The organism is Ensifer sp. 22460 (assembly GCF_052044935.1).
Lineage (GTDB): Bacteria > Pseudomonadota > Alphaproteobacteria > Rhizobiales > Rhizobiaceae > Ensifer.
This window is the reverse complement of record NZ_JBQENZ010000028.1, coordinates 58,523-113,632: the sequence shown is the minus strand read 5'-3', so window position 1 is coordinate 113,632 and position 55,110 is coordinate 58,523. Positions and strand designations below refer to the sequence as shown.

Genomic DNA, 55,110 nt, shown 5'->3' with positions numbered 1-55,110 from the left:
CGGAGGCGGAAGCTGAGCCTGAAGAATGGCAGTCGTTTGAGAAGCGAGCTGATACATTATTCGGCGCGTAGCCTCGCCTAGACGATGAGCCGGGCCGCTCGTCCATTCTTTCGCTCCGCGTTGTTATAATAGCGCGCCGCCTGGGTCACCGATTTGTGCAGCGACTGCTGCATTGCCTCTGGCAAGGAAACACCGCGGTTGGCAGCCTCGGTGAGATAACCTGACCGCAGTCCATGCGCCGAAAACAAGGTCGGGTCGAGTCCCGACTGTTTGCAACGGCCTTTCAGGATCAGGTTGACGGATTGCGGTGTCAGGGCTCGCCGGTCGATGTTTCCCCACTGGTCGATGCGCCGAAACACGGGGCCATCCTTGATATCGGCTTCCTCAAGCCAGCGTCGCAACGCGACCACTGGCCGGCCGATGAGGACTACCTGTTCGTCGTCGTCACGCGTCGTCGTTTTCGTCCGGCCCACGCGGAGTGACAAGCATGGGAGGAGGGCGGAGTTTTCATCGGTAGGGTTGGCCCGCACCGGCTCTTCGTCGGTTAGATCCTCGACCCGCAATGCCGCCACTTCCGAGCGGCGGCGACCGCCGGACGCGAAGGCGACCAACAGCAGTGCGCGATCGCGCAAGTTCACCAGGCTTTCGCCGGCGCAGGCCAGCAGCAATTGCGCCAGAACATCGGCTGTGACCGCCTTTTTGCTCTTGCGCTGTCGTGGTCGGGCGCTGGCGCGAACGGCGAGCCGCAGAGCGGATCTGAGCGAAGGACCGTCAAAGCAGCCGGTAAGGCCGCGCCACCTGGTGAGGATCGACCAGCTCGTCAGCCGACGCCGCACCGTGTCGGGCGCGTGCGGTCCCTCTGACCGAAGCTGCCGGCGCTCACGGAGGCCATCTTCCACTTCCGCCGGCATGCCATGGCTGGGCTCCTCGGCGCGTTTGATCGGGTCCCAAAGGTGATGAGCGACAAACTTGAGCAGCAGGCTCTCGGGTGCGGGCCAGGGGAGGGGGACGCCGGTGGCGAGTTGGCACCAGGCCTCAAGGTAACCGAGATCGGAGGCGAGTGCGCGAAGTGTATTGTCGCCAATGCCTTCGCCGGCGAGGTGCTTGAGGGTATCGACGTCGTCGTCGGTCAGAAGTGCGGCGAGTCGGTCGCGGCGATCGAAGGGCAGGATGGCCTCGAGGGCGTCGAGCTGCTCTGCACGCCGCAGCACAGCGTCGGAAATGGACGTCGCCTTCACGCTCTTGCCGGATTTAGCCATCGGTTTGCGGCCGCCAGCGTTTGATGATGCTTTCGAGCTCGCCGCGGTAGTCGGTCGGGTAGACCGCATCTTCCTCCCGCGCGAGAGAGGTGAAGATCGTCGCCATGTCCTCCGAGACCGCGCGGTCGACGGCGAACAGGTCGGCGAGATCGAAGCCCCCATTGGCGTCGGCGTTCCACCAGGCGAGCAGGAATTTCGCCACCCGCCGGCCCTGGCCGGCGTCCTCGTGGGCGATGGTCAGCAGTTTTTCGAGAGCAAATCTGACGCGGTCTTCCATGGGATCCCGTCGGGCTTGGTGGGCAATCGTCCTTCAGCCGGATGATGCCGGGTGAATTTTCAGGTCCGTCTGGCCAAAATCGTTGCCCTTGAACAACAGCGGCGCTTTGGTGATCCTCGCAACAGCATAGGAAAAGCAGTCGCCCATGTTGAGCGTGGCCGGATGGCGGCCTTTGCCGAAGCGGTCGAACGCTCGTTCCGCTTCTCGGTAATGCGCCTCGTCGAACGCAATCGCGGTGACGTTCGGCAGCTGGACAAGCTGATCGACAATGTCCGAAGCGTTGGGAAATCCTCTGCCTGCCAGCACCATGCGCGCCTCAAGCAGCGTCGGCCAGCCGATCGCAACGGCCTCCTGCCCCACCAACGCAGTGAACCGTTCGGCCTCCGGCTCTGCCAGAGCCATCGCCAGAATGACCGACGTATCGACAGCGATCATCGCGGCAAACCGTAGTCGTCGTAGTAATCGTCATGCGCGGATGTCGTGCCGGCCGAGACCGCACGCCGCCCTTCGGCCATCAAATCCGATAGGACATCGATCGGCGCCCGGATAGACTGCTGGCGCAGTTCCAGATCGTAGTGCTCGAGCGCCTGCTCGACGAGCCTGTTGATCGGCTGACCCGTGCGGCGCGCCAGCGCGTGCGCCAGATCCCTGGCCTTGGTGCTGCGGACGGACAGTTGCGGTTCGGACATTGCGTTTCCTCGATCGAAATCCCTTCGAATATAGCGATTATGGTTTTAGATGGCAAGAAAATCACTTCGAGATGGCTTGCTATCGATACTTGATCGCTATCGATAGTAATGGTCGAGAATGCGGGACGTTTGGGTGACGGAACGATGTTGGTGCTTAGTATCCGCGCGTGCGATTTAATACGCCAATTCATACGGTTAATCGTTCTTAAATTGGCGAAAGCGCGGGTAAGCGGGGCAGATTTGGTGGCGGCGCACCCATCGCGCAAAAGCTGGTTGTCGACCTTAAGCCAGGTGTTTTCCAACCACAGCGTCGCACTGTCTTCCCGAGGGGCAGCGTTCTCGGCGCGAATGGTCGTGACCTCTACTGAAAAGCTTGCTGACCACATCGACCAGACCCGTCACAAGCTCGCGCAACGCCTTCAGCGAAAGCGTCTCGGAATGCTCAGGCGGGGGGTAATCCCCCCGCCGAATAATGGACTTCAAAAGTAGAATTTTCTCGGGCTTTAGACGCGTCGATGATCAGCCCGATGAAGGCTCTTGAAGACGAGAACCGTCGGCTGAAGAAGATGTATGCGGAGATGAGCATGCAGGCGGAACTGCTCAAAGAGCTCTTGGAAAAAAGTGACGCGGCCATCTCAACGCCGGGAGCCTTACGGCAAACGCGAGCATTTGCCTGTCGGCCAAGGGATGGCCGGGAAAGCGGTGGCGTTGCGCGGGGTGAGCATTGCACTCGCCTGCCGCACCTTTGGTGTCAGCGAGACCTGCTATCGTTACAGCGCCAAGCTGAACGACGAGAACGAGCAAATCGCCTATCTCCTGATCGGGTTGACGCGGGCGAAGAAGAACCGAGGCTTCGGCCTTTGCTTTCTCTAGCGTGCCGGGCCAAACGTAGGCCTGCATCACCGCTTGGTCGATCTGCTCATGCAGATCTTTGTCTATTAGGACGCGACCTCGTCTATGGAGTTCTCGCTCTTTCGACGAAAGAGAACCTTCTTTAGCCTCTGCGACCATTCTCAGTTCCACATGCTGGACAGCGGCGCCGCGGCCAGCTTGTCGCCGAACGGCACCACATCAGTGCTGTCATAGAGGACGACGCCGAAGGCAAAACGATCGCCGAAGGCTTCAGAAAGTGCGCGGAGGCCCCCGAAATCGCTGGCCCTGACCGTGGCGCTCGCCTTGACCTCGATGCCAGCGATCATCCCGTCGTCGCGTTCCAGCACGATGTCCACCTCGCGCATGTCTCGATCCCTGGAATGATATGGTGTCAGCCGCAGGTCTGAGGCCGTCATCAGCTTCAGCACTTCAGAGAACACAAAGCTCTCCAGCAGCGCGCCGAATGTTCCGCGATCCGCCTTCACCCGGTCGAAGGTGAGTCCGCGCACGCTGGCCAGGATACCGGAATCAAGGAAATGCAGCTTGGGTGTCTTGACGATGCGCTTCAGTGTATTGGTGAACCAGGGTTGAAGCGTCGCGACCAGGAACACCTGTTCAAGCAACCCGACATAACGCTGCCCCGTCTTGTGGCTGACGTTGATGCTGCCGGCGAACTGCGAGTAGTTTACCAATTTGCCTGCATGCTCGGCCAATAGCCGCACGAACTTTGGCAGCTCGGTTGGCCCTCGATCTCTGCTCTCGCCAGCGGCAGCATTCGGATGGTCTCCATCCGGCCGGCTAGGCTGTCCGCAATCCGTGGCAGAGTCAGCACATTCGCCGATCCCGTGAGCAAAAACCTGCCCGGACGATAGTCCTCATCGACTGTCTTCTTGATTGCCAGAAGCAGGTCGGGTGCGCGCTGGATCTCGTCGACGATGGCTCGATCAAGGCCCCGAATGAAGCCAGCAGGATCGGATTGCGCGGCTTCGAGAACCGTCTGGTCGTCGAGCGTGATATAGGTTCGACCGGCTTCTCCCATCTTTCGGACGAGGGGTGGTCTTGCCGGCTCGGCGCGGTCCCACGATCAGGGCAACTGGGGTATCTGAAAGGGCTTCCTCCGCGCGCTGCTTTACAAACCTCTTCTCGGCTAATTGGAAGTCAACTGACCGCTAAAGGAGGAACGCTTGGGATTTGCCGTGACGGGTTGATAGCTGGAGGAGAGGCTTCTGGCTCCTGTCGCGGAGAACCACAATGTCCAAATACGATCGCAACGTTTGATTGGCGTCCAGTTTGTCTTTGTCGGTAGGTCCAATCGGTGATTTCAGCGACCTGCTCGAACACGTCGTCGACGCCGCCGGCCGTCGGATCAGCCGGCTGGAGCCAGCCCTCGGCCCATGCGATCTACTCTTCAACGCTGCGGCCATCGATCTCGGCGGTGGTGGTGACGTCCATTGATCGCAGCGCCACTAGGAAATCGCGCACGGCACTGAGCTCGTGCCAATCTTGCGCTAAGTCCCGGAAGCGTCGCCAGCGGCTAGCGTCGCGCTTGCGACGCCGCTGTTCTTCGGCGCTGCTCGGCAAGTTGGCGCTTTCCCTGCTTAACCTTTCCGCCTTGGCGCTCAATCGCCTTGAACAGCGCATCCAGAATGCGGTGTTTGCGGTGGTCCGTTTCGGAGAAATAGCCAGGGTCATAAAGATTGCGCCTCCATGGATCGTGCTCACTGCGGGCTTGACGCTTTTTCTGTTCGTGCTCCGCGAGGCATGAGGCGATGACTGCGTGGGGTCTCAGAAGACGTTCGGGCACCGCAAGGGCGGATTCACTCGCACGGGCTTTTTCCGCCTGTTGCTTGACCTCCGGCGGGAGCTCGATGAGAGGCGCCGGCAACGGTGTCGGTCGAATGGTGATGGAGCGTGTATTGCTCGATTTCGGCAATGGCGTCTGTTTTGGTGCTTTGCCCACGGAATGTTTCGCCCAATAACCACTTACCAACGAGCAGTAATGTCCGCAGGAATGCCGTTCAGTGAGGAAACGCTCGCGCGCTTGGCCAGCGACCTCCGAAAATTCGCCTTTCGGATCAGGTTCGGGATCGGCCTACAAACGGAACCGATCGGGTACTGCGGCGTTGGGACTAGCCTTTGGCTGACACAAAAAAGTCGGAGCCGCGGGGCATGGCCCCTTGGGGCGCGCGAACAGGCGTGCCGTTCTGCCGGCTTTGATGCGGGCGATAAGCGCAACTGGCGCGGGGACCTCCCAATAAGAGGAACAATGATCATGTCGATTCGATCCAAACTTTTCGCAACGGTAACCTTGCCCGTCTTCGCCGTATCTTTCGCGATTCAGCCGGCGCTAGCCGAGAGCCTGAGGGCGCCGTTCCAGGTAGCGCAGGACGGGACCGACCAGCAGTCTCCCGAGGACTTGCTTCTGCTCAAGAAGCGCAAGAAGCAGCATGCCGCCGAGGAAGGGCAGACAGAACAGCAGCGACCGCAGGCCGAGGAGCCGCAGCGTCAGGTCGAAGAGCCGGTTCGCAAGAAGCGCAAACAGCAGGCCGAAGAGCAGCAGCCCGGCTCCGAGGAAAACGCACCGCGGCAGGCTGAAGAACTGCAAACGCCTGTGCGGAAGAAGAGGAAGCAGCACGCCGAAGAACAGCAGCCTGGCGTCGAGGAAAGCGCTCCGCAGCAGGCCGAAGAGCAACAAACTCCGTTGCGCAAGAAGCGCAAGCAGCAAGCTGAGGAACTACAGCCTGGCGTCGAGGAAGCGGCTCCACGGCAGGCTGAGGAGCAACAAAACCCTGTGCCCAAAAGGCGCAAGCAGCAGGCCCAAGACCAGCAGCCCACCGTAGAGGAAGGAACCCCGCAGCAGGCCGATGAACAGCAGGTACCGCTGCCCAAGAAGCGCAAACAGCAGGCGGAAGGACGGCAGCCCGCCGTAGAGGAAGGGACCCCAAAGAAGGCCGAGGAACAGCAGGTACCGCTGCCCAAGGAGCGCAAGCAGCACGCTGAAGGAAAGCAGCCCGAGGAGCAAAAGGCCCTCGAAGAGCGTGCTGCACCGACAGGCGAAACCATAACAGAGCAGCCGACACCGCAGACGGGCGAGGCGGGGCAGCAGCCGGTTCCAGGAGCCGAACAACCCGCAACGGCCGAGCAGCGCCAGGGTGAGGAACCTCAGGGCAAGCCCGCTCCGATCGTTGTCGACAAGCGCACGAAGGAAGAGAAGCGCAAGATCGCCCAGGATCCGGCGGCGACCGACGAAACCGTGGTGCTTCCGGTCGACAATGGCGCGGCTGTGCTCGACAGCGACAAGGACGCCGATAATTCCGGGGGCAACCAGGGGCGCGAGGCTCGGCGCAAGCAGCGCGAGGAGCTGCGCGTCCAGGATCAGAACATAGCGCCGCCGACCGACGACGCCGCGGCCCAGGCGGAGATTCCGGCCGAGGGGCGGCAGGCCGTTTCGCAGAGGATCGAGGCCGCGATCAAGGAAGAAGGGCGACGCGTCGAAGCGGCGCCAGTCTTCGCGGTCCCGGAGACGACGAACACCGTCATCAACAATACGGTGATCAACAACACGACGGTCAACAACACCAGGAACAATGATGTGACCGAGGTGCAACTGGTCGAGAGGGTCGGCGATCGCGTTGTCCTCGGCGTCGGCGACCAGATCTTCGTGCGTGGCGACGACCGTCCGCGTCTGCGCCACGATGCGCAGGAGGCCTACTACGACGAGCTTCCGCGCGGCCGCGTTCGTGAAACGATCGTCCGCCCGGGCGGGTATCGGATCGTTACCGTCTACGACCGTTACGGTGACATCTTGCAACGCTCGCGCGTCGACGGCGACGGCAACGAATATGTGCTGATGTACGCGCCGGAGTATCAGGAGGAACGGCGTCCGGCGATCGTCGACGTCGGTTACGAACTGCCGCCGATGCGCCTGACGATTCCGGTCGACGACTACATCGTCGATTACTCGGAAGAACCGGATCGGGACTACTACGAATTCCTGTCCGAGCCGCCGGTCGAACGCGTCGAGCGAGTCTACACGATCGATGAGGTCCGCAATTCGGCCCGCCTGCGTGACAAGGTCCGGCGCATCGATCTCGACACGATCCACTTCGCGACGGGGAGTGCCGAAGTCTCGATGTCGCAGGCAAAGACACTGCGAACGGTCGCCGACGCAATGCAGAAGATTCTCGACAAGGATCCCGGTGAAACCTTCTTCATCGAAGGGCACACGGACGCTGTCGGTTCTGATCGCTCGAACTTGGTCCTCTCCGATGAGCGTGCCGAATCCGTCGCAGTCCTCCTGACCGAAGTTTACGGCATCTCGGCGGAAAACCTAGTCACGCAAGGCTATGGTGAGCGCTTCCTGAAGATCCGCACGCAGGAACCCGAGGAGGAGAACCGCCGCGTGACCATCCGACGCGTGACGCCGCTGGTGCGCCCGGTCGCGCAGCGGTAACCGAAATCTGCATCGCCATGCGTCTGTTCAGATGGGTGGCGATGCATCATGCTGAGTTACTGCATCTTCTGCGTCCTTGCTGGCGACAAGCATTCGTGAATATGGGAAAATGCCGGCATATTAAGCCCGACGATATCGTGGCGCCCCAGGAGCCGTCATAGCTGTGGATCGAAAGCTCGCAGCCATCCTTTCAGCCGATGTTGCTGGCTTCAGTCGCCTTGCGGCGCTGGACGAGGAAGGTACGCTTGCCGCACTAAATGTGTGCCGCAACCGGATTACCGAAGTGGTGAAGGAGCATGGCGGCCGTATCTTCGGTACCGCCGGTGACGGTTTTGTCGCCGAGTTTCCAAGCGCTGTCCAGGCCGTCCGGTGCTCGGTCGAAATCCAGCGTCGTCTTTTCAAGGCCTCAGATGACCGCCTAACCGATCGCCGCCTGGAGTTCCGCATCGGCATCAACCTGGGTGACGTGGTCGTGGCGGGAGACGACCTGCTCGGCGACGGCGTCAATATCGCGGCGCGCGTGCAAGAGATCGCCGCACCGTCAGGCATCTGCATTTCCGCATCGGTGCGCGAGCATCTCGATGGGAAAGTGCCGTTCCCGCTGATCAGTCTCGGCGAGCGCAACTTGAAGAACATCCCGCGGCCAATTTTCGTCTTTCGGGTCGATTGGCAGGAAGAGACGTCTGTCGAAGGCGGCATCGCGTCCGCGTCATCACTTGCCGCCCGCCGTGGCAAGGATCAGCCATCGATCGTCGTCATGCCCTTCGACAACCTCAGCGGGCAAGACGATGAATACTTCGTGGACGGCGTTGTCGAGGAGATCACCGCGGCGCTCTCGTGCGTTCGGAATTTCTTTGTAATCGCGCGACAGTCCGCGTTCACCTACAAGGGACGCTTCGTCGACGTGCGCGAGGTCGGCAGGGAACTCGGCGTCAATTATGTGGTCGAGGGCACCGTTCGCCGAGGCGGCGACCGACTGCGCATTTCGGTGCAATTGGTCGATGCGGAGACAAGGACCCAGTTCTGGTCCGATCGCTACGAGGGCGCAATCGAAGATATGTTCGAATTCCAGGATCGGATCGCGGCGCAGGTGGCGGGCGCCATACACCCGGCGATCCGCGATGCCGAGATCGAACTGGCCAGGCGCAGGCCGCCGACAAGTCTCAGGGCCTATGATTTCGTCATGCGCGCCTACCCGAACCTCTGGGGTCGCCGCAAGGATACCAACAACCAAGCGATCGAACTGCTGCGGCAAGCGATCGCCGTCGATCCAAGCTATGGTCGCGCGCATGCACTTCTGGCTTGGTGCCACGCCTCGAACGCCTCCTACCTGTGGACCGAACAGCCGGAATACGAGCTGGAAAAGGCGCGCGCGGCGGTTGATGCTGTAGGCTCGATCAGCGACGATCCGACCGCCCTGACTGCCGCCGGTGCGGCATTGAGCATTTGCGGCGACCAGGAGCGCGCCACGACCTTTATCGAAAAAGCGCTTGCGCTTGATCCAAACAATGCCTGGGCATGGGCGCGCCTGGGCTGGCTTGCGATCTACAAGGACGAAGCCACTCTGGCAACGGAACGCTTCCAGCGAGGGATGACTCTGAGCCCAAGAGATCCGCTCGCATTCAACATGAGATTGGGGATGGCTTTTTCCTTGGCCATGGAAGGCGCTCTTTCACAAGCGATTGCGATAGCCCATGAGGTCGTCAACACCTATCCAGACGTCACATGGTCCTACCGTCATCTCGCCGCCTGGTCGGCGATGAACGGGGACTTGGAGACCGCCCGATGGGCTGCGGGGAAGCTATTGGCGGCCGAGCCAGGCTTTACCATCGACCGGTATCGAGCGCTTCCTTGGTTTCAAAGCATCCCGCGGTGGCAGGATCAAATGGCCGAGGGGTTGCGGAAAGCGGGAGTGCCTGAACACTGATGGCCATTCGAGGAGATGCGCAATGGCTGGAAAATGCGCAAAGCGCTCGGCCCCGTATGGGGGCTTGCCAGAGCGGTTCCCGGAACGGTCGACGAGGGCATCTGGATTGCTTGCCGGACCCGGATGGCGGGCCGGGCTGCTATATGCTCTTCGCTTGCGTCAAATTCCCGACCCGTCCAGTTCTTGGTCGTCATCGCCTTCCCAGGGTAAGGGCATCGAGGTGAGATTGAGATTGGCCGAAGGCATCGGCATCCAGCATTTCAGTTCCGGCTCGGCGTATTCGATGATGCGGCCGGGCGAGGAATCGGAGGCGCGCCAGCCTTCTCTACCGAACTGATCGCCATTCGACCAATATGCAAGGTCAACTTCCGCTATCCCCTGTTCGGACGGGCGGATCGTGACGAGGATCCGACTGCCGTTTTTCGGTGCGCTTGCCATGTGGCGCCAGCGGTCTGGCTCAGCCATCATTCGTCCTCCTCCTCGCTCCCGGTTGCAAGTTTCGCCGCGCCGTCGAAAACGGTCAACACAAACTTTGGGCAACCCACCGTCTATCGATTGGGGGTTCGATCCACGACATGCTGTACGAGCGTGGTCGCGGCGAGGTAGCGTCGCTCAGATATTAGCGGCGGCGGATCGCCGTAACCCCGTGAAATCCAATGCGTTCGGCAGCTTCCCGCACGCGTTCGGCCGTTTGGGCGCGCACCGGACCCCGCACATTCAGTATGCGGTCGACGGTGGAAACGCCGACGTCTGCGGCTTTGAAGCGTGGTCAGGAGAGTCGAGTGCGGATAGGCCCTAGCCGATTGTTCGCACGCTATCGGCCATCAGCTTGATGCCGAGTGCGCCCACCACAGCGCCAGCCACGCGGTCAATCCAGGTCTTCGAGCGCAGATAGACGACCCGCGGCGCACGTGACGAAAAACCAAGGGCGACAATCGCATACCACACGAACTCGTTGATGAAGAGCAGTGGCGGAAGCGCCAGCAGCATCCAGGTGGGTGTGGGAGACGGTAGCAGCGCAGCAAACATGGATGCATAGAAGATGGCCGTCTTCGGATTGGAAATCTGCACGAAAAGGCCCCGCAGCAGAGACTTCCACAGTGTACCTGGTTGATCTGCGGGCGCATCGGCAATCGCTATCGTCTGGGGAGCGGCACGCCAGATACCGACGCCGATCCAGACGAGGTACGCGCCACCGGCGAGCCTGAGCAGCATGCTGAGCCACTCCACTTGAAGGAGGATCGCTGTCAGGCCGGCGACTGCAATGCAAGCGAATAGAAAGCCGCCAATTCCCATGCCTACCGCTGCCATTAATCCGTCAGCGCGTGACCGGGCGATCGCGATACGCGACACCACAATAAAGCTTGGGCCAGGACTCATGGCTCCAAGAAGGAAGACGCCCAGGATGGTGACAAGAATTGCGAATTCATGCATGTCGCTTCCTCCCGAAAAATCCGGCACCGCGGTGCGCCAGCACTATGGCGACTGTTGCGTCGTTGCTCAATCGTCCGAGTGCTCAGTCCAACACGCGCAACCGACGCGTATCCTCATTTGGGGCGATTTGGCCGTTGCTCCATTCCCTCAGGCAAATTCTATTGTGGCCTGGGCTTCGTTGACCACCCAATCGATGAACACCTTGGCGAGCGGGGAATGGTCCCGGTTCTTTTGCGTGATGACGTAAAGCCCTTCGTCGCCGATTTTATGAAACCTTTGAGCGGGCGGACAAGCGCCCCTTGGGCAAGCTCTTCGCCAGCAGTGGTGTTGTCCCCCATCGCAATGCCAATTCCGCAGCGTGCCGCCGCGAGGTTCTGATTGAAATCTTCAAAACTCAGCCGGCGAACCGTGGCGGGTATCTCCTGGTCGTGGTGACGGAACCAGTCGTTCCAGTGGGTGGATCCGACGCCGTCGAGAAGGACGTGGCGGGTCAGGTCCCTGGTGCGTGTGATGTCGCCGTCCCGGTTGAGGAGGATTGGGCTGCAACGCGAGTTGCTTCCTCGGGGTCGTGTTCAAAAGCCGTTGTGCCAGTCGGGGTGTTCGAACCCGACCGCAAGTTCAGGTCAGGGTCCAACCCCAGGCCGGCGTCGACGAGTATCGTCTGGTCGCCGCTGCGAAGGAGGACCACGTTGCGCGACCAATCGAAAGCGTCTGACGGCAGGAACATATCGTTTAGCCACTCCGCCCGGACGGCCGGGTCGACGTTGTGGGCCAACATCGCGGTTGACAGCGACAGCACCCCAACGCTGACCACCAGCGCTCATCGAGCGTAATAACCGGGCTGATCGAGGTCTGCGAGAAGGCCGGGGCCGGAAGGCTGCCAGTCAAGCAATGTCCGGGTATGCGCGCTGGAAGCGGCCATGTCGGCGCCTGCCATCGTGGCGAACCAGCCGAAGTGTTCACGCGGCCGCGCCTCGACAGGGAGCTGGCGGCCGATTACAGCGGCGATTTCCTTGAACGGGACCGCCTCGTCGGCGACGGCGTGGTACACCGGTTCGAATGCGAGGAGGCGACCGTCCGCGTCTCGCTCGACGACGCCGCCCCGCTCTATCGCGACGCACCCGAAGCCCGGGAGGCAAAGGAAGCGGGCGATCCAATCTTCGAAAATTTCACGCTGGAAGTGCTTACACAGCACCGGTTCCGTCCGGCAATTGGCCGCGGATCTGATCATCACAACGATGACCACTGTCGGTAAGGAGTTTTCAGAAACGCCAAGGAGTTTGGCGGAGATAGAGGTCTACGCCGTCGCAATGGCCGACATGTTCTGCGCCTACATCAGCAGCATGGCTGACGGAGCTCGATCGTAGCGTTGGAAACGTCTCTGTGAAGTGGGCGGTGCCGCAGGCTGAGCCGACTGATCGATTAACTGGCCGCCGGTTCGATTGCGTGTCGCCGAGATACCCGTCCGCGCGCTGCAATCAGCCGTCCGACCAGAAGCGTTCCTTGTCAAAGGCCTTTTTCTGTTCGCCGAATTGGGAAGCCCCATTCGGTATGCGGTTTGCATCCTCAGCGCTTGCCACGGAGGACCCCAGGCTTGCCGGAAGGATCAGCTGCTCAAGTTCTTTAGCCGGCGCCAGCGCCCACTTGAAGAGCGCAGCGTCGCGAATTGACCACTCTGTCTTCGCGGACGGCGAGCCGGTGAGGCTGGATTCGGCTGCGCCCGGCGCCCGCATCGTGCCCGTGCCAAGTGCGAACTTGAACGACGAGGACGGAACGAATGCAGAGGTGTTTACCGGGAGCGCACGCTCGCTGGCGACCGTGCGGAGCGTCGGAAGCGGTGCTGTGATTGAAGCAAGGTCGAAGAACGGCGGTTCTTCGACAGCCTGCTTGAGGGTCTGGCGGTCGAGGGCTTCTTCCCCACGGCTCTTGCGCGTCGGAAGCATTGCGGTCAGCAGGGTATTGTCGAAGGGTGCCGCAGACTTGAATTTCGCTGGACCGGCACTGTTGGCGGCCACGATCGAGGTGGCCTTCACCCGTCGTTTGTAGTCGGCCATCGCTTGGTCATAACCTGGCAAGGCCCCGCCACTGGCAGGAAGATGAAGCGTCTGCCCCTTCGGGAATATGCGGGCCAGTTCCTGGCGCGACATCCGCGGCCACGCCCGCACCTTTCCGACGTCGAGATGCACGAAAGGCGATCCGGAGGTGGGGTAGTAGCCGACCCCTCCGACTTGCATCTGCATGGCGACCTCCCGCAACCGAGCGAGTTTCACACCTGGAATGTAGAAGTCCATCGCCTTTCCCAGCATGTGCTGGCTGTTCTTGGCGACCCCGGTACTGCGCGAGCGCCCGCGCAGCATGTTGTTGGTCGCGGGCGAGCGGTAAGCGGAGACGATGTTGATGTAGTCCTTAGCCCCGGCGCGCTGGTAGACTTCCCAGACTAGGTCGAGAAGACGCGGGTCCATGCGGGCAGGCTCGTTCCTTCGCCAGTCGCGCAGAAAGCGATTGATTTGTGCGAGCCCTTTCGGGTCGTATTTACCGTCCCGCTTGAAGGTGATCGTGGCACGCTCGCCGGTGTGGGTGAAGAAAAGTTTTAATGATCGAACTTCCGCCGAAGACGCGGTGGTGGTGAAGGCCATGGTGGACGCAGCGATGGCGGTGATCGCGCTCACACGCCCAAACCATCGCGCAATGCGCTGGACGCTTCTTCCTGCGACGCCACACGACACAGGCGCCGGATACACGGTTACTGGATACTCAGACACGGCGGGTTCCGATTCATTCGAGGTACAATCCACTGGCGGCAAAGACCGGCGGTTCGGCTCTTCGACGGAAATTATGGTCAACGAAGGATTAAGAACCCGTTGATGCTACCCCAGAGGCTTCATGTGAAGTATTCCTGTGACGAGCAGGTCCCCAAGACCTCGGCCTTCGTTGGCCAAATCGATCGGCCAAGGAGAGGCCACTTGTTTTCTCCGGTCCATACGTTAGCTCATACTGAGTGAACCGGTTGCACCGTGGTATCTGCGTAGCCTGGGTGTCCTATGAGAAGTACTTCAGACGTCATTGCCGAACTGAGCCAGGCCGAACGTGACGTTCACATGCTGACGGAGGGTGAAAAACTTCGCCTCCTCGTCCGGGCCTATGTCGCGGTCCAGGAAGGCTGGAAGATGCTCGGGCAGCCCGATCGACTGAAAGAGTCAGCCGAAACCATGGATATCATTCGGGCCGGGGGGATGCCGGTGCATCTCTACGATGATGAGATGCGGGCAATCCTCCAGGAGGCCGTCAAGGTCATCACGCAGATAGAGGCCGCCATGGAAGCGAAAAACAATCCGATGCCCGCACGTTACAAGTCTACGGAGCAAGAGTAGTAAACGCCCGGCGATACGGCCGAAGACCATAGGTCACGCTGCTCGCCGCCGTCCGTGCGTGGGACGTTCGCGAGACCAAGTTGCCATCGACTTCAGGAAAGAACGTCGTCGTCAGAGACAGGGAACGAAGATTCGATGGCCGCGCCAATGAAGGCTTTCCGCGATTGCCCAGGTTCTTCGCCGCGCTCCAGGGCAGCGGGGCAGCGGTTTCTTGGCCGGTCGTAGAACCATCCGCCCTGCGGCATTTCGCTGAGATACTGCAGGGCATCCTGTGGCCCGTTGATGGTGCGCTCGCCTTTCACACCAACCCTGACGGGGTGATCCCAAATGATCGCTTGCATTGCCGTTGTCTCCGGTTCGGCGCAGAACGCCTAGCCCGGAAATTTGTTCCTGGGTCGGGCAGAGAGTGGCACCAGCCAATTTTGATTGCTTGCGCCCTCAACCCAGTCATGGGCGATGTTTGAGCATTCCGGAAGCTGGCGCTTCTGGCACAATCTTGCGGGGCGGTGACCAAAATGGCACCGTGCACTGCGAGGAAAAATGACGATGGCCGACACACAAGCACTTTACCGCCTCTACGGCGTTCCGAGCTGGGGCTCCATTCTCGTCGAAGCGGCGCTGGTGCAAGCGCGGCTACCCTACACGTTCGAGAATGTCGCGGGGTTCGATGAGCCCGGCCCGGCCCGGGACCGTCTTGTCGCCGTCAACCCGCTCGCACAGGTGCCCGTGCTCATACTTCCCGATGGCACGGTGATGACGGAGAGCGCGGCCATTCTGCTTCATCTTGCGGAGACATACCCAGAAGCCGGACTTGCGCCACCGGTCGGGGACCCGCTTCGTCCTGCCTTTCTTCGTCGCCTGATCTGGCTCGTGACTGCCGTATATGGGACCTTCACCTACGCTGACTACCCCGAGCGTTGGGCACCGAGCGTGCCGGACGAGTTGCGCAGCCGGGTGCTAGGGCGCCGAATGGATCTGTGGCGCCAGTGGGAGGACGAGATCGCACCCGCGCCGTGGGCGCTCGGAGAGCGGTTCTCTGCCCTTGATATCTGGATCGCGGCGATGACGCGCTGGCGACCGGGGCGCGATTGGCTGGCGGCAAACTGCCCGAAGCTGCTCAGTATTGCCCGGCGTGTCGACGCGGATCCTGATCTTCGCGAGCTATGGGCGCGGAACTTCGGCGCGATATAATTAGCAAACCTGTCCCGCCGGGTGCGTATGTCTGCCGCTCCGGCGCCAGTCCCTGCTAGGCCACGTCGGCCATCAGCAAAGACACGGGAAGCACCGCTTCTTCCTTGACGGTCTTGGTGACGATGTAGGTGAGGTAGCGCGCGATGCCGAGTTCCCTATCGAGAAGTGTGTCGATCAGGCGCTGATAGGCGTCGATATTGGCGGCGACAATTTTCAGGATGTAGTCGACGCCGCCGCCGACCGACCAGCAGCAGACGATTTCCGGAATATCGCGGACGGCTCGTTCGAACCGGTCGAAGTCCGCCTGACGGTGGTTGGCGAGCGTCAGCTCGACCATCACGCTTGCAACCGGCGCGACACGCCGCAATGCTACGTGCGCATGGTAGCCGCTGATGATGCCGGCCTTTTCCAGCTTGCGCAGCCGCATCCAGCAGGGCGTGGGCGAAAGGCCCGCCTTTTCGGCGAGTGCGAGTTTGGTGATGCGTCCATCCCGCTGGATTGCATCGAGAATGCGCAGGTCGATCGCATCAAGCTTCATGGCAAACTCCCGCGCAACTCGTTTGTCTGCTCTTATTTAGCCTTGCCGAGCAATGCAGCCTTTTCTGCGTCCATTTCGGCGATGTCCTGGAACCGGTCGGCAATGCGGGCATGGGCACGGCCGCTGTCGGAGGCACCTATGGCGACGATGATTTCGTCCGGCCCCGGGGCGTCGGCGATCTGGAAGTTGGAAGTGAGAAAATGCGATCGTTTGCCGCTCTCGCTCTTGTGCATCATCGGCAGTGACAACAGCGCGCCCGGCGCATTGCGGGTGTTGGCGAATTCCAGGTAGTTGGTGCCGCCGATCGCCTCGCGAAAGGGATTGCCGAAACGCAGCGTGTGGATCATCGCCGAAGCATGTTCGATTTCACCGGCGATGCCGACGGCCGCCGCCTTGCCGCAAGCTTCGATCCGTTCCGGCTCCATTTGGCGCAGCAGTCGGTCCGTCATCTCGCGGCTGAGCTCGCTTGCAATGCGGATAATCTCCGGCCTGAGGTTTTCGACGAAGCCGCGGCCTGCCCAGGGATTCTGGATCACTGCCGCGACCACGACGATATTGACGGGACGCGGCGCCGCCTTGCCGCCCTCCACCAGCGTTTCTTCGAGGAAAGTGCAGATTTTTCGAATGCCGATCGTCATGGGATGCGCCGTTGCTGTTTGTTGGGATTGCTTCGCACCCTAGCCGGATCGTCGGGCGGCGCTTCCTACATTTCGTCGGAAGATGTGCGCTGCGGCTTCGCGGAAGCGGAGTAGACTTTGGCCTTCGCCGCGCGCATGGTTGGTTGATAGATGTCAAGAGGCGAGACGATTTGGATCAGAAGTCCCAGATACTGGCGCTCCGCGACGTCGCCAGTCAGATCAACAGCGGTGGCGATCTTCAGACGGCGCTGCAGCAGCTCATTGCGGCCGCCTGTCGCCATGCGAACTGGTCTCTGGGGTCGATCATGGGCATCGACGCGGCGCATGGTTACGCCCATGTCATCGTGCGCTACGATCCGACACTGATCGAGCGGCAGTTGCCCGACAAATGGGAGCTGGCGACCAGCCCTTCCCTGATCGCGCTGCAGCGAAACGAGCCCGTCTACATCCGTGACGCACGCGAATCCGCCGAGTTTCCAGGATATCGGAAGGAGGCTTTCGAGCGCGACTATCGTACGGTGCTCGTCATGCCGATGAACTGCAGGGATGCTGAGGGCCGACCGATGGTGCTGAGCGTCATTGCTCGCGAGGTCGCCGAGGTGTCGGAAGACGATCTCGCCTTTCTCGGCACGATCATCCACCTCGGTGCCATCGCCGTCGAACGGGAACATCGTCTCGAGGCGGAGAAGCGGTCGGCGCAGCGGCTGGAGCGCGCCCTGGAGGCACATACCTCGCTTCTGGAACATGTGTTGAGCGATGGGTCGGTCGCACCACTTTCGGCCATGGTCGGCACGATGCTGCCGAATCCGACGGTGGTCGTTGATTTCACCGCCAATCAGGTTGTCGCCGGCCGGCCGCCGAACGCACTCTACGACGAGGCCAGTTGGCACGAGGCGGCTTCCACCATTCTTAGCCGGCCGCTGATGAAGGCCGCCCGAGACGCTGTCGAGCGCGGGACGACCGATGCCGTGAACCTCTACCTCGATGACGGCACGCAACGGTTCAAGATAACGGCCCGTGTCGAAGCGCTGATGGTCGACAATCAACTGGTCGGGGCGCTCATCATCTTCCCGACGACGCGCGAGTTCAGCGATCTCGATCTCATGATGCTCGACAGCGCCAAGTTTGCGCTGAGCGTGCAGATGATGCGAAGCTTCATCCGGTTTCGCTTCGAGACCAGGACGCAGACCGAACTCTTCTTCGAGATCGTGGAGGCGCGGTGGCGCAATGCCGGCGATGTTGCCCAGCGCGCCCAGCGGCTCGGCCTGAGTTTTTCCGTGCCTCAGCAGATGATCGTCGTCGATTTTCCGGATAAGACGAAGGCATTTGGCGGCGCTTCCGTCGATGTGGAGCACACGCTGTCGCGTGTCATGCAGCAGGCATCCGTTCAGGCGAACCTGATTGCCGTCGAGGGCGGCGTCGTCTGCCTCGTTCCCCACGATACGGGTAAGCGGCAGGAGCGCACGACAAAGCTCGCCCGCCGTATCGCCGAGGAACTCGGCCGTTACTTCGACGAGGCACCGATCGTCGTCGCCAGCAACCGGTGTGCCGCGCTGTCGGATTATCCGCAGGCCTGGGAACGCTGCGCCCGAATGATCCGCATCGGCCGCTCCTTTGGTCTGACTGGCGCGGTCTCCGCACAGGATTTCGGCCCGCTGCCGATGCTGGTCGCTGCCTGCGAGGCCGGCGACGTGCGCGGTTTCGTGCAGGAGAGTGTTGGGGCGATCGCCGATCACGACCGGGACAACGGAACCCCCTACCTCGAAACGCTGTCGATCTACTTGCAGGAGGGGTGCCGCAGCCAGGCTTGTGCCGACGCGATGGGCCTGCATGTGACGACGCTGCGCTATCGGCTGGCGCGCATCCAGGAGCTGTTTGGCGTGGATGTCGAAACGCCGGAAAAGCGCTTTGCCGTCGAACTCGCGATCCGCCTGCACGGTGTCATCGACAACCGTTCCACCCTCCGCAGCTAGATTTTCCTCGTCCGTCGGGAGCCGTCTTGCGACCACGTCGCCACCCCTTTTCGTGGCCTTCAATCGCCTCCTAGGGTTCGATGCAGAAGTTCTTCGCCCACTCCTGTGAAGCGACGGAAGAACGACCGCCGTGACGGCATTAGCCTCCAATCAACCTGATGGTGAGGAGGCAAGAAGCGCATGGTTGAGACTGCAGCATCGACGGACGTGCCGATTGATCCGATTGCGCTTCGCCGCGCCTTCGGTACGTTCGTGACCGGTGTCACCGTCATCACCACCCGCGACGATGACGGCACGCCGCGTGGAATGACTGCGAACTCCTTCACCTCGGTTTCGCTCGATCCTCCGCTACTTCTGGTCTGCGTTGCGAAGTCGGCTTCGAGCTATCCTGCCTTCACCAATGCAGGGTGTTTTGCGGTCAACATCCTCCATGAAGGACAGGTCGACGTCTCCGGAACCTTTGCCTCAAAATCTCCGGACAAGTTTCAGTCGGTGACCCACGATCACATCCACACGGGCGCGCCGGTCCTGACCGACAGCCTGACCTGGTTCGACTGCACGACTTTCAGCACTGTTGATGCCGGCGATCATGCGATCCTGATCGGCCAAGTTCGGGCCTTTGGTACCAGTCCGACCGCACCGCTCGGCTTTTGCCGCGGCCGCTATGCCAGCGTTAAGGACCCGTTGCCGAATGGCTGGCTCGCGTCGCATGGCATGATCATCGGCTATCTGATCGAAGCGGGTGACGGCCTGCTTCTGCGTTCGGACGGCAAGGGCGGCTGGGTTTTGCCGTCTGCGCGGAGACGCAAGGCGGACAGCCAGCTCGTCATCGACGGTGGCGACGCGCTGCGGCTCGTCCCGGACGAGACCTTCCTCTATTCGGTCTTCGATGTCGCAGACAGCGACCCGGGCTATCTCGTCTATCGCGCCCGACTGGCGGGCGAGGGCGGCGCCGGCACCAGGCTGCCAGCGGATCTGCGCTTCTTCCCGCTCGACGATCTTCCCGACGATGCGATCGCGACGCACGAATTGCGATCCATGTTGCGGCGCTACGTACGCGAGAGGCAGGCGGGCCGCTTCGGCATCTACATGGATTCCGACGACGGCGGCCGTATCGCGATGATCGACGGCGAAGCCCGTACCTGGCTTCAGACCTCCCAAGACCAAGGACAATGATATGAAGACGACGGTCAGTTCCATTGAAGGTTCGCGCCAGCTCCTGTTCATCAACGGACAGTGCGTGGCGCCGAAGAACGGCAATTACATCGCGAGTTTCGACCCGACGACGGGGGAGTGCTGGTATCATCTTGCCGAAGCGGATGCGGACGATGTCGAGGCCGCCGTGGCCGCTGCTAATGCCGCCTTTCGCGATCCGGCCTGGCGCCGCATGACGCAGACCGATCGCGGTGCGCTGATGCGCCGGCTTGCCGAACTCGTTCGCGCCAACGCCGACACGCTCGCGGAAATCGAGACGCGCGACAATGGCAAGCTGCTGAAGGAAACCCGGGCGCAGATGCGCTCCATGCCCGACAGCTACCACTATTTCGCGGGCATGGCCGACAAATTGCAGGGCGAGACGATCCCGATCAATCGTCTCGATACGCTGAACTTCAATTTGCGCGAACCCTTGGGCGTCGTCGGCATGATCACGCCGTGGAATTCGCCGCTGATGCTTCTGACCGGCACGCTGGCGCCTTGCCTCGCAATCGGCAATACGGTCGTCATCAAGCCTTCGGAGCATGCGACCGCCTCGACGCTGGCGCTTGTGGAGCTGATCCACGAGGCGGGCTTTCCCGCCGGCGTCGTCAATGTCGTGACCGGTACCGGCCAGAGTGCCGGCGAGGCGCTGACACGTCATCCCGGAATTGCGAAATACGTCTTCACCGGCAGCACGGCCACGGGCCGGCGCATCGCCGGCAACGCCGCTGAGAACCTTGTCCCTTGCTCGATGGAGCTCGGCGGCAAGTCGCCTCATGTCGTTTTTGGCGATGTCGATATCGAACATGCGGTCAACGGCGTCGTCTCCGGTGTCTTTGCTGCCGCCGGCCAGACCTGTGTCGCAGGCTCGCGCTGTTTTGTGGAAGCGCGCATCTACGATCGCTTCATTGAGGCGCTCGTCGCGAGGACAGAACGCATCCGCGTCGGCCTCCCGACGGCCGACGACACCGACATCGGTCCGCTCGCGCTCGCTGATCAGCTTTCAAAAGTCGAATCCTACGTGGCCTCCGGCATCAAGGAAGGGGCGCGCATCGCCGCCGGCGGCCGGCGGCCGCAGCGGCAAGGGCTTTCGTCGGGGGGCTGGTACTTCGAACCGACCGTGATGGTCGACGCCGAAAACGACATGACCTTCATGCGCGACGAACTCTTCGGCCCGGTGGTCGGCGTCATGCCGTTTCGCGACGAGGAAGAGATGATCCGCCTCGCCAACGACACGCGCTATGGCCTGGCCTCCGGCATCTGGACCAAGGACATCGATCGGGCGCTGCGGTTCGCCAACCGGATCGATGCCGGGACCGTCTGGGTCAACACCTACCGCTCCGCCTCTTTCATGTCCGCCAACGGTGGCTTCAAGGAAAGCGGCTACGGCCGGCGCGGCGGCTTCGAGGTCATGCACGAGTTCTCGCGATTGAAGAACGTCATCGTCGACTACTCCGGCGCGATGCAGGACCCCTTCGTCATCCGCCTGAAATGACAGCAAAAGCACGGGCACAGGAAAGGCAGAAAACATGAAGTTCGCAGTCTCCCTCACGATGGAACGCTTCTCCCCCGATATTCCGATGGAGCAGGTGAAGAGCAACTTGCTGCAACTCGCGCGGCTTGCCGACGAAGGCGGCTTCGAAACGCTGTGGACTGCCGAGCACCACACGCTGGAATGCACGATCTCCCCCAATCCGTTCCAGACACTGGTCTGGCTTGCCCAGCACACGGATCGCATCCGGCTCGGCACCTCCACCCTGGTCGCGCCCTACTGGAACCCGATCCGGCTCGCCGGCGAGTCCGCGCTCTGCGATCACCTGACGAACGGGCGCCTGGAGTTCGGCATCGCGCGCGGCTCCTACCAGTACGAGTTCGACCGCATGGCAGGCGGCATGCCGCAGCAGGAAGGTGTGGCCTACATGAAGGAAATCGTGCCGGCCGTGAAGAAGCTCTGGTCCGGCGACTATGCCCATGAGGGGCAATACTGGAATTTTCCGATCACGGCTGCCGTGCCGAAGCCGCTGCAGCAGCCCCATCCGCCGATCTGGGTGGCGGCGCGCGATCCCGGCACCTTCGACTGGGCGATCGCGAACGGCGCCAGCATCCTGTCGACACCGCTCTCCGCTCCGGAGGCCGAGATCCACGTGCTCTCCGAGAAGTTTCGCAAGGCGGTTGCCGATCATCCCGAGGTACGGCGTCCGCGCTTCATGATGCAGCGACGCACCTGCGTCTACGACCGGCCGGATGGCTGGGAGCGCGCGGTCAAGCACAGCATCGACTACGGCCGCGCCTTCGAAAACCTCATGCAGAACATCGGGACCGTACGCGAGGGGTTCCCCGAAGCGGTGCCCTATGAGGCGGTCAAGGGCAAAGACAATTACAACCCGGAAAACATCCGCAAGAATCTGATGTTCGGTACGCCGGACGAAGCGATCGAGAAGCTGCTGGTCTATGAGGCCGCCGGCGTGGACCAGTACTGCCTGGGTCTGACCTTCAATCTGCCGTTCGAGCTGCAGAAGCGGACGCTGGAATTGTTCGTCAGGGAAATCATGCCCTTCTTCGCCGCCCGTGAGATGGAACAGAAGCGCGTTGCGGTGGGTGGCTGACGATGGCAGGGGCTCAGCGCCATACCATTGGAGAGGTGACGCTCAACTGCCGCATCGAGGGTGACGGCGAGCCGCTCGTCTGTATCCACGGCGTCGGCTCCTATCTCGAGGCATGGTCGGGCGTGGTCGAACGCCTGAAGGATCGGTTCACGATCCTGACATTCGACCTTCGCGGGCATGGCCGGTCCAGCCGGGTCAAGGGGCGGTACGAGATCGATGATTTCGTCAACGAGACGCTGGCTCTCGCCGATGCGGCGGGTTTCCCCACCTTCCACCTTGCGGGCTTTTCGCTGGGCGGGCTGATCGCCCAGCGTCTCGCCCTGACCCATCTGGGTCGTCTGCGCCGGCTGGCGCTCTTGTCGACGGTCGCCGGCCGCACGCCGGCCGAACGTGAGCGGGTTCTCGAACGCCTGGCGGCGCTCAGAGCCGGCACGCCCGCCGATCATCACAACGCCTCACTGTCGCGCTGGCTGACGGAAGACTTCCAGGCGCGCCACCCGGACGTGGTCGAAAGGCTAAGGGCGCGGGACGCCGAAAACGATCCCGACTGCTACGCGGCCGCCTATCGCGTGTTGGCGGAAACGGATTTCGGCGGTTTTCTCGACCAGATCCGCTGCCCGACGCTGATCGCCACCGGCGAGGACGACGCCGGCTCCAACCCACGTATGGCGCGCTACATGCATGAGCGCATTCCCGGTTCGCAGCTTCGCATCCTGCCGGGTCTGCGCCACTCCATCCTCATCGAGGCGCCAGACGTTGTTGCATCGCTGATGGGCGAGTTTTTGTGCCAGGGGGAGACGGTTGATGGATGAGGCTTTGCAGGCAAGGGGAGAGGCTGTCCGGCGCAGGGTGCTCGGCGACGACTATGTCGATCGCGCGGTCGGTAGCAGCGATGCCTTCTCGCGTCCGTTCCAGGATCTGTTGAACGAATATTGCTGGGGCATCGTCTGGACGGACGAGGGCCTCGATCTGAAGAGCCGCAGCCTGCTCAACCTCGGAATGCTCGCGGCGCTCAACCGAATGCATGAGTTCGGCATCCATTTTCGTGGGGCGATCCGCAACGGTCTAACCGATGACGAGCTTCGCGCGGCACTCGTGCAGATCGCGATCTACTGCGGCATTCCCGGGGGTGTCGAAGCCTTCCGTGTCGCGCGGAGCGTCCGCGACGAGATGGCTCAGAAAGGAGAGCGCTGATTTCCACGGTTTCTAGGAAAGGGCCGCGCCGCGCTACCTCGTATCGCTGGAAGACGGAAGGCCGCCTGAGAACAGAAGATCAACCCGATGGCAGGAAGAGGACCCTGTCAAAAACAGAACGACAAAAGGGAACGACAGCATGAACACATTCGCAAAACTCACCGCGGCGGCATCGCTCGCTCTGTCGCTCGCGACCGTTCCGGCTCACGCCGGTGCCGTGCTCGACCACGTGCTCGATGCAAAGACACTGAAGGTAGCGACCGACGCCAACTGGGCGCCGCAGTCCTTCATGAACGAGAAGAACGAGATGGACGGCTTCGACGTCGATGTCGCCAAGGAAATTGCCAAGCGGCTGGGTGTCGGCGTTGAGTTCGTCACGCCCGGTTGGGACATCATCACTGCCGGCAACTGGCAGGGACGCTGGGACATGCATGTCGGCTCGATGACGCCGACCAAGGAACGCGCCAAGGTCTTCGATTTCCCGGCGGTTTACTACTATACCCCGGCTGCCGTGGCCGTTCACAAGGACAGCCCTACGGTCGGTTTGATCGATCTGGACGGCAAGGTTGTCGGCGCCACGGCTACGTCGACCTTCGAAGCCTACGCCAAACAGGATCTGACACTCGATGCCGCCGGCGCGCCTGCCTTCGAATACACGTTCAAGCCGAAGGAAGTGAAATCCTACGCGAACTCGACGACCGCCTTCGACGACCTGCGGCTCGGTGACGGTGTCCGCCTCGATGCGGTCGTGTCGTCGCTGCCCAGCATCCGCGACGCGATCAAGGCCGGTTATCCGATCAAGCAGGTTGGCGACCCGGTCTTCTACGAGCCGCTCGCTGTCGCCGTCGAACACGGTGACAAGGAACTGAGCGACAAGATCGCCGAAGTGATCAAGGCGATGCAGGGCGATGGCACGCTGAGCAAGCTCTCGGAAAAGTGGTACGGCGTCGACTACACCATCGTGAAGTAAGGCAGCCCATATCTGGCGGTCCGGGAGACCGGACCGTCCTTTGTCCAAAGGGACCAAAGATGCTTTATCCGGATACTGTTGAGTCCGAAATACTTGTCCACAAGCCGTGGTTCGTGGCCAGTATTTTCGCCACCGTCCTCATTGCCTTTACGGCTTTCGGCCTGACCGGCACGACGATGGGCGAACTGATGCGCCCGGTGATCGGCGAGCCGCTCGAAAGCGGGTTCTACGGTCGTTTTGCGACCGCATTCGTCGTGGCAGTGCTCTTCTGCCTCAACATCGTCCTGATCGGTTTTGCGAGCCTCAGGGTCCAGATCGCCGTCGTCTGGCTGGAGTTGCTAGCGCTGTTCCTCGCCTTCTTCCAGACCTTCAATCTCAGCCTGCCATTTATCGAGGAGAAGTTGCCGTTCCTCATCACGCAGGGGCTAGTGACGACGGTCTACGTTTCAGCGATCTCGATTGTGATTGCATCGGCGATCGCCATCCTCGGCGCTGTGGCCAAGCTCTCGAGCAACGGCTTCGCCTATGCGATTGCCAGCTTCTACACGTCATTCTTTCGCGGCCTTCCGCTCTTGATGCAGGTTTATCTGATCTATCTCGGCCTGCCGCAGCTCGGCTTCATCATCGACGCGGTGCCGGCCGGCATTCTGGCACTTTCGCTCTGCTACGGCGCATACATGACGGAGATCTTCCGCTCCGGCATCCAGAGTATCGACCGCGGCCAGTGGGAGGCATCGCGCTCCATCGGTTTCGGCTTCGGGCTGACGATGCGCAAGGTCATTCTGCCACAGGCGCTGCCGGTCATCATCCCGCCGACCGGCAACCAGTTCATCTCGATGCTAAAGGATAGCTCGCTGGTCTCCGTCATCGGTGTCTGGGAACTGATGTTTCTCGCCCGCACACTGGGCCAGAAGACTTTCCAGCACATGGAAATGCTCATATCCGCCGCCATGCTCTACTGGACCCTGTCCATCGCTCTCGAGTTGATCCAGTCCCGCATCGAACGTCACTATGCCAGGAGCAAGGTCAGATGAGTGCCGAGACCATCATCGACGCCAGAAACGTTTCCAAATGGTACGGCGCCTTCCAGGTGCTGACGGATATCAACCTGACCGTTCGCAAAGGCGAGCGCATCGTCATTTGCGGCCCGTCCGGCTCCGGCAAGTCGACGTTGATCCGTTGTTTCAACCGCCTGGAGGCGCACCAGGAAGGTGAGATCGTCGTCAACGGCATCAACCTGCATGCCAAGATGCGCAATGTCTCGGACGTGCGGCGCAATGTCGGAATGGTGTTCCAGCATTTCAATCTGTTTCCGCACATGACCGTCCTGATGAACTGCATGGTGGGGCCGATGTGGATCAACGGCGTATCGGAAGCGGAGGCGAGGGCAAGAGCGCTTACATTCCTGGAGCGGGTACGAATTCCGGAACAGGCCAATAAGTTCCCCATCCAGCTTTCTGGAGGCCAACAGCAGCGCGTGGCGATCGCTCGATCGCTCTGTATGCAGCCGGCAGTGATGCTGTTTGACGAACCGACATCCGCGCTCGATCCGGAGATGGTGTCCGAGGTCCTGGACACCATGACCAGCCTGGCGAAGGACGGCATGACGATGGTCTGCGTCACGCACGAGATGGGGTTTGCGCGGGCGGTCGCCGACCGTGTGATCTTCATGAACTCCGGACAGATAGTTGAGGAAGCAAACCCGGACGAATTTTTCACCAATCCGAGGCACGAGCGGACGAAGCTGTTCCTCAGCCAGATACTGAAGCACTAGCACGGTATCTCGTCGTCTTCAGGCTTCAAGATTGCCTTTGGGGTCGCCTGGAGCATGGAAGACTCGATCAACGTGTTGTCGGATGCTGTAGCGCTAACCGGATCGCTCGCCGCATTGATTGACACGATAAGCCCCGTCGGCGTTGAGTGAGGCGAGGGCCGTTCGGTGATTTGCGAATTCGGCCACCTGGTTACTTCGAAGCGAGCGGGCGGGAAAGCGGGAGGACAGCAGTGTCATATATGGATGACTTGGACGTCGCCGATGCGGCTTTGTTGATCATGCACTATCAGGCCGACGTCTTTTCGATCCTGGCAAACGATGTTCCAACGGATCTCCTCGATCGCACCAATTCACTGATTGCGCGGTGGCGTGAAACTGAGAACCCGACGATCTTCGCGAATTTCGCGATCGACTATGAGACACCCTGTGAAAACAATATGTTGATCAGCAACATCATGAAGACAGGTTACTTTCGTGACCCGGCGCCCGTAACTGGGCTCGATGTAGCCGAAAGCGACTGGCGATACGCATGTCCGCGCGCCAACGTGTTTCATGGCACCACTTTGCACCAAGACCTGCAGGCAAAAGGCATCAAGACGCTGGTCATGGCTGGGATAGCGACCAGCGGCGTCCTCTTTTCCAGCGTCGGGTGGTCAAGCGATGCAGATTATAAAATCTACATCGTCCGTGACTGCTGTTTTGATCCCGACACGGTTGCGCACGACGCACTTTTCCGGACGAGCTTCGCCACACGGGCTTCCATTGTTTAGATCGCCGCTGATTTCACCTCCGCCCGATCAGCCTCTAACGCAAACGATGTCCATGCTTGGCGTGGTTCTTGCCTCGTAGGCCGAGGACCCCCGTACCTTGCGCGGCGTTCGGTACCGGTCCGATGAGCGAGACCGCGGGGCTATCTCACGGCCGTCTTTATCTTGGCTATCCCTTCCAGCGTTCGATGGACGGGGCATTTGTCGGCAATTTCGACGATTTTGGCGCGAACCTCATCCGACACCTCGCTGTCGACTGATATGACCCGCTCGAACCGGTCGATCTTTCCGCCATCGGCGCTTTCGGATGCAGCGCATTCTTCGCAATCCCTCGCGTGGATCTTGGAATGCGAGACTTCCACCTTGATGCGCCCCAGCGCCAGCTTCTTGTGGTCGGCGTAAAGACGCAGCGTCATCGAGGTGCAAGCCGCGAGTCCGATCGAGAGAAAGTCATAGGGCGATGGACCGGAATCCAGCCCGCCTGCACTTTGTGGCTCATCGGCAAAAAGGCGATGGCTGCCGGCCTGGACCGAGTTCTGAAATTTGCCTTCTCCCGTTTCCATTACGCGAACCTGTTCCATCGGTCTCGCGCCGTGTGGCGGATCAGCCACGAGATAGCGGCCCAGCCATTCCGCAATGATCCGGGCGGCGAAGGCGGCGTCGGCAGGATCGGTTAGCAGATGGTCGGCCTTGTCCAGCGAGACAAAGCTTTTGGGGTGTTTTGCCGCGTGGAAGATGTCGCTCGCATTCTCGATACCGACCGTTTGATCCAGCGGGGCATGAAGAATGAGAAGGGGCTTTTTCAGCGTCGCCGCAGCATCCAGGACGCGATGCGCGCGGGCGTCTTCGACGAATTGTTTTCTGATCAGGAACTTGCGCCCGGCAAGATCTACCTCGGCGGCACCGCTATCCTCGATGTCCTTGAGGCTCGTCCCGAAGTTCTTCAGGACATGGCCGACATCGGCCGGCGCCCCGATCGTCGCCACCGCGCGGACCTCTGGAATGTCTCTGGCGACGGCGAGAACTGCGGCGCCGCCGAGGGAATGGCCGATTAACAGTGACGGTGCCTCGAAGTGTCGGCGCAGATAGTCTGCAGCCGAAAGCAGGTCGGCAACGTTGGAGGAGAAATTGGTTGAGGCGAATTCACCTTCGCTCGATCCCAAACCTGTAAAATCAAAGCGGAGGACCGCGATCCCTTCACGCGCAAGTTCGGCCGCGATGTGACGCGCCGCTGCCAGATCCTTGGAGCAGGTGAAGCAGTGGACGAAAATCGCGTAGGCCCGCACGGGACCGTTGGGAAAATCGAGACGAGCGCCGAGGGTTGCACCGGAATGTCCAGCAAATTCAAGTCGTTGAGTGTTGAAATTCATGGCGATGCTCCTTTGGGGAGAACAAGCATTTGCCTCTAATCTTCAATGGCATCGCATACGACGCCACTTCGCCGGACTTATTTCGACGGTCTGGCTGAAAGCCCTGGTAAAATGAGCCTGGTCGGAAAACCCTAGGACAAGTGCGATCTGAGCAACAGACTATTCGGTGCTCATCAGGTATTCCTTCGCCTTCGAAATGCGCCTCTGCATCAGCCACTGATGCGCCGACATGTCGGTGGATTGGCGAAACGCGCTGCTGAGGCAGGACCGCGACAGACCCGTAGGCTGACGATCTTCGCGCCATCGAAGGCCGGTCCGAAAGGGCTACGGCGTTGGAATGCTGCGGTTCTATGGCGCCCAGCCATGCTCCTGCCTCCCGCGTCTCGATAACCAGGACGAGCCTGCGTTCATGTCTTATTGACGCGAAATCAGGAGCCTAGGTCAAGAAGGCGAGCTTGAGGGCGTATCAATGACGCCGTGCCCGCTATATGCATGGGCATGCGGGCAGTGCTGAGTGGGCTTGTTCAGGATGGGATCAGGATGGACGACAACAAAATCATCAAGTTTGAACGACCGAAGCCAAAGAAGGAGGCCAAGCCGGTCAGTCCAACGCAGCGAAAGGCGTTGATTTGGCTGGCACTGGTAGCCGCGTTGATCGGGGTTTGGTCATACTACCAGTTTGTCGCGCCGCCGAGCTTGCCTGGGCACTAGGGCCGATTTGTCTTTGACTCCGGCGATGCCTGGATTAGCGTTGTTTTCCCGATCGACCTGCGCTCCACGGCGTGCTGATTCTGGCGCTTTCCCTTGAGAGGAACGGCAGCGGAGGATGCCGCAACCTGGGCGGCCAGCGTGGAAGCGACCGGTCTTTTCCAAAAATCCTCGCCGCTTTTCGATAGCAATCTGCTCGCGATAGAGGCGGCCGCCAATGGACAAGGCGTGGTGGTCGTGCCGCAGTTTTCGGTCGAGGCAGACATTGCCAACGGTACACTCGTTGCCCCGCTCGCTTCGGATGTCATGCAGCCGGGCGGATGGTATCTCGTGCATCTGGAGCAGCGCGCGCGAGAAGGCGATCAGCAAGTTCTTGCAGTGGATCCAAAGCCAAGTGTGATGGCGACGCGCGGCCGGGAGGGCGCGCAACCATGCTCGCTCTCACGCACGCCTCGACACTCTCGTCAGGTATCGTCGGCACTAGTCTTGGCCGGTCGGAAGGCCTTTGAAATGCCTGACCTTTTCGTCAATCTGCACCCACTTGTGCTTCGATTGTTCGAACACCGACAGGGCAGGTGGCGCGAAGGTCGGGTCGGCAAATGAGCCGACCGCCACCCCGATCCAGGATTGTGCGGCCTCGGCCTTCCAAAAGACGGTAGAACCGCATGTTGGGCAAAAATACATTCGCACCTTGCCTCCGCTGTCGCCCGTGCGAACGAATTCCGTAGACGCTCCGGAAATCTCGATGCAGTCGACAGAGTAGAACGCATTGGCGCTGAATGGCGCGCCAGTTCTTCGCTGACAAGCCAAACAGTGACACAGCGCGGTCAATTGCGGCAGTTCGCCAATCGTCAGTCTAAGAGCGCCACAGGTGCATTGGGCAGTGGCCATGGAAAGTCCTCCCGCTTGCGTGGTGAAAATACGTTGGAGGGGCGAAGGGCAGATCCGAGCCACAGATCCTTGCGGCAGAGAACGCGAAGAGGCTGCGGCCTGATATAATTTCAGGCGCGCCAAAATGACTAAGTAGTGCGCGACATTCCACGGTCTAGAGGAAAACTATACGAGGACGTATGGACGGTTCTTCGAGGTTATCTGCGCATGGACAGCGAACCGTTCATCACTACTCAGGGGTCCCAGAGTTCAACAGAATTGCCTTCAGGATCGTGAATGCGCGCAAGCCGGCAGGCGCGTATTTGCAACTCGAACGTCGAGCTTTAATGCGATGGTTGTGCTGAGGGCAACGCGCACCGGCGCGCCCGCTATCGGTTCCAGCCACCCAGCCTGTCGTGAAGCACTGCTATGTCTTCGCGCAGGAAAGGAGGGCAATCCCTGTCGATCTGCTCCTGGTAGGTTCGGGCATATTCGTGACCCGAATAGACGGCGGCGGCGATCAGGCCGGGCGCCAGACAGTCGCCTAGCCGGACAACAGTCTTGATCCCCGCATCGGCCCATTCCGCTTCCCGTGCTTTCAGGTCATGCCACAAGGTTTCATCGGGCAGCCGAGCCGTGATCGGGACAAGTGTGACGCAGTCGATCTGCCGCGTCTTTCCACTATAGACGCAGGAAAGCTCAAGCCGGTCCTTCGTGCGCCCGGCAAGCGCCATGGCAGGAATGATATCCACGCCGAGTTCGATGAGACGTCTTTGAACCCGTCCCTGTTCCAGCGTGTTCTTGCTCCACGGCGAAACCTGGGCTTCGGGCGTCACGAATGTCACGGCCCGGCCAGCCCTGGCCAGCATTTCAGCAAGCACGCTGCCCATATAGAAGCAATCGTCATCGAAGATTACGACCGGACCGTCGACGGACACGGCCGCGGCGCCGTCGACAAGAAGGGCGTCGGGCGAAACGAGGGCGCCTTCGGAAAGGAATTCGAGGGGCAGGCGGTGGGTGCGGCCGGCGCCGTCGCATCGCCAGTTCGCGCCGGTGGCAATTGCGACATGAGGCATGCCGTACTGAAGAACGTCGTCGGCGCTCAGCGGGCTGTGCAGGTAGAGTTGGGCATTCACCTGCGTGCCCAATTGCCCGATGCGCCAGTCGCGTACGCGGCCCCAGGTCGCAAGCCCTGGCAGGCGGCATTCGCGCGCGACCCGTCCGCCCCATTCTCCGCCCGCCTCGGCGAGTACGACGTCGACGCCGCGTTGGGCAAGAGCACGCGCCGCCTCGAGACCCGCCGGGCCGCCACCGATGATGAGCGCCGGCTCGGGCGCCAGCGACGTTGCAATAATCTCGGGGTGCCAGCCTTTGCGCCACTCTTCGCCGATTGTCGGATTCTGCGTACAGCGCATCGGCACGTTGGTATTGTCGCCGGAAGTGCAAATGTTGCAGCCGATACATTCGCGGATGTCGTCGATGCGTCCTTCCTCGATTTTCTTCGGCAGATAGGGATCGGCGATCGACGGGCGTGCCGCGCCGATGAAGTCGAGAATACCCTGGCGGATCACCCGCACCATGCTGTCCGGTGAGGTATAGCGCCCAACGCCGACCACCGGCTTGGTCGTGACGGATTTGACGAAGCGGATATAGGGCTCCTGGTAGCCTTCTTCGGAGAAGCGGGCCGTCTGACTGTCGTTGGACCAGTCGGAAAGGTTGACGTCCCATAGGTCGGGAAGATCGGCGAGCGCCGAGATGATGTCCTTGCCTTCTCCTTCGCTGGTAATACCGGATGGGCCCATCAGTTCGTCGACTGCGAGGCGTACGGCGAGTGCACAGGTATCGCCGATCGCCTCGCGGGTATCCTCCAGAATCTCCCGGAAAAGCCGCAGCCGGTTTTCGAAGGAGCCGCCATATTCGTCGCTGCGATCATTGTGGCGGCGCGACAGGAAGTGCTGCAGCACGCTCATGTCGTGGCCGGCATAGACATAGATGATGTCGAAACCGGCTCTCTTGGCACGCAACGCGGCATTGCGATACCAGCGGCGCATGTCAGCGATGTCGGCCTTGTCCATCGCTCGCGCCTGGACGGGGTCGAGGCTGTCGCTGATGGCATGCGACGGGGCAAGCGGGATCATGCGGCTGAAGCGGTTGGCGACATGCAGGCCATTATGCACGAGCTGGATGGCCGCCAGGCTGCCATGGTGATGGATGCGCTCGGTGACGGCCGAGAGCGCCGGCAGGTCGCCCTCGTCCCAAAGACGCGCTTCGTTGGCCGGCGTCAGGTCCGAGGTTGGATGGATTTCCGCTTCCTGGGTCGAGACGACCGCCCACCCACCTTCGGCTTTCATGCCGCGCAGGTGGGCCTCTGCGTTGGGATAACGGTATCCCATGCCGGAACAGTGCGGGACCTGGTAGAAGCGGTTACGCGCCGTGACCGGGCCGATCTTGACGGGTTCGAAGAGAATATCGAAGCGGGACATCGCTACTACCAGGATTAGAGATTTGATTGAGGCGGCCGAGGCCGCCGAAGCCCAGAATAACCGGGTGTGGCCGCGTCGCAAGATCATTGCTATACAATTGTATAGTTTCTTCCATGGTAAATTGTTTTGATGTCATTGCGCTCCGTCATGATCCCGCGCAGGCGACAGTCGGCCCGACCCCGATTAATCCTCAAATTGGGCGAGATTTTCGCGTTCAACGCGCTGATCGCCTTGGCGGAGGGGAGTGGGGGTCGAACCCACCCGGGACAGGCTCGCTGCCCCAACCGGATTTGAAGTCCGGCCGTCCCACCGGAGACGATTTCCTTCCGGGGCTTGATTTCATTACTCTTTCGCCAGAGGCGAGTGAGTTCATAGCCGGTGTTCGCTACCGATTTGCTACCCTTTGCTTTCGCTAGAGTCCCCTACCGCACGCCGGATCATCTCGTCAATCTGCGCGGCGGCATTTGCCTGCATACCCGGCATCACATGCGAATAAAGATCGAGCGTAATACCGATTATCGAGTGTCCGGGTCTCTCGCTAGCAATCTTGGGACGGACGCCTGCCGCAAGCAACTGGGTCGCATGTGTGTGGCGCAGATCGTGGAATCTTTCGTGCGGGAGGTTCAGTCCTTCGAGGAAGCTCAGCCAGCCATCGGTCAGCTTTCGCGGCTTGAGCGGCTGCCCCTCAAAGTCGCTCACGATGAAGGTGTCGTCGTCGCTTCTAACCCCTAACGCCAGCAGCCCCTCTGCCTGCTTTGCTTGATGAGTGCGGTAACCACCGACGGTGAGAGGTCAACACCCGCCCACGGCCCGACTTGGGCTCCTTTAATGAACACCTTCAGCTCTTTGCTCCGCACTCTCTACAATTGATGCTCTGGCCCCCGCGAAATCGATGGCTTCCAGCGGAGAGCCGCTATCTCTCCTCGTCTTACGCCACACCTCTACCACGCCGGGTCGCACTATGCTCGGCTATGGGAGCAGGCGGGGACAGCCTCGGCTTCCTCTCCAGACCAGAAGCTAGATCGATCCTACCGCGGATGCCGACTTGTTGACGACACATTGTGCCTGTAGGAGTTGCGCATCGATCTTGCTTGTTGAGCTTTGTTTCCTCGCTTTGGCGTTCAAGCCGACCTTTCTCTCAAAATCGATCTAACGCTTGGCTGACGCCATGTCGGCCAGGAAATTCAATTGCGATTGAAAGGAAATTGTTATGAACATTGGAACCGTAAAGTTCTTCAACAGCACCAAAGGCTTTGGCTTTATCGCCCCTGACAACGGCGGAACGGACGTCTTCGTTCACGCATCCGCAGTTGAACGGGCTGGGATGAGGTCACTTGTCGAAGGTCAGAAGGTCAGTTTCGAAATCGTGCAGGATGGTAGATCCGGCAAGAGCGCAGCGGACAACCTTTCTGCTGCTTAACAAATATCGCTTCTGGCCATTGACCACGGATGTACTGGCACTGGCTATTGAGGCGATATGTAGAAGGTCGGGTTTGCCCGGCCTTTTTTATTGACAAAGTGCCCACCCAAGGGCCGCCGTCTGCGCAGGGTGGTCGCCGTTCGATTGCATCAACGGGGTACGCTGTCGATGCGGTCGGATTTGGCCGCGCTAGGTGGTGTTTCATAACCAGTGAAGATAGTCGGCGCGGGTCTGAAACCATAAAAACGCCCATGGACGCGATGAGTAGCGCGAAAATCGCATTCGTCGCCATTGTCAGTTCGCCATTTCTGGCAATAAGACGCGCAAGCGCCCTTTAAGGCCTCGCGGTCCGTGCGGCTAGGGAGGGGGCCGGTTGTGTCCGGTATACCACACTTTCTCGCCGTGTGGTCGCAATTAGGTAAGGCCGAAGCTAAGCGCCGAGGTCTACGTAATTACCAATTGCACGATATGAGCAAAGGGGGTCATTGCCCACTTGCCGCTGTTATCCTTCGCGGTTTTGTAGATGATGAAGTCGCGCCCAATGGTAAAGGGTCCGTGCATCGTAATCTCATTGCCGGTGGAGAGAATGGCCCGAAGTTCGTTTGTGTGGCGTTGCTCAATCTGGCCCCTGATCAAATCGGATAGGACCTGATCCAGGATAATCGGTTGTGGGCCTTTCATTGGAATTCCCCGAATTGTTGCCGGCAGGGATTTTGATGGCGCCACAAATTACGACTGTAGGCAAGGCCTGTCGTCTCACCGAGTCATGGAGCGGCCGGTATGAGTTCAGTCATTCCTGAACGGAATAAGCCCAAAAATTTATTGGGTTGAGGTGTTGTGCTTTGGCACAAAAGTTGTTCACAGATCGTTCTAGTGCGTATTAGAGGCTGCTTTGCCTGGTTTCTCAACCGACAGGCGACGACTTCAGGATCTGACAGGTGTCAAATTCGCACTAATCCTAACGGGTTAGAAATCCTCTTTCGTACACGGCGCGTTCTCACGTCGTTCGGCGTATATTAGATCTTAAACTTTCAGTAGAAATTCAGGGTTTTGTAGGAGCTCTGTCGCGCATACGTGAGCGACAGAATCAACCAGATCAGCACAGCGGCTGTGATGAGCACAATCGTGATGGCTATGGCGATAATCTCCAACCTCAGCGGATCACGGTCCCCGTATTTTTCTGTTGTCCGACGAACCTCTGCGGTTGCGGAATCCTTCGCCTCGCCTATCACGTAAATCTTGTGCCCAATGGCCGTGATCTCGCACCCAGCCGCGATCAACTCATTCACGAAATCCGGGACTTCATTCGACGTCATCGACGGTCATCGCATGCCGGTTGACTACCGGATCAGGACCTTTGCGGGGGAGTATCAGACCTAAGCCGAAGTGCTTGCCTCAAAGAAATGACCCCGTCGCTTCCGACGGGGTCTCAGAGCGCGCGTACTATACCAACCGTGCTACATTAAGGGGCCGCATTCTTAAAACTGTCGATGGAACCCCAGCCTTTGATCCCTGGGGTCATCGGCAATGCAAACAACGGCCACCGATCCGGAATGTTCCCTATGCATCCGACTGATAGAAAGAGCTGCGGGACGTTTGCTCCCGCCACATCGCGTTGTCGAACAGCGCAGCCTCGTCGCTCACCCCATTGCGGAATTGATTGGCAATATGCCGGGCCAGGCTTTCGGCGCGTTTTCCAGAGCGCGGGATCCGACACCAGATGCACGCCCGATCGAATGTCCGTTGGAGCATATCAAGCTCGTCGGGGCTGAGTGGCTGGCCGGCAATCTCCTGGATCGAAACCTCCCGGGTGCCGCGCGTAAGCGAGTCCGCGTTCTCTTCCACCGCCGCCGATTTATAGTAGCCGATCATGTGTTTCAGAGCGCCGCTCTCCCGAGTGCCGCCTTGGTAACAGCTGATAATACGCCTTCCGATTGCCTCTGCGGCCTCGCAATTCCGCGACAGGCCGAGCCCGCGCAGGACGTCCACGAAGATCTGTTCGATCTGGTTGATCTCGTGAGGGAGAAGTACCTTTGAGTGGGTCGTGGGAGACATCACGCGACCTCCTGTAACCTGGGGCGAAAGCGTGAAGTCTTCCAGTCGTCGGGGCCCTAAATACTGCCCAGCGATAGAGACAGTATGCGCCGATCCGGCCGCAAAACAACCAAAGAAGTTGCCGCCGTGACGCTGCGACAATGCCGTGCCTCCGGCCTGACGTCTACAACCCTTTCGAACGATTGAAGAGGTTCGCGGTCCCCGGCGGGGCCTCGGCAATCTCCACGTATCACGCCTCAATCGAACGTCCGTCCCGGTTTCCCCGGGGCGGTGTTAAGCATGCGAGCGTTGCGGCTAGTAGTTAAAATAGACGGTCACGCCTTGTCGCCGTTCGTAGCGGTAATAATCTCGATAGCCGTAATACCGGGAATAGCGGGGGTAGCACCGGCCGTAGTAATCGCAGGGACGGTGGGCGTACGGCCGTTTCCAGTGGCGATCCGCGTGCTCATGACGATGTTTCCGGTGCCTTACCTGCTCGACATCGCCAGCCCGCACATGTTCGGATTTTGGCACGAAGATCGGCGCGGCGTTTAGCGGTAGCACGAAAGATGCCGCTAGGACCACGGCTCCGAGGGTGGGGAATAGCTTTTTCATTTGACGCATCCTCTCTAGTTCTCAGCTTGGCCTGAACCACAGATGAACCGTCGCGGCTCGACCGTTGCGGAACCTAGCCCTGAGGTGGACCCCAGAGCGCTGGGTCGCTTGGGGCTGGGGTCGCGCTCTGGGATCTCTGGCGCCAACGGCGGGGGCTTCCGATACCGTTAGTGCTTGGGCAGCAATGGCGGGCGAAATCAGATTCGGCAATGCGGATAGGACCTTTGCCCGAGCGCACCCGACCTAAGTCCGAGGTTTTTCCAACTTCAACCCGAAAGGTCCAATACGGCGCAGCTTAGCTGGGAAGCTTGCAACGGGCCCCAGAGCGCGGCAGTGCTGGGGCGGGGCGCGCTCTGGGATCCCTCTAGTTGCCTGCGTTTTCGGATCAGCTTGGCGTCAAAGTGAATTCTTCGGCGTGACCAGCTTGCTATCAGGCAGGATTCGAACTAAGTTTGTAAGACTAAGTTCGAGATTGGCCATGCACACTGTAAATATTCACGAGGCGAAAACTCATTTGTCCCGGCTCATTGAGAAAGCGGCGAAAGGCGAGTCCTTTATCATCGCCAAAGCGGGTAAGCCGTTGGTGAAGGTCGTTGCGGTCGAGGCACCTGCCGCCGACGAAACTCGTCGCGTCGGATTCATGGCGGGGCAGTTTTCCGTACCGGAAGACTTTGATCGGATGGGTGGCGAAGATATCGAGAAACTGTTTGGCGGCGAATGATGAAACTCCTGCTCGATACGCATCTTCTGCTTTTGGCTGCGGGAGAGCCTGGAAAACTGCCGCCCGCTGCTCTGGCTGAAATCGAGAATATCGACAATGTTTTGCTATTTAGCGCGGCGAGTCTTTGGGAGGTGGCCATTAAGCGCGGGCTTGGCCGCGCCGATTTTATCGTGGACCCTCGCCTACTTCGCCGCGGTCTCATCGATAACGGCTACCAAGAGCTCCCAATCACCAGCGAACACGCAGTAGCGGTGGATGGACTGCCAGCGATCCATAAGGACCCCTTTGATCGGATTTTGGTCGCTCAATCGATCGTGGAGGGTGTCACCCTGTTGACTGTCGATGAACTGGTCGGGCAGTATCCGGCCCCCATTCGCTGTATGCAAAAGTAGCTCGAAATCGCCTGCTCGCTCCATACGGAGCGAGCCGATGTTGACGAATTCCGGCGTTCCTCGGCTGCACCGAGGCGTAGGCCCTTCTAGGGGTAATTACCTTTGCAATTGGACAGATATCGACACGCGGCACGTTTGCGCCCGCGGCATTAAAGCGCCCAAACGTTCTGCTTGTTTGGTAACGGTCTTCCCCCAGACTTAAGGTTGAATTGCGCGCGGTTGTGGAGGTTTGAAAGCGCTGATACGCTCCCGCCGTCGCAACTTCGCTCAAGGGATTGCTACCGATTTGTTACCCTACTCGGTAGCACCATGAAGAACGGCGAGATACGCACGAGTACAAAATCGAGCGCTACGCCTCGCAATTTGGCATTTCTTGGGACGCCCACAATTGCTGGCGATAGAACTTGAAGTCCGGCCGTCCCACCGAAAACGATTCCTCTCCTCAGCGCTCGAACAGGTCGCGGCGATGGGGATTTATGCGCTGTTATCCGACCCGCAGACAAGCGGCGGTCTGCTCGTCGCCTGTTCGCGATCGTCCGCGCCTGAAGTGCTTGACGTCTTCAGCAAGCATGGGTTCGACGCGGCCGTAATCGGAGAGGCCGCGACGGGGAATGTGGCGTTGGTGGTCGCGTAGTACGCGTTGTCGACCGCGCCTGCGGGCGGGCCGCTTTCAGGCCACTTCGAGCTGAGAGTCTTGCGCCCCTTCCGCGACCGAGGGCGATTCCCATTGCATGTGGGAAGCGTTGAGCCGGCGCGCGACGATGTCGTGGTTGAGCCATTGGACGGGACCGGACGGTTCCGACGACGCGCCGAAGATAAGCTGGCCCGTCGCCTCGACCACAAGAGCACTCAGGTGGTCGCTGATCATGACCTTGCCGTCGCGATGCATCTGTGTGATCTCGTTGGACGTGCCGATCGTCAGATCGGACTGTGCTTGACTGTTCGCCATGGGCCACGCCGAGAAGTCGTAAAATGGACGCATGACTTCATTGGCCTGCATGTCGGTAATTTTCTGGAACACATCCTTCATCGTGAAGCCGTCTGCCAGAAGCTGCTGGCAGGCCTGCCACTGGTGCTCCGCCCAATGGCCGCCGTTCTCTTTCTTCAACGCAAGCAGTAGCGGTATCAGTGGGAGCTCGATGCCAGTGAAGACGTCGGACGAATTGGTCCGGATTTCGGGGCAGTTATAGACGGTCGCCTTGACACCCGCGGTCCAGGCATCCCGCGCGATGCCTTCGAGCCGCATCTTGGCGTAGCCTTGCGTGTAGTTAGTGTAGGTCTGCCAACGGTAGCTGCCGTCGATCAGGACGGCCGTTCCATGGTAGCCATAGGCCGTATAGCGGACTTGACCGCCCGATGCCTCGATGCGCTCGCGGATCGCCGTGCTGAAGTCGATGAGATGTCGGAAGGTGATTGCGGAGACTTCGTCGAAATTCTGCAGGATGAGCTTGCCCATATCGCTGTCGAGCAGGGCTTGCGACGACATGTGGCGGGCACCACGGCCCTTGTAGATTCGGTTGGCAATGACCAGGAAGACCTTCGCCTTCGGGATGCCTCCGGCCATTGTATGGGCGAAAAAGACGTTGCGGCCGCCGGCGATCATTCCGTCGAGAACGGCCATAACCTGCTTGAGCGCATTCGTGAACCGCGCGGTGGCGATGTCCCGGCACTGCTTAATGTAGTCCCAGTCGAGCTTGTCGTCTTGCCAGCTCTCTAGCGTCATGTCCGCGAGAAGATCGGTCGGGGTTGGGCCACCGGCCGGAGCGTCGAGATCGAAGCCCGCCATCAGAGGGATGTTGATGATCTTACCGCCCAGCCGCTCTTCGGCGGCGCAGAGTTCCTCGGCGTCCAGAGGCCGCAGCGCGTTGTTCTCATCGCGCCTTCCGACCGTGATCCCCACGATTTCCATACCAGCCCGCCGGGCTTCGTCGAGCAAGCCAGTCGCGTATCCGCGACCGAACAACTCGCCGAAGAGGACGAAAACATCTCCTTTGCGAAAGACGCTGTTTTCGGCAAGACGGTTCAATGCGATCGGGTTTTTCATACTGTCAGCTCTTTGGTCCGTTGGTCGTCGAGGGGTGACTCAGACGAACTTTGAGCGTCACATGACCACACTTGCCCGGAATAGGAAGTCATTTTAAGTGACGGTTCATTTCAAAACGTGAAGTCGCGCAAGGAAAGCGAGCGCCTTAGCGCAGCAATTCTGGCGTTTTGGGTGGGTGCTTTCCTGTCTCATGACCTCAACGCCGAATGTTCCAAGCCCGAAGGCAGGAGCGGCCGCTGCTCGATAACCCCCGAACGCATCCCGGGAGTGTCCACCGTTTTGGGGGTGATTCGTCGTCGGTTGTCGTGCGCCACGGACCTCCCCATGGCAGACAGACATACAGACATTCGAACCGATTGCACGTTAGACGAAGAAGATTGGCTGAGCCGACAGCAGCACAGGCATTCGGCGGTGAGGACGCGTGGCGGCCACGATCATGATCGGGCGAGTGCGCACGATTGAGGGCTCGAGAGATTGCGGGCTCATCAGCCATCCGATGCACGAAGCGGTTTCATCAGAAGCACCCAGTTTTCCGTATCGCCCTTCCAGCCTTCCCTGACACAGGCGAGCGTCGCCACTTGCGCGTAGCCGCTGCGCTCGTACAGTCGTCTGGCACCGACATTGTTGTCGGCAACGATGACGCTCATCCGACGGAGCGCCTGATCCCGCGCTATCTCTTCTGCCAGACCGAGCAGGCGTGAGCCAAGCCCTTGCCCGCGGTACTCGGGATAGCAGGCCAGTACATTGACATACCAGCTGTCGAGTGCCTTGTTTTCCAGTTCTTGCAGCGGCCGGAACAGGGCAGGGAAATCATCGGCAATTGGCTCGGGCTCCGATCCAATCGGGTAACCAGTCAGGCTTGCTACGGCGCCATCTCCGAAGTCCACGACTACAACCTGGCCTTCGCGCACCCTTTGCATTTGTCGGGCGCGACCCACGTCCCATGGATCCTGCCCGTCCTTTGCAAGCCCCTCCCAGATGTACAGGGGCAAACCCTCGCCCGCAAAGTTGACGAGATCGGCCAACGCCTTCGCATCTGCCTCGCTTGCAACTCGTAGCGGTGGTTCGAGCCGGATCATCTGGATCCTCCGGAAAGCTTTTGAGCGGACGCTCATCATATGAGGTTTTTCTGATGACGCGGAGGGCATTCTGACGGCGGCGGGGTCGACCTCGCCGTCGATTGAACGGTCTTTCGGTCGCAAGAACTGCCGAGCATGAGCCACCCGGTTGCCAAAAAACCATAATTGCTTCACCTAGATTGGCATAGACACTCGGCATTAAGAATTGGATCAACGCTGAATGCGCATATCATACGTCTTCCTTGGTGCATTTCTTGCATTCGTACAGTCCGCCTATGCTGAGGTCGCCCCACCGCCTGTTCTGGAGCCGCTGAAGCAACAGGCACAAGCTGCGCAGTTGAGTGCAAAATTTCTCACGCGTTTCAGCTACAAGCCGGTTCAACTCGACGACGCCTTGTCGGCCAGGATCATGGATCGGTTCATCGAATCACTCGATCCGGATCGCGTGCTTTTCCTGCAGGCGGACATCGACAGTTTCATGTCTGATCGCAGTGAGATCGACGATGCCATCAAACAGAAGGATTTGAAGATCCCGTTCGAGATCTTCAACGTATACGGGAAGCGCGTTGTCGACCGCATGAACTACGCGCGCGACTTGCTTAAACAGGACTTCGATTTCAGCACGCAGGAAAACTATCCCGTACTGCGCGACAAGGCGCCCTGGCCACAATCGGAAGCCGAGAGCAACGACCTTTGGCGCAAGCGCGTAAAAAGCGACTGGTTGCGTTTGAAGCTGGGCGGCAAGACCGACGCAGCCATTCGCGAAACGCTCACCAAGCGATATACAAACGCTCTCGATCGCGCCTACAAGTACAAAAGCGATGACGTTTTCCAGTCGTTCATGAACGCCTACACGACGTCGGTCGACCCGCACACGGATTACTTCGGCGCGAGCGCTTCGGCCGATTTCAACATCGCCATGAAGCTTTCGCTGGTTGGTATCGGTGCGGTGCTGCAGGAGCGCGACGACTACACGACGATTCGTGAACTCGTGCCCGGCGGGCCGGCGCAGCTGTCCGGCAAGCTTGCGGTCGGAGACCGCATTACCGGTGTTGGTCAGGGCAAGGGCGGTGCGATAAAAGAAGTGGTTGGCACCCGCCTGGATGAAGTCGTGCAATTGATACGCGGGAAGAAGGGCTCCGTCGTGCGCTTGGACATCCTGCCAGCAGATGCCGGGGCGGATGCCACGCATCGCGTCGTCACCCTGGTGCGCGATAAGATCAGCCTTGAAAAGCAGGCTGCGCAGAAGACCGTACTCACTGTGAAAGTGGGCGACGCCGAGCGTAAGATCGGCGTGATTACACTGCCGGCATTCTACGAGGATTTTGAAGCCCGGCGCAAAGGCGACAAGGACTACCGTAGCGCGAGCCGCGACGTGCGAAAACTTCTCGACGAACTCAAGCGGGAAAAAGTCGACAGCGTTCTTATCGACGTGCGCAACAATGGCGGCGGCTCACTGGACGAGGCGATCGATTTGACCGGCCTGTTCATCGGCAATGGTCCGGTCGTCCAGCAGCGCGGCAGCGACGGCAAGGTTGACGTAAGAAGCGCTGATTTTCCAGCGCCGGTGTGGACAGGCGCCGTGGGCGTTTTGGTCAATCGCGGCTCGGCGTCGGCTTCGGAGATTTTTGCCGCGGCAATCCAGGATTACGGTCGAGGCGTGATCATTGGCGAACCCAGTTTCGGCAAGGGCACAGTTCAAGCCGTCGTCAATCTTGACGAGATGGTTCGCAACAGCAAGCCCGAATTCGGTGAGCTGAAAGTGACGATCGCCCAGTTTTTTCGGATCGATGGCGGCACGACGCAGCTGCGCGGCGTGACCCCTGATATCAGCCTGCCGGGACTTTCCGACCCGACCAGCTTTGGCGAGACCAGCTATGACAATGCCTTGCCGTGGGCGCAGATCAAGCCCGCGAAGTATGCGCCCGCCGACACTGTGATGAGGTTGCTGCCGAAACTGCAGAGCCGCCATGATGTGCGGGTTGAGAGCGATCCGGACTTCCAGCGCCTGCTGAAAGACATTGCGGAAGTGAAAGCGCAGCGCGAGAAAGGGGAGATCTCCCTCAATGAAGCCGAACGCCGCAAAGAACAGACCGACCGGGAAAAACGACGGAAGTCCCGCGCGCTAGCAGGTGATGGCGACGACACTGGCGGAGATGATGGCCTCAATGCAAACGAGCGGAGCCTGAGTGCCGACATTGCGATTGAGAATGCCCGCAAGAATGCAAAGGACGTCCTGCTGAACGAGGCCGCCGCCATTCTTGCCGACGAGGCCGTTTGCAGGAAGGCGTGCTGACGGCGACCGCAGGGCGATAGGGAAGCACGGACGGGGACTAATCAGACCCCGTCCCGCGTCCAAGTGCGCGCTGCGTCCGACCATGTCTTCGTTCTCTGCAACTGCAAATTGGGGTTTGGTTCAGATACGTTCTCGAGCGCAAAGCTGACGGGCCCGCCGCTGGCGTTATCGCCGACGGGGCAGGTGCTTTGCGCTGTGATTGCGTCCGGGCAGACCAATTGAAGACCTGCGGGCAAAAAACTCCGCGAACTGTGGCGGAAACTAGACGGAATTTCTAAGGCGCTGCGCAACCAAAGTGCTCGGTCCCTCGCGCTATTGCACGCCCACCGGTAGGTTCTCGGGGAAGTCAACACCGGAGAATTGCATGAAACGCCTCCTCATTCTTGGCGCCGCCCTTGCCGCGCATTTCGTGACTCCCGCGAAGGCTGAGGAGCCCACAAAACTCCTCAACGCTTCCTACGACGTCTCGCGCGAGCTCTTCGTTGTTGAGAACGAGGCGTTCATCAAGCAGCATCCGGGCGTGACGATCGACCAGGCGCACGCGGGCACCTCCAAGCAGGCGCGCTCGATCCTCGAAGGCCTTGAGGCCGACGTCGTAACCTTCAACCAGACCACCGATATCGAGTTCCTGGCCAAGAACGGTTTCGTCGCCAAGGATTGGGCGAAGGCTTTCCCGAACAATGCCTCACCGTTCTATTCCTTCCCCTCGTTCCTGGTGCGGACCGGCAATCCCAAGAACATCAAGGATTGGGCCGATCTCGCGCGTGACGATGTTCACGCGGTCTTCCCCAATCCGAAAACGTCCGGCAACGCCCGCTACACCTATCTCGCCGCTTACGCCTGGGCCAAGGAGGCCTATGAGGGCGACGAGGCAAAGATCGCGGCCTATATCACCAAAATCTTCGACAATGTTCCCGTATTCGATACGGGCGGTCGTGCCTCCACGACAACTTTTGTCGAACGCGAAACCGGTGATGTTCTGATCACCTTCGAGGCCGAGACCCGCAGCATCGTCAGGCAGTATGGTGCCGACAAGGTCGAGAGCGTCATTCCGTCCGTCAGCCTGCTTGCGGAGTTTCCGGTTGCCGTCGTCGACAAGGTCGCCGAAAAACACGGCACGGAAGCCCTTGCCAAAACCTATCTCGATTTTCTCTACACCGAGGAAGGCCAGCGCATCGCCGCTGAGTTCGGCCACCGCGTGCGCAACGAGAAGGTCGCTGGCGAATTCAAGGATAAGTTCCCGGCAATCCGCCTCGTCAACGTCGACGACGTCTTTGGCGGCTGGAGCAAGATCCAGAGCGAGCACTTCGCATCTGGCGGGGTTTTGGACACGCTCTACGGCAGCCGCTAAGCGTCAAGCGGCTCTCGCCTTCAGCCAGCCCGGCAGACGATCCGTTTGCCGGGTTTCACCATGACATGACAAGGAAATGACCGCTTGAGACGCAATGTCTTGCCCGGATTACGCCTGTCGCTGGGTGTGACGCTGCTCTATGTGAGCTTGATCGTCGTCCTGCCGCTGGCAGCACTCGTGTTCAAGGCGGCGAGCCTTGGCCCTGCTGACTACTGGCAGATTGTCTCGTCGTCGCGGGCTCTCGCGAGCTATCGCGTCACCGTGCTCGCTGCACTTGCTGCGACCTTCTTCAATCTCTTTTTCGGCCTGGCGCTTGCCTGGGTCCTGGTGCGCTATCGTTTTCCGGGGAAACGCATCGTCGACGCCATGGTCGATCTGCCGTTTGCACTGCCCACGGCGGTCGCCGGTATTTCGCTGACGGCTCTCTTCACGACGAACGGCGTGTTCGGCTCCATCCTCGGCGATTTCGGCATCAAGGTCGCCTATACCCCACTCGGCATCATGATTGCCATGTGCTTCACTTCGCTGCCTTTCATCGTGCGCACGGTGCAGCCGGTCCTGGAGGATCTCGACCCGTCGCTGGAAGAGGCCGCTCAATCGCTCGGGGGCTCGGATTGGGCGATCTTCCGCAAGGTCATCCTGCCGCTCCTCACGCCGGCTCTTCTCGCAGGTGTGTCGCTCTCCTTCGCCCGGAGCCTTGGCGAATTCGGCGCGATCATCTTCATTGCCGGCAACCAGCCGATGTCGACCGAAATTACCGCTCTGCTGATCTTCATTCGGCTGGAAGAGTACGATTATCAGGCCGCCGCCGCGATCGCGTCCGTCCTATTGCTTGCGGCTTTCCTCATGCTCGGCTTCACCAATTGGCTGCAAGCGCGAGCGCTGCGTTACACGGCAAGGGGCTGACCATGGGAACGATGAGAACCGGACGTACCCCGCCGCGGGTCGGCGACGGACCATTCTTCCGTCGCATATTGATCGGCATTGTCCTCATCCTCGGTGCCTTCCTCATTCTCGCCCCGCTGCTGATCATCGGCGTCGAAGCCTTTGCCAAGGGATGGCAGGTTTATCGCGACACGATCCTTCATCCCGACACCCGGCATGCGATCATGTTGACAGTGCTTACCGCCCTCGTCGCGGTGCCAGTCAACACCGCCTTCGGCATTGCCGCGGCATGGGCCGTCACCAAATTCGACTTCCGCGGCAAAGCCTTCCTGCTGGTTGTCATCGAGATCCCGTTCTCGGTCTCGCCGATTGTTGCGGGCGTCGCCTACCTCTTCGTCTACGGCCTGCAGGGCCTTTTCGGGCCGACGCTCGATGCCTATGGCATCAAGATCCTGTTCGCCATCCCCGGCATCATTCTCGCCTCGATGTTCGTCACGGCGCCGTTCGTGGCGCGTGAACTCATCCCGCTCATGCAGTCCCAGGGCAGGGACCTCGAAGAGGCGGCGACCTCGCTCGGGGCATCCGGCTGGCGTACCTTCTTCTCGGTCACGCTGCCGAACATCAAATGGGCGCTGCTCTATGGTGTCGTCCTTTGCAATGCGCGCGTAATGGGCGAGTTCGGCGCGGTTTCGGTCGTGTCGGGCAATATCCGTGGTCAAACCAACACGCTGCCGCTCCATATCGAGTTGCTTTACCACGACTACCAGGCCGCAGGCGCCTTCGCGTCGGCGTCCATTCTGGCGCTCATCGCCGTCTTCACCATTATCGCCAAAGTGGCGCTGGAGCGCCGTGGGGCGGGCCGCGTCCGTCCGGCAGTCAATCCTGCGGAGAAAACAGCATGAAGATCCGCCTTGACCACGTCGTCAAGACTTTCCAAACCTTCCGCGCCGTCAAGGACGTCTCCCTGGAGGTTCAAAGCGGCGAGCTTGTTGCGTTGCTCGGTCCGTCCGGTTCCGGCAAGACGACGATCCTGCGGATGGTCGCGGGCCTCGAATTCGCCGATGGCGGCCACATCTATTTCGGCGATCAGGATGCGACCGACATACCGGTGCGCGACCGCGGCGTCGGCTTCGTGTTCCAGCACTATGCACTTTTCCCGCACATGACCGTGGCTGAGAACATTGCCTTCGGCATGGACGTGTCGAAGGTCAAGCGCGAGAAGGCAGTGATCCAGGCGCGGGTGACGGAACTCTTGCGGCTGGTGCGCCTCGAAGGGCTGGGCGACCGGTTTCCGGCGCAAATCTCCGGAGGGCAGCGCCAGCGCGTTGCGCTTGCCCGCGCCCTGGCGGTCGATCCGAAAGTGCTCCTGCTCGATGAACCTTTCGGTGCCCTGGATGCGAACGTCCGTCGAGAGCTACGCCGCTGGCTGCGCGAGATCCATACGACGCTCGGCATCACGACGCTGTTCGTCACCCACGATCAGGAAGAGGCACTCGACCTAGCCGATCGCGTCGTGATCCTGAAGGATGGCCACATCGTTCAACAGGGAACACCCGAAGCCGTCTGCCGCGACCCCAAGTCGGCATTTGTCATGAAGTTCCTGGGCGATGCCAACATGCTCTCTGCCGAAGTGCGCGACGGCAGGGCCTATGCCGACGGCGCGGTGATCGAGGCGGCGGGGTTGGCAGATGGCAAGGCTGAACTCTACGCCCGTCCGGGTGATCTCGACTGGGTGCCGCAGGGGGGCGGCATCGCAGCCACGATCAGCCGGGTCATGGACAGGCCTAGCGGTCGCCGCGTGATTGCGACCACCCGCAGCGGCGTGCATCTGGAACTCGACCTGGAGGCGGAGCGGACCGTGAAATCCGGCGAAAATGGTTTTGTGACGCTGCGCCGTGCGAAGGTCTTTCCCGTCTAGGCGGTTGAAGCCGACCATCGCCGCTGTCCTATCGACTGCCCTCGTTGTCGGCAATTTCCCGAATAGGGATCAAGGTTCTCCGCCTTGAGCGAAACGCTACCTGTAAGCTCAACGCGCGAGACTGTTCCCGGCCAAGAGCCCATCCTACGCGGTTGGGCCCAAGTTCTTTCCAGCATCCCCACGTAGAGCGATCATTCCGCCGCCGACCGCTGGGGCAGAACCCAGTTCGCGCGCGGGAAATGGCAGGTGTAGCCGTTGGGATAGCGCTCCAAGTAGTCCTGGTGTTCCGGCTCGGCCTCCCAGAAATCTCCCACGGGCTCCACTTCGGTCACGACCTTGCCTGGCCACAGGCCTGATGCTTCCACGTCCGCGATGGTATCTTCGGCAATTCGCTTCTGCTCGTCATCGACGTAATAGATTGCCGACCGATAGGACATGCCAATGTCATTGCCCTGGCGGTTCTTCGTGGTCGGGTCATGGATCTGGAAGAAGACCTCCAGAATTCGCCTGTAGCTGATCCTCTCCGGATCGAAGAGGATTTCGATGCCCTCGGCATGGGTGCCGTGATTGCGGTAGGTTGCATTGGGCACGTCGCCACCGGTGTAACCCACGCGCGTATCGGTGACGCCGGGAAGCCTGCGGATCAGGTCTTGCATCCCCCAGAAACAGCCACCGGCCAGAACAGCTCTCTTGGTCATCCAGAATTCCTCCGGTTGATAAATACGCCTTGGTCTCATCTCCACTCAAGGGGAATGAACCGCCGGCGACGGAACTGTAATATAGGAACTCGTTTTGATCAGATCAGGTGGCCTTCGGGGCGAATTCCGAGCTGAGGCGCTGGAAGTTGGGTCGCTTAAAAGCGTTAAGCGTCGGGCACGGTGCCTCCGGGGCTGTCGCGGCCGGATGCTACAACGCTCCCGGCTTGAGCGGCTCTGCGAGTCGCGTCAGCAGCGTTACTACTTCGGCCTGCAGGTCCAGGCAGATTTGCTGATGTTCGGATACCTGCTTCTCGCGGCGCGGAAGTTCCCGCAACAGATTGTCGAGGGTCATCGACTCGCGCGCATAGGCCTCGTAAAGGTCGTAGAGCTGTTGGTTCTTTGTCATGCGCAGGAGTTCGCGATGCCGTGGAAGCACCAGCGCAAGGCGAGCCCGGCCGAGTTGCACCAAACCCATATCGTCTTTTACCCTCTGCTCTAACCTGTGATCTGTACGATCCAGGTTCTCTCGTGCGGTCCAGCGTCCGAAAGCACCGGTGGAACGAGAAACGCTGCAAGACGAGGACGGTTCCCGGCGATGTGCAGCCGGGGCCGGAGTGCGAGGGAGAGAGAGTTGAGATTGGTAAAGCCGGTGACGCTCGTCAGGTCTGGCCGCTGCGGGCATCCACGGGGAGGCTGAGCGCGGTACCATCGACGCGACGTAGGATGAAACTGTCAAAGTTGGCGATCGAGGCGCAGGAGTGGTTGGGGAACACACGCACGCGACTGCCGAGCGGCAGGGGACGTCCCGAGAAGGGAACGAAACCATGCTCTTCGGACAGTCGTTCGAGTGTCCACATACCGGTTTCGCCGTCGCCTTCGGCGCTGACGACAGTGCCGAAGCCTGCACCACCCATGCCATGCGCGCCGCGATCGGAGCTCATGGACTTCGAGCCGGCGTCAATGACGAAGTGAGTGTCGTTGGAGGCAACGACGCGGGCGACCACGCAAAGCGCGAGGTCGTCGGCAGAGCAGATACCAAGCCGGAGCGCGGTGCCGTCCAGAAAGACGTAATTGCCGGGCCGGATACAGTCGACCTCCTGGGGCAGCGGCGCGCCCTGGCAAGTCGGCGTCGCGCCGACGGAAATGCAGTCGACCGCGATTCCGCGCTCGCGAAGCCGGTCGGCGAGACTGGCGAGGTCTGTCGCCTCATCGCGGGCGATTTTGGCTAAGGCGTGCGGTTGGGAAGCCGCGTAGGCATGTCCGGCGTGCGAAAGCAGGCCGGCAAAACGCAGGCCGTCGGTGGCGGCGATTCTTGCGCACAAATCGAGCGCTGCAGGACCATTGGGTTTGAGGCCGACGCGACCGAGGCCAACGTCGACCTTGAGGAACACGCCGATCTCGACGCCGTGTCGGTTGGCGGCTTCCGACAGCGCATCGACACCCGTTTCGCTCGCCGCAATCGTACGCAGCTCGACGCCCCGTGCCTTTACCACAGGCAGCAGGCGATCGAGTGACGCGGCGCGGACGATGGGATAGGCGAGGATGATCGACGGGATCCCGGCTTCGGCGAAGATCAGTGCCTCGCTGGGCTTGGATGCGGTGATGCCGCGCGCGCCTGCCTCGAGCTGCTGTCGTGCGATGTAGAGGCTCTTGTGCGTCTTCACATGCGGAAACATCGTGACGCCGGCCGCGTCGGCGCGCTGCTGCATGCCCTTGATGTTGCGCGTAAGCCGTCTCTCGTCGACTTCGATATAGGGCGTCGGTTGCTCGGCAGCCGTTGGACGCAGGAAGCCCTCGGCCTTCACCTCGTTTGCGCCGTTGTCGATGTCTGCCGACGCCATGCCGGCCGCGCTCGCAGCCGATTGCGTCACTTCGGAAGTGCTCATGTTGGGTTACTCTGATCTGGACGGGAAATTGCGGCCGTTGTCAGCCGGTTACGACCTGCCGCACGTAATGGCTCGATGAGATCTGCCGCATCGGCAGTTCGTGCGGCACGAAGTCCGGCCCACGCACCGCACTCGGGATTTCGTCGGACATCGGCTGGCGTCCTTCCGGGCGGCGTGTCGGGTCAGCGATCGGAACGGTCGATAGCAGCTTGCGGGTATAGGGGTGCTGCGGGTTGCCGAATACCGAGCGGCGATCGCCGATCTCGACGATCTCGCCGAGATACATGACGGCGACGCGGTGGGCGATGCGTTCGACCACGGCCATATCGTGGCTGATGAAGAGGAGCGCGATCTGCATTTCGCGCTGCAGGTCCATCAAGAGATTGATGACCTGCGCCTGGATCGTCACGTCGAGCGAGGCAACCGCCTCGTCGGCGACGATGAGACGCGGGTTGAGCGCGAGCGCGCGGGCGATACAGATGCGCTGGCGCTGGCCGCCGGAAAACGCATGCGGATAGCGCTCGAGGTGCTCGGGCGAAAGCTCGACCTTAGCCAGAAGCTCGGCGGCACGGGCGCGCATGACCTCCGTCGAGCCCAGCTTGTGAACCCGCATCGGATCCATCAGCGACTGCTCGATCGTCATGCGCGGGTTGAGCGAGGAGAAAGGATCCTGGAAGACCATCTGGGCTTCGCGGCGAAATCTCGCGAGGACGGGGCGCGGCGCGCCGATCAGCTCGGTTCCATCGAAGCGGATAGAGCCCGACCGTGGTCGATCGAGCTGCATGATCGAGCGGGCAACCGTCGACTTGCCGCAACCGGATTCACCGACCAGCGCCAGGGTTTCGCCCGGAAAGATATCGAAGGTGACGTTCTCCACCGCATGCACCCGGCCGGAGACGTGGCCGAACAGCCCCGCCGTCAGGTCGAAGCGCGTGACCAGGTTGCGCACCGAGACGAGAGGGCGCCGGGCGTCCGTCATTTGCGCAGACGCGTTCATTCTGTCGCCTCCGCGAGTTGCTGCTCCGGTTCAAACACCAGCAGCGGGAATTTTTCCGGCGCATCCTTGTCGGCCATGCTGCCGAGGCGTGGCACGGCGGAAATCAGGGCGCGTGTATAAGCATGCTTCGGTTTGGCGAAAATGTCGTAAACTGAGCCGGTTTCGACGATTTCGCCCTTGAGTATGACGCAGACGCGGTCGGCGACTTCGGCGACGACGCCCATGTCGTGGGTGATGAACAGCACTGACATACCGATTTCGCGCTGCAGGGCACGAACGAGATCGAGGATCTGCGCCTGAATGGTCACGTCGAGCGCGGTCGTCGGCTCGTCGAGGATCATCAGCGATGGGCGGCAGGCAAGGGCAATCGCGATCATGACGCGCTGGCGCATGCCGCCGGAAAGCTGGTGCGGATATTGGTCGAGCCGGCGGTCCGCATCGGGCACGCGGACGAGCTTGAGGGTGTTGAGCGCGACCTGGCGCGCTTCTTCCGGCGTCTTGCCCTGGTGATAGATCACCGCCTCGGCGATCTGGTCGCCGACGGTAAAGACCGGGTTTAGGCTCGACATCGGATCCTGGAACACGATCGAGATGTCCGCGCCGCGAAGAGCTTCGACGCGCTTTTCAGAGAGCTTGGCGAGGTCGGCGACCGGGCCGTCCTTCAATCGCATCAGCACTCGCCCGCCGGTGATGGTCGCACCGTCATACTCGGTCAGCCGCATGATCGTCATCGCCGTGACCGATTTTCCGGACCCGGATTCGCCGACCAGCGCGACGGTCTCGCCGCGCGCTATGCGAAAGGAGACGCCGCGTACCGCGCGCAGCTCGGCGCGAGTGTGGGCGGCGAAACAGACTTCAAGGTCTTCCACAGAAAGGATGACATCCTCGGGCAGTTCAGGTGTTGCGGATTTGGACAGGGACATCAGCACATGGACCCGATTGCGAGGGGACGTTGCGTCCTCAGGTCTCGCAACGAGGTTGCATCCTGTCAATATGGTTGAATGGCAGGGTCGTCCCGGTGAGGCGGACCGCCACGGCCTGTGCGCTGCACCACGACCTTCCGCCTAGGCCACAAAACCGAGTGAAATCAATGTGTCACGAATGTGGCAGGCGAAACTATGCGTTTCGTGCATTGAGCCGCCTATCTTCGCATAGGCGGCGATCCGCTGCATTCGGGCACCACGACGCTCTAGGCGGCGTCGATATCGACATCGAAACCACTTTTGTACTGCGGCAGCGCCGCGCACTGCTTGAGATGCTGCCACAACCCATCGCTGTCAGGACTGCCGGGACCGGCGCGTCTGAAGATCCGGATTTCCATTTCGAGTGACATCTGTGGGCCGCCGATCTGGGCAAGGCGGCCCTGCCGCATCGCTTCCGCCACGCAGATCTGCGGCAGCCAGGCGACACCGCGGCCGGCGACGGCCATGTGCTTCAGACCGTCGGCGAGGCCAGACTGGTAGACAGTGCTGAGATTGAGCGGGCGACGCCAGCGCGACTGGATCAAGGTCGCCAGCTTGCCGATGTAGCCGTCGCTCCAGGAATAGGCGAGGTAGGGGATTTCCGTGGTTTCGGACACGTCGATGTCGAACAGCGGGCGGCCATTTTCGTCGGTTCCCGAAACCAGGATGAGCCGGTCCTTGCCGATCTGCAGGGATTCGAACGGGCCGCCTTCCAATACCGGCGGGCCATCGGGATGCACATAGGTGATGGCAAAATCGCACTGGCCCGAGCAAAGGTGATCGATGCTTTCAAGGAAGTCGGCAGCATGCATGCTGGTGCGAAGGGGCAAACGCGAGATCAGCGGCGAGCCGATCCATTTCGGGAAGAAGTACATCGCCAGCGTATGCAGCGAAGTAAACGTCAGCATGGCCGAGCTCTCGCCGGCGACATTGCGGCAATCGGTGCGTAGCCGGTAGGCCTCGCGCACGAGGCGTTGGCAGCCCGGCAGGAACATCGTGCCGGCCCGCGTCAATTGCACGGGATAGGTGCTGCGGTTGATCAGGTCCGCGCCGATCCAGTTCTCAAGCGATTTGATGCGGCGACTAAAGGCGGGTTGCGAAATATTGCGTGCAGTCGCCGCCGTCGAGAAATTCCTGGTCGCGGCAATTTCCAGAAAATCTTCAAGCCATTGCAGTTCCATGCTGGCCCTCATGCGTGTTTTGCATAGTCTATCCTAATTACACATTGGACAGACGTGCAAGGGCTCTTCTAGCCTCCCCCATAACGAGAAGAAAAACTTCCGCCTCCACCAAATGGGAACAACGATGAAACGCACCTTAGCCCTGGCCCTCTGCCTGGGGCTCGGCATCGCGGCTGCGCCCGCTATGGCCGAGACCAAAAACCCCGGCACTTTCGTCTTCATGTGGACCGACGACATACAGTCGTTCGACCCAGCCTATATTGCCAACACGCCGAGCTCCTACGGCTCGCTCAATATCTACAGCCGCCTGTTGAACTTCAACGGCTCGAAGATTTCCGAGTTCGTGCCGTCGCTCTCGACGGAGGTGCCGTCGCTGGAGAACGGCCTCATCAAGCAAGGCACTGACGGCTCCGTCAGCTACACCTTTCCGATCCGCAAGGGCGTTTTCACCCACAAGGTCGGGATCAAGGGCGCCGACGGCAAAGTCACCTGGGAATATTACGACAAGCTGACGGACGCGCAAAAGGCGACGATCGAGCCGGGTTACGGCCAGATTACGCCAGAGGACGTGCGCTATTCGCTGCTGCGCGCCATCCTTCAGGGGCAGTCGTGGATGTCGAACGCGATCACCGAGGTGATCACCGCTGGCAAATACACCGACATCGCCAAGTGGGTAGAGACCGAAGGTGAGGTCAAATCCATCAACGACGCCAGCCCCGAGGTTTTACGCAAGGTCTATGATCAACTCGCGTCGCAGATCGTCGTCGATGGCGACAACGTCACGCTCAAGCTGCCAAAGTCGTTTCCGGCAACGCTTGGCGTGATCGCGCTGCCTTTCGGCACCTCGGTTCTCGACAAGGAATGGGTCGCTTCCGTCGGCGGCTGGGATGGCTCTGGCGACACCTGGAAGGCTCATTACCGTCCGGAACTCGGCGCCAATCCGCTGTTCGCCGAAGAAAACGGCACCGGCCCCTTCATGCTCGAGGAATGGGATCGCACCGACCGGCGCATCACCCTGAAGCGCTTCGACAATTATTTCATGGGGCCGGCCAAGCTCGAGCGCGTGGTCATGCGCACGGTGCCGGAATGGACGACGCGGCGTCTGCAACTGCTGTCCGGCGACGCCGATTTCGTCACGGCCCCCGTCGAGTTCATCGACGAGCTCAGCAAGACCGAGGGCGTCAAAGTCATCGACGGCCTGCAGAAAGTGTTCTCGCGCGGCATCTTCTTCGCCTGGCCACTCGATGACAACGACAACCCGGCTATCGGCAGTGGCAAACTGGACGGTGCCGGCATCCCGCCGGACTTCTTCGCAGACATCGACGTGCGCAAGGGCTTCAACTACGCCCAGAACTACGATGCGCTGCTGAACCAGGTGCTGCTCGGCAAGACGGTGCAGTCGCGCGGGCCGACAGTGCGCGGCATCATGGGCTATCGCCCGGACTCGCCTGTTTACAGCTACGATCCCGCCAAGGCCGAGGAACACTTTAAGAAGGCGTTCGGCGGCAAGCTCTGGGATACCGGCTTTACCTTCACGGCCTATGTGACCGAAGGCTACCCGCAGCTGACCGCAGCGCTCTCGGCCTTGCAGCAGGGCCTTTCGCGCATCAATCCGAAGTTCAAGATGCAGATCCAGGCGCTGCCATGGGCATCCGTTTCGGACAAGCTCAACAACCGCGAAAAGCCGGCAGCACCCTTGACCGTAATGGGCTGGGGTCCGGACTATTCCGATCCGGGCGGTCCGCTCGGCGCTGCCAGCTACTATCTCTCGCCCACGGGCCTCGTCGGCGGCATGGTCGGCCAAGGTTACCGCGACCTGATGGCCGAGAAATTCAAGCCGCTGCTCGACGAAGCCTGGGCCTCGGTCGATCCCGCCGTGCGCGAGCCGATCTACGCCAAGCTGCAGGAAATGTCGTACGATTACGCCACCACCCAGTTCCTCTGGGAGGACTTCGGCTACGTCGTCACCCGCAGCAATATCGATGGCTATGTCGACAACATGATCCTCTACGGCGCCTGGGACTTCTACCCGGTCACCAAGGCCAACGACTGATTGGCGAGTGCGCGTC

At 60.6% G+C, this 55,110-nt stretch carries 52 protein-coding genes, 1 tRNA gene and 7 pseudogenes (1 of these 60 running past the window's edge); 29 read left to right on the top strand and 31 right to left on the bottom strand.

The window, feature by feature from the left end; genetic code table 11:
• Nucleotides 1-71, top strand: partial view of a hypothetical protein gene (locus tag ACTJKM_RS28625; RefSeq protein ID WP_440638506.1) — the end only. Its footprint begins 265 nt before the window's first position; only the last 71 of its 336 coding nucleotides appear in the window; its start codon lies off the left edge, out of view; its stop codon occupies nt 69-71.
• A 6-nt stretch (nt 72-77) separates the two neighbouring features.
• On the opposite strand, the gene ACTJKM_RS28620 is transcribed toward ACTJKM_RS28625, so the two are convergent.
• Genes ACTJKM_RS28620 through ACTJKM_RS28605 form a run of 4 tightly spaced genes read right to left on the bottom strand, consistent with a single transcriptional unit; the run spans nt 78 to nt 2,225 of the window.
• The gene (locus ACTJKM_RS28620) at nt 78-1,259 is read right to left on the bottom strand and encodes a site-specific integrase (protein ID WP_058321955.1); all 1,182 of its coding nucleotides are present in this window, start codon (nt 1,257-1,259) and stop codon (nt 78-80) included.
• Entirely contained in the window at nt 1,252-1,536 is a 285-nt protein-coding gene (locus tag ACTJKM_RS28615; protein WP_440638504.1) for a DUF7673 family protein, read from the bottom strand. Before ACTJKM_RS28615 ends, ACTJKM_RS28620 begins: the two co-directional genes overlap by 8 nt.
• Before the next feature lie 33 nt (nt 1,537-1,569).
• On the bottom strand, nt 1,570-1,971 hold the full coding sequence (locus tag ACTJKM_RS28610; RefSeq protein WP_057252923.1) for a type II toxin-antitoxin system VapC family toxin: 402 nt from the start codon (nt 1,969-1,971) through the stop codon (nt 1,570-1,572).
• Nucleotides 1,968-2,225 carry a type II toxin-antitoxin system VapB family antitoxin gene (locus ACTJKM_RS28605; RefSeq protein ID WP_057252921.1) on the bottom strand — a complete coding sequence of 86 codons (258 nt, stop codon included), beginning with the start codon at nt 2,223-2,225 and terminating at the stop codon, nt 1,968-1,970. The genes ACTJKM_RS28610 and ACTJKM_RS28605 overlap by 4 nt, the downstream gene beginning before the upstream one ends.
• A 503-nt stretch (nt 2,226-2,728) precedes the next feature.
• Here ACTJKM_RS28605 and ACTJKM_RS28600 point away from each other — a divergent pair.
• Nucleotides 2,729-3,095 (top strand): annotated as a pseudogene (locus ACTJKM_RS28600) (hypothetical protein); the annotation flags it as partial.
• Nucleotides 3,096-3,238: 143 nt separating this feature from the next.
• Here ACTJKM_RS28600 and ACTJKM_RS28595 read toward each other — a convergent pair.
• Both ACTJKM_RS28595 and ACTJKM_RS28590 read right to left on the bottom strand, forming a co-directional pair.
• Nucleotides 3,239-4,186 (bottom strand): annotated as a pseudogene (locus ACTJKM_RS28595) (ATP-binding protein).
• Nucleotides 4,187-4,499: 313 nt separating this feature from the next.
• Nucleotides 4,500-4,790 (bottom strand): hypothetical protein, encoded by a 291-nt coding sequence (locus tag ACTJKM_RS28590; protein WP_440638501.1) that lies wholly within the window; start codon nt 4,788-4,790, stop codon nt 4,500-4,502.
• Between the two features lie 580 nt (nt 4,791-5,370).
• Here ACTJKM_RS28590 and ACTJKM_RS28585 point away from each other — a divergent pair.
• Together ACTJKM_RS28585 and ACTJKM_RS28580 are read left to right on the top strand one after the other, a co-directional pair.
• A complete protein-coding gene (locus ACTJKM_RS28585; protein WP_440638513.1) occupies nt 5,371-7,551 on the top strand; it encodes an OmpA family protein in 2,181 nt (726 codons plus the stop codon).
• A gap of 163 nt (nt 7,552-7,714) precedes the next feature.
• Nucleotides 7,715-9,478 carry an adenylate/guanylate cyclase domain-containing protein gene (locus ACTJKM_RS28580; protein ID WP_440638499.1) on the top strand — a complete coding sequence of 588 codons (1,764 nt, stop codon included), beginning with the start codon at nt 7,715-7,717 and terminating at the stop codon, nt 9,476-9,478.
• A gap of 159 nt (nt 9,479-9,637) precedes the next feature.
• On the opposite strand, the gene ACTJKM_RS28575 is transcribed toward ACTJKM_RS28580, so the two are convergent.
• From ACTJKM_RS28575 to ACTJKM_RS28560, 4 genes and pseudogenes are all read right to left on the bottom strand, one after another.
• Nucleotides 9,638-9,943, bottom strand: a complete 306-nt coding sequence (locus tag ACTJKM_RS28575) for a hypothetical protein (RefSeq protein WP_058327245.1) — start codon at nt 9,941-9,943, stop codon at nt 9,638-9,640.
• A gap of 157 nt (nt 9,944-10,100) precedes the next feature.
• A pseudogene (locus ACTJKM_RS28570) lies at nt 10,101-10,235 on the bottom strand (LacI family DNA-binding transcriptional regulator); the annotation flags it as partial.
• Between the two features lie 38 nt (nt 10,236-10,273).
• On the bottom strand, nt 10,274-10,912 hold the full coding sequence (locus tag ACTJKM_RS28565; RefSeq protein ID WP_058321952.1) for a LysE family translocator: 639 nt from the start codon (nt 10,910-10,912) through the stop codon (nt 10,274-10,276).
• Between the two features lie 613 nt (nt 10,913-11,525).
• Nucleotides 11,526-11,729 (bottom strand): annotated as a pseudogene (locus ACTJKM_RS28560) (MBL fold metallo-hydrolase); the annotation flags it as partial.
• Nucleotides 11,730-11,954: 225 nt separating this feature from the next.
• On the opposite strand from ACTJKM_RS28560, the pseudogene ACTJKM_RS28555 reads away from it, so the two are divergent.
• A pseudogene (locus ACTJKM_RS28555) lies at nt 11,955-12,279 on the top strand (TetR/AcrR family transcriptional regulator); the annotation flags it as partial.
• 111 nt (nt 12,280-12,390) lie between these two features.
• Here the strand turns inward: ACTJKM_RS28555 and ACTJKM_RS28550 are convergent.
• Entirely contained in the window at nt 12,391-13,548 is a 1,158-nt protein-coding gene (locus tag ACTJKM_RS28550; protein ID WP_440638511.1) for a DUF882 domain-containing protein, read from the bottom strand.
• Between the two features lie 405 nt (nt 13,549-13,953).
• Here ACTJKM_RS28550 and ACTJKM_RS28545 point away from each other — a divergent pair, with 405 nt between their 5' ends.
• Nucleotides 13,954-14,283, top strand: coding sequence for a hypothetical protein (locus tag ACTJKM_RS28545; protein ID WP_440638496.1), 330 nt, complete (start codon nt 13,954-13,956; stop codon nt 14,281-14,283).
• Nucleotides 14,284-14,375: 92 nt separating this feature from the next.
• On the opposite strand, the gene ACTJKM_RS28540 is transcribed toward ACTJKM_RS28545, so the two are convergent.
• Nucleotides 14,376-14,624 (bottom strand): DUF982 domain-containing protein, encoded by a 249-nt coding sequence (locus tag ACTJKM_RS28540; protein ID WP_440638494.1) that lies wholly within the window; start codon nt 14,622-14,624, stop codon nt 14,376-14,378.
• A 205-nt stretch (nt 14,625-14,829) separates the two neighbouring features.
• Between ACTJKM_RS28540 and ACTJKM_RS28535 the strand changes: the two genes are divergently transcribed.
• Nucleotides 14,830-15,474: a glutathione S-transferase family protein gene (locus ACTJKM_RS28535; RefSeq protein WP_197423440.1), complete on the top strand. Its 645-nt coding sequence runs from the start codon at nt 14,830-14,832 to the stop codon at nt 15,472-15,474.
• Nucleotides 15,475-15,529: 55 nt separating this feature from the next.
• Here the strand turns inward: ACTJKM_RS28535 and ACTJKM_RS28530 are convergent, their stop codons facing one another.
• The gene (locus tag ACTJKM_RS28530) at nt 15,530-16,012 is read right to left on the bottom strand and encodes an Lrp/AsnC family transcriptional regulator (protein ID WP_440638492.1); all 483 of its coding nucleotides are present in this window, start codon (nt 16,010-16,012) and stop codon (nt 15,530-15,532) included.
• A gap of 32 nt (nt 16,013-16,044) precedes the next feature.
• Nucleotides 16,045-16,650 (bottom strand): amino acid synthesis family protein, encoded by a 606-nt coding sequence (locus ACTJKM_RS28525; RefSeq protein WP_113399618.1) that lies wholly within the window; start codon nt 16,648-16,650, stop codon nt 16,045-16,047.
• Nucleotides 16,651-16,820: 170 nt separating this feature from the next.
• Here ACTJKM_RS28525 and ACTJKM_RS28520 point away from each other — a divergent pair, with 170 nt between their 5' ends.
• The 10 genes from ACTJKM_RS28520 to ACTJKM_RS28475 all read left to right on the top strand — a co-directional run bounded on the left by ACTJKM_RS28520 (nt 16,821) and on the right by ACTJKM_RS28475 (nt 27,134).
• Nucleotides 16,821-18,623, top strand: coding sequence for a helix-turn-helix domain-containing protein (locus ACTJKM_RS28520; protein WP_440638490.1), 1,803 nt, complete (start codon nt 16,821-16,823; stop codon nt 18,621-18,623).
• A gap of 180 nt (nt 18,624-18,803) precedes the next feature.
• Nucleotides 18,804-19,799, top strand: a complete 996-nt coding sequence (locus tag ACTJKM_RS28515) for a flavin reductase (RefSeq protein WP_058327217.1) — start codon at nt 18,804-18,806, stop codon at nt 19,797-19,799.
• Nucleotide 19,800: 1 nt separating this feature from the next.
• The gene (locus ACTJKM_RS28510; protein ID WP_058327216.1) at nt 19,801-21,315 is read left to right on the top strand and encodes an aldehyde dehydrogenase; all 1,515 of its coding nucleotides are present in this window, start codon (nt 19,801-19,803) and stop codon (nt 21,313-21,315) included.
• A 34-nt stretch (nt 21,316-21,349) separates the two neighbouring features.
• Nucleotides 21,350-22,426 carry an LLM class flavin-dependent oxidoreductase gene (locus ACTJKM_RS28505; RefSeq protein WP_058327215.1) on the top strand — a complete coding sequence of 359 codons (1,077 nt, stop codon included), beginning with the start codon at nt 21,350-21,352 and terminating at the stop codon, nt 22,424-22,426.
• 2 nt (nt 22,427-22,428) lie between these two features.
• Complete coding sequence (locus tag ACTJKM_RS28500; protein ID WP_440638487.1) at nt 22,429-23,238, top strand: alpha/beta fold hydrolase; 810 nt, start codon at nt 22,429-22,431, stop codon at nt 23,236-23,238.
• A complete protein-coding gene (locus tag ACTJKM_RS28495; RefSeq protein WP_058327213.1) occupies nt 23,231-23,620 on the top strand; it encodes a carboxymuconolactone decarboxylase family protein in 390 nt (129 codons plus the stop codon). Before ACTJKM_RS28500 ends, ACTJKM_RS28495 begins: the two co-directional genes overlap by 8 nt.
• A 139-nt stretch (nt 23,621-23,759) precedes the next feature.
• Nucleotides 23,760-24,590, top strand: coding sequence for a transporter substrate-binding domain-containing protein (locus ACTJKM_RS28490; protein ID WP_440638485.1), 831 nt, complete (start codon nt 23,760-23,762; stop codon nt 24,588-24,590).
• A gap of 59 nt (nt 24,591-24,649) precedes the next feature.
• Nucleotides 24,650-25,624, top strand: a complete 975-nt coding sequence (locus ACTJKM_RS28485; RefSeq protein WP_057249870.1) for an amino acid ABC transporter permease — start codon at nt 24,650-24,652, stop codon at nt 25,622-25,624.
• A complete protein-coding gene (locus ACTJKM_RS28480) occupies nt 25,621-26,364 on the top strand; it encodes an amino acid ABC transporter ATP-binding protein (RefSeq protein WP_057249868.1) in 744 nt (247 codons plus the stop codon). The genes ACTJKM_RS28485 and ACTJKM_RS28480 overlap by 4 nt, the downstream gene beginning before the upstream one ends.
• Before the next feature lie 239 nt (nt 26,365-26,603).
• The gene (locus tag ACTJKM_RS28475; protein WP_440661435.1) at nt 26,604-27,134 is read left to right on the top strand and encodes an isochorismatase family protein; all 531 of its coding nucleotides are present in this window, start codon (nt 26,604-26,606) and stop codon (nt 27,132-27,134) included.
• 140 nt (nt 27,135-27,274) lie between these two features.
• On the opposite strand, the gene ACTJKM_RS28470 is transcribed toward ACTJKM_RS28475, so the two are convergent.
• Together ACTJKM_RS28470 and ACTJKM_RS28465 are read right to left on the bottom strand one after the other, a co-directional pair.
• Nucleotides 27,275-28,501 (bottom strand): bifunctional alpha/beta hydrolase/OsmC family protein, encoded by a 1,227-nt coding sequence (locus ACTJKM_RS28470; RefSeq protein ID WP_440661434.1) that lies wholly within the window; start codon nt 28,499-28,501, stop codon nt 27,275-27,277.
• A 42-nt stretch (nt 28,502-28,543) separates the two neighbouring features.
• On the bottom strand, nt 28,544-28,648 hold the full coding sequence (locus tag ACTJKM_RS28465; RefSeq protein ID WP_082663505.1) for an AraC family transcriptional regulator: 105 nt from the start codon (nt 28,646-28,648) through the stop codon (nt 28,544-28,546).
• A gap of 393 nt (nt 28,649-29,041) precedes the next feature.
• On the opposite strand from ACTJKM_RS28465, the gene ACTJKM_RS28460 reads away from it, so the two are divergent.
• On the top strand, nt 29,042-29,212 hold the full coding sequence (locus ACTJKM_RS28460; protein ID WP_192495308.1) for a hypothetical protein: 171 nt from the start codon (nt 29,042-29,044) through the stop codon (nt 29,210-29,212).
• A 138-nt stretch (nt 29,213-29,350) separates the two neighbouring features.
• A pseudogene (locus tag ACTJKM_RS28455) lies at nt 29,351-29,503 on the top strand (LysR substrate-binding domain-containing protein); the annotation flags it as partial.
• Between the two features lie 186 nt (nt 29,504-29,689).
• On the opposite strand, the gene ACTJKM_RS28450 reads toward ACTJKM_RS28455, so the two are convergent.
• From ACTJKM_RS28450 to ACTJKM_RS28435, 4 genes are all read right to left on the bottom strand, one after another.
• Nucleotides 29,690-30,100, bottom strand: a complete 411-nt coding sequence (locus tag ACTJKM_RS28450) for a GFA family protein (RefSeq protein WP_440638481.1) — start codon at nt 30,098-30,100, stop codon at nt 29,690-29,692.
• 368 nt (nt 30,101-30,468) lie between these two features.
• Nucleotides 30,469-32,562: an oxidoreductase gene (locus tag ACTJKM_RS28445; protein WP_113511264.1), complete on the bottom strand. Its 2,094-nt coding sequence runs from the start codon at nt 32,560-32,562 to the stop codon at nt 30,469-30,471.
• Between the two features lie 232 nt (nt 32,563-32,794).
• Nucleotides 32,795-32,890, bottom strand: a tRNA-Sec gene (locus ACTJKM_RS28440).
• 68 nt (nt 32,891-32,958) lie between these two features.
• Nucleotides 32,959-33,261, bottom strand: coding sequence for a tyrosine-type recombinase/integrase (locus tag ACTJKM_RS28435; RefSeq protein ID WP_440638477.1), 303 nt, complete (start codon nt 33,259-33,261; stop codon nt 32,959-32,961).
• Nucleotides 33,262-33,772: 511 nt separating this feature from the next.
• On the opposite strand from ACTJKM_RS28435, the gene ACTJKM_RS28430 reads away from it, so the two are divergent.
• Entirely contained in the window at nt 33,773-33,982 is a 210-nt protein-coding gene (locus ACTJKM_RS28430; protein ID WP_058321929.1) for a cold-shock protein, read from the top strand.
• Between the two features lie 444 nt (nt 33,983-34,426).
• Here the strand turns inward: ACTJKM_RS28430 and ACTJKM_RS28425 are convergent, their stop codons facing one another.
• The 4 genes from ACTJKM_RS28425 to ACTJKM_RS28410 form a co-directional block, all read right to left on the bottom strand.
• The gene (locus tag ACTJKM_RS28425) at nt 34,427-34,663 is read right to left on the bottom strand and encodes a hypothetical protein (RefSeq protein ID WP_058327206.1); all 237 of its coding nucleotides are present in this window, start codon (nt 34,661-34,663) and stop codon (nt 34,427-34,429) included.
• A 350-nt stretch (nt 34,664-35,013) separates the two neighbouring features.
• The gene (locus ACTJKM_RS28420; RefSeq protein WP_440638474.1) at nt 35,014-35,298 is read right to left on the bottom strand and encodes a hypothetical protein; all 285 of its coding nucleotides are present in this window, start codon (nt 35,296-35,298) and stop codon (nt 35,014-35,016) included.
• A gap of 244 nt (nt 35,299-35,542) precedes the next feature.
• The gene (locus ACTJKM_RS28415; RefSeq protein ID WP_440638472.1) at nt 35,543-36,037 is read right to left on the bottom strand and encodes a hypothetical protein; all 495 of its coding nucleotides are present in this window, start codon (nt 36,035-36,037) and stop codon (nt 35,543-35,545) included.
• A gap of 294 nt (nt 36,038-36,331) precedes the next feature.
• Entirely contained in the window at nt 36,332-36,631 is a 300-nt protein-coding gene (locus tag ACTJKM_RS28410; RefSeq protein WP_113511285.1) for a hypothetical protein, read from the bottom strand.
• 478 nt (nt 36,632-37,109) lie between these two features.
• Here ACTJKM_RS28410 and ACTJKM_RS28405 point away from each other — a divergent pair, with 478 nt between their 5' ends.
• The 3 genes from ACTJKM_RS28405 to ACTJKM_RS28395 all read left to right on the top strand — a co-directional run bounded on the left by ACTJKM_RS28405 (nt 37,110) and on the right by ACTJKM_RS28395 (nt 38,378).
• Nucleotides 37,110-37,352 carry a type II toxin-antitoxin system Phd/YefM family antitoxin gene (locus tag ACTJKM_RS28405; RefSeq protein ID WP_113511260.1) on the top strand — a complete coding sequence of 81 codons (243 nt, stop codon included), beginning with the start codon at nt 37,110-37,112 and terminating at the stop codon, nt 37,350-37,352.
• Nucleotides 37,352-37,744 (top strand): type II toxin-antitoxin system VapC family toxin, encoded by a 393-nt coding sequence (locus ACTJKM_RS28400; RefSeq protein ID WP_440638469.1) that lies wholly within the window; start codon nt 37,352-37,354, stop codon nt 37,742-37,744. Before ACTJKM_RS28405 ends, ACTJKM_RS28400 begins: the two co-directional genes overlap by 1 nt.
• Before the next feature lie 388 nt (nt 37,745-38,132).
• A complete protein-coding gene (locus ACTJKM_RS28395) occupies nt 38,133-38,378 on the top strand; it encodes an AIR synthase-related protein (RefSeq protein ID WP_210179059.1) in 246 nt (81 codons plus the stop codon).
• A gap of 36 nt (nt 38,379-38,414) precedes the next feature.
• On the opposite strand, the gene ACTJKM_RS28390 is transcribed toward ACTJKM_RS28395, so the two are convergent.
• Together ACTJKM_RS28390 and ACTJKM_RS28385 are read right to left on the bottom strand one after the other, a co-directional pair.
• Nucleotides 38,415-39,788, bottom strand: a complete 1,374-nt coding sequence (locus ACTJKM_RS28390) for an enoyl ACP reductase FabMG family protein (protein WP_440638467.1) — start codon at nt 39,786-39,788, stop codon at nt 38,415-38,417.
• A 485-nt stretch (nt 39,789-40,273) separates the two neighbouring features.
• Complete coding sequence (locus ACTJKM_RS28385) at nt 40,274-40,867, bottom strand: GNAT family N-acetyltransferase (RefSeq protein WP_058327242.1); 594 nt, start codon at nt 40,865-40,867, stop codon at nt 40,274-40,276.
• 220 nt (nt 40,868-41,087) lie between these two features.
• Here ACTJKM_RS28385 and ACTJKM_RS28380 point away from each other — a divergent pair, with 220 nt between their 5' ends.
• From ACTJKM_RS28380 to ACTJKM_RS28360, 5 genes are all read left to right on the top strand, one after another.
• Complete coding sequence (locus tag ACTJKM_RS28380; protein WP_113511258.1) at nt 41,088-43,163, top strand: carboxy terminal-processing peptidase; 2,076 nt, start codon at nt 41,088-41,090, stop codon at nt 43,161-43,163.
• A 364-nt stretch (nt 43,164-43,527) separates the two neighbouring features.
• Entirely contained in the window at nt 43,528-44,514 is a 987-nt protein-coding gene (gene cysP / locus ACTJKM_RS28375; protein ID WP_440638464.1) for a thiosulfate ABC transporter substrate-binding protein CysP, read from the top strand.
• Between the two features lie 84 nt (nt 44,515-44,598).
• Complete coding sequence (cysT, locus tag ACTJKM_RS28370; RefSeq protein WP_112994878.1) at nt 44,599-45,420, top strand: sulfate ABC transporter permease subunit CysT; 822 nt, start codon at nt 44,599-44,601, stop codon at nt 45,418-45,420.
• Between the two features lie 2 nt (nt 45,421-45,422).
• Nucleotides 45,423-46,301, top strand: coding sequence for a sulfate ABC transporter permease subunit CysW (cysW, locus tag ACTJKM_RS28365; protein ID WP_058327199.1), 879 nt, complete (start codon nt 45,423-45,425; stop codon nt 46,299-46,301).
• Nucleotides 46,298-47,317, top strand: coding sequence for a sulfate/molybdate ABC transporter ATP-binding protein (locus tag ACTJKM_RS28360; protein ID WP_058327198.1), 1,020 nt, complete (start codon nt 46,298-46,300; stop codon nt 47,315-47,317). The genes cysW and ACTJKM_RS28360 overlap by 4 nt, the downstream gene beginning before the upstream one ends.
• A gap of 191 nt (nt 47,318-47,508) precedes the next feature.
• Here ACTJKM_RS28360 and msrA read toward each other — a convergent pair whose 3' ends face one another.
• The 5 genes and pseudogenes from msrA to ACTJKM_RS28335 all read right to left on the bottom strand — a co-directional run bounded on the left by msrA (nt 47,509) and on the right by ACTJKM_RS28335 (nt 53,041).
• A complete protein-coding gene (msrA, locus tag ACTJKM_RS28355) occupies nt 47,509-48,015 on the bottom strand; it encodes a peptide-methionine (S)-S-oxide reductase MsrA (protein ID WP_058327197.1) in 507 nt (168 codons plus the stop codon).
• A 208-nt stretch (nt 48,016-48,223) separates the two neighbouring features.
• A complete protein-coding gene (locus ACTJKM_RS28350) occupies nt 48,224-48,421 on the bottom strand; it encodes a hypothetical protein (protein WP_245296090.1) in 198 nt (65 codons plus the stop codon).
• A gap of 253 nt (nt 48,422-48,674) precedes the next feature.
• On the bottom strand, nt 48,675-49,901 hold the full coding sequence (locus tag ACTJKM_RS28345) for an alanine racemase (protein ID WP_082663499.1): 1,227 nt from the start codon (nt 49,899-49,901) through the stop codon (nt 48,675-48,677).
• A 40-nt stretch (nt 49,902-49,941) separates the two neighbouring features.
• Nucleotides 49,942-51,821, bottom strand: a pseudogene (locus tag ACTJKM_RS28340) (ABC transporter ATP-binding protein).
• Nucleotides 51,822-52,087: 266 nt separating this feature from the next.
• Nucleotides 52,088-53,041, bottom strand: coding sequence for a LysR family transcriptional regulator (locus ACTJKM_RS28335; protein ID WP_058327240.1), 954 nt, complete (start codon nt 53,039-53,041; stop codon nt 52,088-52,090).
• 124 nt (nt 53,042-53,165) lie between these two features.
• Here ACTJKM_RS28335 and ACTJKM_RS28330 point away from each other — a divergent pair, with 124 nt between their 5' ends.
• Nucleotides 53,166-55,094, top strand: a complete 1,929-nt coding sequence (locus ACTJKM_RS28330) for an ABC transporter substrate-binding protein (protein ID WP_113511251.1) — start codon at nt 53,166-53,168, stop codon at nt 55,092-55,094.
• Nucleotides 55,095-55,110: the final 16 nt, after the last annotated feature.

Excerpts from the sequence above, each read along its gene's own strand:
- ACTJKM_RS28620 (WP_058321955.1), bottom strand. The coding sequence starts at position 1,259 with ATGGCTAAATCCGGCAAGAGCGTGAAGGCGACGTCCATTTCCGACGCT.
- ACTJKM_RS28615 (WP_440638504.1), bottom strand. The coding sequence starts at position 1,536 with ATGGAAGACCGCGTCAGATTTGCTCTCGAAAAACTGCTGACCATCGCC.
- ACTJKM_RS28610 (WP_057252923.1), bottom strand. The coding sequence starts at position 1,971 with ATGATCGCTGTCGATACGTCGGTCATTCTGGCGATGGCTCTGGCAGAG.
- ACTJKM_RS28605 (WP_057252921.1), bottom strand. The coding sequence starts at position 2,225 with ATGTCCGAACCGCAACTGTCCGTCCGCAGCACCAAGGCCAGGGATCTG.
- ACTJKM_RS28590 (WP_440638501.1), bottom strand. The coding sequence starts at position 4,790 with ATGACCCTGGCTATTTCTCCGAAACGGACCACCGCAAACACCGCATTC.
- ACTJKM_RS28585 (WP_440638513.1), top strand. The coding sequence starts at position 5,371 with ATGTCGATTCGATCCAAACTTTTCGCAACGGTAACCTTGCCCGTCTTC.
- ACTJKM_RS28575 (WP_058327245.1), bottom strand. The coding sequence starts at position 9,943 with ATGGCTGAGCCAGACCGCTGGCGCCACATGGCAAGCGCACCGAAAAAC.
- ACTJKM_RS28565 (WP_058321952.1), bottom strand. The coding sequence starts at position 10,912 with ATGCATGAATTCGCAATTCTTGTCACCATCCTGGGCGTCTTCCTTCTT.
- ACTJKM_RS28550 (WP_440638511.1), bottom strand. The coding sequence starts at position 13,548 with ATGGCCTTCACCACCACCGCGTCTTCGGCGGAAGTTCGATCATTAAAA.
- ACTJKM_RS28545 (WP_440638496.1), top strand. The coding sequence starts at position 13,954 with ATGAGAAGTACTTCAGACGTCATTGCCGAACTGAGCCAGGCCGAACGT.
- ACTJKM_RS28540 (WP_440638494.1), bottom strand. The coding sequence starts at position 14,624 with ATGCAAGCGATCATTTGGGATCACCCCGTCAGGGTTGGTGTGAAAGGC.
- ACTJKM_RS28535 (WP_197423440.1), top strand. The coding sequence starts at position 14,830 with ATGGCCGACACACAAGCACTTTACCGCCTCTACGGCGTTCCGAGCTGG.
- ACTJKM_RS28530 (WP_440638492.1), bottom strand. The coding sequence starts at position 16,012 with ATGAAGCTTGATGCGATCGACCTGCGCATTCTCGATGCAATCCAGCGG.
- ACTJKM_RS28525 (WP_113399618.1), bottom strand. The coding sequence starts at position 16,650 with ATGACGATCGGCATTCGAAAAATCTGCACTTTCCTCGAAGAAACGCTG.
- ACTJKM_RS28515 (WP_058327217.1), top strand. The coding sequence starts at position 18,804 with ATGGTTGAGACTGCAGCATCGACGGACGTGCCGATTGATCCGATTGCG.
- ACTJKM_RS28510 (WP_058327216.1), top strand. The coding sequence starts at position 19,801 with ATGAAGACGACGGTCAGTTCCATTGAAGGTTCGCGCCAGCTCCTGTTC.
- ACTJKM_RS28505 (WP_058327215.1), top strand. The coding sequence starts at position 21,350 with ATGAAGTTCGCAGTCTCCCTCACGATGGAACGCTTCTCCCCCGATATT.
- ACTJKM_RS28500 (WP_440638487.1), top strand. The coding sequence starts at position 22,429 with ATGGCAGGGGCTCAGCGCCATACCATTGGAGAGGTGACGCTCAACTGC.
- ACTJKM_RS28495 (WP_058327213.1), top strand. The coding sequence starts at position 23,231 with ATGGATGAGGCTTTGCAGGCAAGGGGAGAGGCTGTCCGGCGCAGGGTG.
- ACTJKM_RS28490 (WP_440638485.1), top strand. The coding sequence starts at position 23,760 with ATGAACACATTCGCAAAACTCACCGCGGCGGCATCGCTCGCTCTGTCG.
- ACTJKM_RS28485 (WP_057249870.1), top strand. The coding sequence starts at position 24,650 with ATGCTTTATCCGGATACTGTTGAGTCCGAAATACTTGTCCACAAGCCG.
- ACTJKM_RS28480 (WP_057249868.1), top strand. The coding sequence starts at position 25,621 with ATGAGTGCCGAGACCATCATCGACGCCAGAAACGTTTCCAAATGGTAC.
- ACTJKM_RS28475 (WP_440661435.1), top strand. The coding sequence starts at position 26,604 with ATGGATGACTTGGACGTCGCCGATGCGGCTTTGTTGATCATGCACTAT.
- ACTJKM_RS28470 (WP_440661434.1), bottom strand. The coding sequence starts at position 28,501 with ATGAATTTCAACACTCAACGACTTGAATTTGCTGGACATTCCGGTGCA.
- ACTJKM_RS28460 (WP_192495308.1), top strand. The coding sequence starts at position 29,042 with ATGGACGACAACAAAATCATCAAGTTTGAACGACCGAAGCCAAAGAAG.
- ACTJKM_RS28450 (WP_440638481.1), bottom strand. The coding sequence starts at position 30,100 with ATGGCCACTGCCCAATGCACCTGTGGCGCTCTTAGACTGACGATTGGC.
- ACTJKM_RS28445 (WP_113511264.1), bottom strand. The coding sequence starts at position 32,562 with ATGTCCCGCTTCGATATTCTCTTCGAACCCGTCAAGATCGGCCCGGTC.
- ACTJKM_RS28430 (WP_058321929.1), top strand. The coding sequence starts at position 33,773 with ATGAACATTGGAACCGTAAAGTTCTTCAACAGCACCAAAGGCTTTGGC.
- ACTJKM_RS28425 (WP_058327206.1), bottom strand. The coding sequence starts at position 34,663 with ATGAAAGGCCCACAACCGATTATCCTGGATCAGGTCCTATCCGATTTG.
- ACTJKM_RS28420 (WP_440638474.1), bottom strand. The coding sequence starts at position 35,298 with ATGACGTCGAATGAAGTCCCGGATTTCGTGAATGAGTTGATCGCGGCT.
- ACTJKM_RS28415 (WP_440638472.1), bottom strand. The coding sequence starts at position 36,037 with ATGTCTCCCACGACCCACTCAAAGGTACTTCTCCCTCACGAGATCAAC.
- ACTJKM_RS28410 (WP_113511285.1), bottom strand. The coding sequence starts at position 36,631 with ATGAAAAAGCTATTCCCCACCCTCGGAGCCGTGGTCCTAGCGGCATCT.
- ACTJKM_RS28405 (WP_113511260.1), top strand. The coding sequence starts at position 37,110 with ATGCACACTGTAAATATTCACGAGGCGAAAACTCATTTGTCCCGGCTC.
- ACTJKM_RS28400 (WP_440638469.1), top strand. The coding sequence starts at position 37,352 with ATGAAACTCCTGCTCGATACGCATCTTCTGCTTTTGGCTGCGGGAGAG.
- ACTJKM_RS28390 (WP_440638467.1), bottom strand. The coding sequence starts at position 39,788 with ATGAAAAACCCGATCGCATTGAACCGTCTTGCCGAAAACAGCGTCTTT.
- ACTJKM_RS28385 (WP_058327242.1), bottom strand. The coding sequence starts at position 40,867 with ATGATCCGGCTCGAACCACCGCTACGAGTTGCAAGCGAGGCAGATGCG.
- ACTJKM_RS28380 (WP_113511258.1), top strand. The coding sequence starts at position 41,088 with ATGCGCATATCATACGTCTTCCTTGGTGCATTTCTTGCATTCGTACAG.
- cysP (WP_440638464.1), top strand. The coding sequence starts at position 43,528 with ATGAAACGCCTCCTCATTCTTGGCGCCGCCCTTGCCGCGCATTTCGTG.
- cysW (WP_058327199.1), top strand. The coding sequence starts at position 45,423 with ATGGGAACGATGAGAACCGGACGTACCCCGCCGCGGGTCGGCGACGGA.
- ACTJKM_RS28360 (WP_058327198.1), top strand. The coding sequence starts at position 46,298 with ATGAAGATCCGCCTTGACCACGTCGTCAAGACTTTCCAAACCTTCCGC.
- msrA (WP_058327197.1), bottom strand. The coding sequence starts at position 48,015 with ATGACCAAGAGAGCTGTTCTGGCCGGTGGCTGTTTCTGGGGGATGCAA.
- ACTJKM_RS28350 (WP_245296090.1), bottom strand. The coding sequence starts at position 48,421 with ATGACAAAGAACCAACAGCTCTACGACCTTTACGAGGCCTATGCGCGC.
- ACTJKM_RS28345 (WP_082663499.1), bottom strand. The coding sequence starts at position 49,901 with ATGAGCACTTCCGAAGTGACGCAATCGGCTGCGAGCGCGGCCGGCATG.
- ACTJKM_RS28335 (WP_058327240.1), bottom strand. The coding sequence starts at position 53,041 with ATGGAACTGCAATGGCTTGAAGATTTTCTGGAAATTGCCGCGACCAGG.
- ACTJKM_RS28330 (WP_113511251.1), top strand. The coding sequence starts at position 53,166 with ATGAAACGCACCTTAGCCCTGGCCCTCTGCCTGGGGCTCGGCATCGCG.